The following is a 57,671-nucleotide window of genomic DNA, read 5'->3' on the forward strand; positions in this document are numbered from 1 at the left end:
GTTCCGGCAGCCTTCAGTGGTCTTTGCAGAGTTAAGACAGGCGGCTTAGCGTTGCACTTCGAACTTGAATCCGCCGAAGTTGATCAGCTTTTGGATCATAACCTCACCAAAACCATAGGAAGGGAGCTTTGGTGATTCTACTTCCATCACCTTTCGCCATTGTGGCAGCAAATGAGTGATTGAACCTACGATCTGACTATCCGTTGAGGTTCCTAAATCGATTTGCAGGTAGATCAGTCCCTTGGCCTTCTTTATCCGGCGTTCCCACATGTTTTTAAGCACAGGATCAATCTCACGACCTGTGTTGGCTGATTTTTTAGCCACTTTTGTTAAACTTTCCAGATTAAATCGAGTAAACGACATTTCAAGCATGTCTGTTTGTTCTGGTGCCAGGGTATTGTGCTTGTCGGATTGCACACCCGCCACTTTTTTGATATTGCGTATCAACAAATTTACCCGCTTAACTGTAAGCGGCTTTACATGAAAATCATCAAGTAAATCCTCTGACTCAATGAAATTGACATTTTTGATAAGTATCGGGTTACCACCAAAAATCAGCTTTTCCTGACTCTTGTTCACATCTGGCAGCAACCACTCAGCATCCGGGGACTCAGCCGCTTCCTGATAGCGTTCATGCATTTCACGCCTAAGAACAAACTCATAGTACAGTTCCCAGAGGGTCAGGTCTTTCAGCGCCAGATAGTTGCCCGGTTTAAACCACCTGGTCAACTCTACCTTTTGTTTTTGGGTTATCTTTGGCATCAACGATCTCATGATCAACAGACAGGCAGCCACTATATGCAACAACCGGATTTCAGCCAAGGGTCAAAGGCTAACGCTTTCAGGAGGGGAGGTTATGATAAGGAGCTATACCGTGCTAAATAAGTACGCCAGTAAGTACGCGAGAGGGTAAACGGGAAGATTTTATGACAGAGGATTTCGTAACTCATTGATTTTATGGTGCCGATAATAGGAGTCGAACCTACGACCTTCGCATTACGAATGCGCTGCTCTACCAACTGAGCTATATCGGCGTTGAGACGGGATACTACGGGGCAATACGTTAAGAAAAACCCTCTGGTGAGTCAAGGCCTTGCCGCGCCGGATGCTGGATTTATCACCATCCCACCTTCCCGTGAGCACAATTACCTAAATCCAGCCCAAACGCTTTCACCAGCCACAACACCAACGCCGCCCGCACACCATAACCGCCTTAAAACGACAACTCCCGAATCAGCACCGCCCTTACCCGCTGCCACAAGCGTATTGCCAGACTCTGCGATTCACCCTGCAATGCCACCGTACCGGTCAGCACCTGTTGTGACGCAACACTGTCTGCGGGCAATTTCAGCACCACGCGATACACAGCCTGCTCCGGCGGCAGCTTCTCTTGTCCGCCATTCAGCGTCGCCACCGGCCCGCCATACAGTGATGCCAGTTCCGCCAGCGGACGCATATCGCGCAGCGCAGTACGCTCAATCTCCACCACCGTCACGTCATACCCGGCACGTGAGGTATCCCGCGGATAGAAGGTTCCGCTATCCCCCACGTGCAGTCGCCGCCAGTCCTGCTCGGAGACCAGCGCTTCGACCAGCCCGCCCTGCGGACCCGTCAGCGTGCCCAGCCATTCGCCCTGCGGCAGCCAGTCACCCGCGGAGAGCGGCATCATCTGATCCGCCATCACACCGCTAAATGGCGCGCGCACGCTTAGTGCCTGTTGCTGCTGATCCAGCACCTGATAGCGCTGGCTGGCGGCCTCGCGTTCCTGACGAATACGCTGATGATCCTGCGCCGCACGGCGATTCAGCAGCTGATACTCCTGCTGCCAGGCCAGGGTTTGCAGTTGCCGTGCCAGTTGCTGACGCTGATGGGTCTCACCATCGGCCTGCAGGGTAAACAGAATTTGCCCCTGGGTAACCTGCTCGCCCGGCCGCACCTGAATATGCTGCACCCGTCCGGCCAGCGGCATATAGAAGCTGTGTTGCTGGTCGGCACGCAGCAGAGCAGGTGCATACACCGTGCGCTGCCACGGCAGCAACAGAATCAGCAGCGCCAGCGTAACGCTGCTGAGGGTTATCACCAGATGGCGATTCATGCGGTAATCCTTACGTCGTTTGGTCCATTCGCGCAGTTCATTCCACACTGGCAGCAGGACAAACCAGCCAATCTCCACCGCAAACAACAGCATACCGAGCAGCTTAAACGCCATGTGATACACCAGCAGCGCGATGCCGGTGAACAGAAACAGGCGATAAACCCAGGTGGCAAAGGAGTAGGCCAGCAGCGTGCGTTGCAGCCAGCGCGGCCAGAACTCTGGCGGCTGATCGCCAAGGCCAAACAGCCATTCACGCAGTTTCCAGCGCGCCAGCGCAAAGGCGCGTGGTTGCAGGTTGGGTACGCCAAGTGCATCGGACAGCAGAAAATAGCCGTCGAAGCGCATCAGCGGACTGAGGTTAATCAGCAGCGTCATAATCCAGGTGGTGGTCGCCAGCATAAACGCCGCGCTGCGCCACATGCCGTCGGGCAGAAAGCTCCACGCCAGCGTCGCCCAGGCGGCCAGCGCCAGTTCGACCATCATGCCCGCTGCGCCAATCGTCAGTCGCTGCTGGCGGCGTGGCAGTTTCCACGATGCCGAGGTGTCGGTATACAGCACCGGCATCAGCACCAGAAACGCGACGCCGAGCGTCGGGACGCGGGCGCCATAGCGGGTACAGGTAAAGGCATGGCCGAGTTCGTGCAGGCATTTGGTGAATACCAGTGTTGCCCCGGCCAGCAGCGCTCCTTCAAGCGTGAAGAAGTGCAGAAAAGTATGCAGAAAAGTTTGCCACTGACGGCTGGCGAACAGAAGTCCGGTGGCCCCAGCCGTCAGTGTCGCCAGCCAAAAGGGGCGGCGGTAAAAAAGCTCCACCCATGGCAGCATACGCTGTAACCAGCGATGCGGATGGAGCAAAGGAACACGTAAAAACAGGTAGTTATGCAGCAGCCAGCGCCACCAGACGCTTTTGCCCTGCTCTTTCTGACGCACAAATTCACGCAGCTGGTCATCGCCCGCGCCATGCGTCAGCGCATGCTGCTGCAGGAAACGGCTGAACGCATTCACGTCCTCTGCGCCAATCTCCAGCGGCATACGGCGATTCACTTCGGCGATCAGCTGCTGCCGGTCGCCAAGCGACCAGCGCGACAGCAGCGCCATCTCCAGCCAGCCGAGGCGAAAGAAGCGCCCGCGCAGCGGATCTTCCAGCGTCCAGCTCGGTGAACCATCCCAGTTCGCAGGGCCGCGATGCAGGATCAGTTCCTCACGCAGCGGCAGCAGGCGCGTTGTCTGCGCGTCAGGCATCGCCGTCATCGGTTACACTCCCAGCCAGACACGCAGCGCCGACCACGGTTTACGCAGCAGCCAGGCAATCAGCACCGTGCGTTCACCATAGATTTTGGCGCTGCCTTTCAGGCCAATTTGCAACAGAGCATCCGGCTGCAGGAAACGCGCGCGCAGCTTATACGCCATAATGTTGTCCGGCGTTAACGCCGCGCGGTAGCCCATCTGCTGCAGCTCCGCCTGCTGTGAGACATCCGGCGCGACGTTGAGGAACAGCCGCACGTCCGCGCCTGTCGTCAGGGCGATGGCATCGGCAGCAGGCAGCTGGATCTCCAGTTCGCTCTCCTGCGGATTCGCCACCTGCATAATGCGCTCGCCCACCGACACCGGACGTCCCAGCAGATCGCTGACATCATCAAAGATCGCCACGCCGTCGCGTGGCGCGGTCAGTTCGGTTCGCGCCAGCTGCGCCTGCAGAAACGCCATATCAGCACGGCCCTGCTCGCGACGGCTGGCCAGCACTGCCAGCTGCGCTTTCGCATCGGCATCACTCAGCGCCATCTGCTGCGCCTGGCGGTATTCCGCATCGCTGGCGGCAAACTGCTGGCGCGCGCTTTCCAGCTGATTGTGTAACTCACGCGAGTCGAGGCGCAGCAGAACGTCGCCACGCTTTACCTGCTGGTTAGGGCGTACCACAATCTCATCAATCACCCCAGCCAGCGGTGCGCGCACCAGTGACGGGCGATGCGCCACCACTTCGGCTGGAGCAATCACCGACTGGCGAACCGGAATCAGCATCACCACCAGCAACAGCACCAGTGCGGCGATCACCCAGCGGCGGTTGGGGCGCGGGCGGCGTGTGCGACGGCTGGCTGTCAGGCTGCGCCAGGCGTGGCCGTAAGCGCCCGCCAGCTCTTTCAGCAGCAGCACCTCACTCTCTTCCCACAGCTGGTCGCGCAGTAACAGCAGCGCCAGATTGTCCGCGCCTTCCAGCGGCAGCCACAGGCCACAGGCGGGCAGATACTCCTGCCATAACGCGCGATCCGTGGCATCAAGCTGGCTGGCATCCAGTCGCTGCGGCTGCGCATATTGCTGCTGCCACTGGCCGCACAACCGCGCCATTTCACGGCAAAACGGGGCATGGTGGTCCAGCGTGGCGATACCGGACGCGGCACCCAGCTGCTTGTTATCATCCTGCCACAACAGCGCCTGGCGATATGGCAACAGGCGATGGCTTTCGTTGACCATAAAGAACGCCAGTTCGTCAGCGCTCTCCAGCGTGCGTACCCGCCCCTGCAGGCGCAGCAGTTCGCTGAGCAGGCGCAGCCGCGCGTCGTTTTCTGGCTGAGGCGAATTACTGTGCATTAGCCGTCGTATCCTGTGACGCAGGGGCGTCGAAATGCGCCACACCGCTCATGCCCGGCAGCAAACCGTTATCATGACCGTCAATCTGACCAAACACTTTTACCGACTGGCTGACCGCATCCACCGCAGAGGAGAGACGCGAGATCTTCGCCGGATAACGTTGCCCGGTTTCATCCAGCGTGACGCTGAACGGCGAGTCGGCACGCAACCAGCGCAGCCAGCGCGACGGCACAATCATCTCCAGTTCGAACGCGCTGTCGTCGTAAATCGTCAGCAGCGGTTTGCCTTCCGGCACCGTTTCCCAGTTACGAACCAGCGTTTCGGTAACACGGCCGGAGAACGGCGCTTTGATGGTGCAGCGCTCCAGCATCGCGCGGTTCACCCCGCTTTCCGCCTGCGCCATGCTGACCGCCGAACGGGTCTGCTCCACTTCGGAGATGCTGATCGAGTTCAGCTTGTCGAGACGGTTGGCAATCGCCAGCTTTTTACGCGCCGCCTGTTCACTGGCACTGGCGTAGTTCAGCTTCTCTTTCAGCACCGCGCAGTCAAAGCTCAGCAGCACCTGTCCCTGTTTAAAGCGATCACCCTCTTTCACGGCAAGGCTGGTGATACGGGCGGCAATACCGCTGGAGAGCGTGGTCTGATGCACCGCGCTCAGCTGAACGCGGATCGGCTCCTGCTCTGCCTCCTGCGCCAGCGCGCGATCGGCAAAGGTCATCATCAGTGCCAGCAGCAGCGGGCGGGCAAGCATTGCGCGTTTCACTGCGCGCCTCCGGAGAGGGAATTCAGGCTGCCCCAGTTATCGGACGCCACGGCATACGGCTGTGGTTTGGTCGTTGCAGGCGGCACCGGTTTTAACGGCGTGGCGCTGGCAAAAGCATTGTTGCTGAGCGCAGAAGGCTGCCCGGCCGTGACTCTGCCTGTCGGCACATTCAGCGCCGGTATCGCCACCGCACCGTTTTCAATCTGCTGGCTGGCGCGGGCGATGGTGTTGCTCAGCGCCGCCAGGCTGGTGTCACTGACGCGGTCCGGCAGCATATCCAGACCGGACGCCTGATACACGCTGCCCAGCGCATTCTGCATCGCCGCATAGCTGCGGTCGCGCGCGCGGGTGGTGAGAATGGTTTCCGTGCTGACGCGCACCTGTTCCATCTGCGTTGCGGCCTGGTTGTGGTAGCTGAGATCGGTCTGGCGATAAATGCCCTGCTGAATCCGCGCCAGCTCCTGGTAGCGGCTAAACATCTGCACGCTGCTCTGGTACTCCTGCCAGGCGACGTTGACCTGCGCCAGCACCGCCATGCGCATCGCCTGACGGCGGGTTTCCGCCAGTGTTTCCGCTGATTCACCGGCACGTTTGACCGATGACCAGGCGAAGACATTCAGCAGGTTACCGCTGACCTGCATCCCGGCGCTGGCCCAGCCATGGTTCACCAGATAGCTGTTGCTGTCGCCGTTGACACCGGCAAACAGACTGACGCCAGGCAGCAGGCGCAGCAGTGAACGACGGGTTTCCAGCACCGCGTTACGCGCCTGATAGCTCTCTTCGCGGATCTCCGGACGGCGCACCATCGAGACATTCTCCAGGTCGCCCAGCGTATAACGCATTTTTGGTGTTTTCAGGCTGCTTTCGTCCGGCACCACCAGGCTGAAGTCGCTGGCTGGCGGCAGGTTCATCAGTGCCGCCAGGCGCGATTTCGCCAGTGCCAGATCGCTGTCGACCACTTCCAGCTGACGCACCATTTCCAGCATATTTTTCTGGAAACGCAGCGCATCGACAGGCGCCAGCAGACGCTCGCGTTCGGTCTGACGCGCATACTCCAGCGACTGACGCGCTTCGCCCAGCGCACGCGTCACTTCCGGCTTCAGACGCTGAGCCGTTGCGGCTTCCCAGTATGCCGTACGCACCTGACGGGTGATATCAGCCACCACTTTGCGGCGACGCTCTTCCGCTGCCAGCGTCTTGTTCGCCTGCATCCGCGCATTGACATAGCTGATACCAAAGTCGAGCACGTTCCAGCTCATGGTCAGATCGCCGCTGCGCGAGGTTTGATCCTGACTGGTGGAGGCTTCCAGTGACTGCTGACCGGTGGTTACCGACTGGCTGCTGGAACCGGCGACGTTATCGCGTGTCTGCAGTCCGGCGCGCGCCGCCAGCTTCGGCAGCATATCCAGCCGCGCCACGTCGCGCAGATCGTCCTCCATCGCCTGTTCCATCAGCGCCACGCGCTGCGCCAGGTTATATTTCAGGGCACGGGCAATCGCTTCATCAAGCGTGATATTGCCGCGCACCGGCTCCTGATCCGCAAACATGGTGGTGCGATCGCTCATCGCCTGCGCCACCTGTTCCTGCGCCGTCATCGGTTCAGGCGCGACAGCGCATCCCGCCAGTAATGTGCAGGCCAGCGCCACCGACAGGCTCAGGCGACGTGGTGCGCTGATGGCGGCAAGCGGAGAGAAGTGTGCTGAGGTCAGTCCCATCGTATTGAATGTTGTCATTTTTTAAATTGTTATCCCTGTTAATCCTGTGCCAGCGCACTCAGCGCCTGCAGCAAATCGTCACTGTCGCCGCGCAGGGCGGCCAGCGAGTGTGAAATACCCTGGTTAAAGGCCAGCGCATCGGCTGGCCGTGCGCTGGCAGTCACGGTTGCTGCCGTGATATCAGGCGCATGTGGCGTAACAACGCTGGTACTGTCGGTGGTGTAATGCAGGCTGGCGTCACTGGCGCTGGCCGTGGTCACCGCACGGCCATCGCGCAGTGTCAGCACCAGCGCAGGCGCACCATCGGCGCGTTGCAGGCGCAGCTGAATCTGCCCGCTGCGGGCGGCATCGGCACTGCTGATGCGCAGTTCGCCGCGTCGGGCGTCAAACTGAATCCATGCCGGTAACGGACGTCCGTTCGCCAGCTGTACCGCCACAAAGCCAGAGCCGGACTGTAATCCCTGCGGCAGACGGAACACCTGCTGATCGTTGCCGCTGTCCTGCCAGACGCCAGACCAGGCGGTGGTACGTGCCAGCCGGTCGCTGTCAGCACTGCGCGTGGTGAAATTCACCCTCTCCAGCGCCGGCATCAGGCTGCTCATCACTAGCGTCAGCGCCCATGGTGTTTCCTGATAATTCAGCGCGCCGCTCGCCAGCACCGTACCGCCTGTCGCGGCAACGGTGTTGAAGGCCGCCCCTTCTGCGACGCCAGCAGGCGCAATCGGTGCGCCTGGCATCGCCGCAGGACGCGGCGGTGGCGGTGCATCGGCTCGCCAGAAGCGTTCGTCGTCGCGATTGTCTTCAGCGGTAAACTGTGGCGGTCGTGGCAGAATCACTGGCCCTACGCCACCGTTAGTGCTCTGCGGCTGGACAATATTCAGCACCAGCGTGCGGCTGAAGCTGGCGCCCCAGGCATCGGTGACGGTCAGCACCAGGCTGTAGCGCCCGGCTGCCAGATCGCCGCTCAGGGTATGGGTCTCCGCATCAAAGCTCAGGCCGTCCGGCAGGCTGGCAAACTGCCAGCTCAGCGCGTCGCCATCGGCATCCACAAACAGGCTATCCGCCAGCACGATATTGACCGGCTCACCGACAGGCTGACTGAAGGTGGTGCTACCCTCTCCGGCCTGCGGTGCCGTATTAACATGGATGGTCAGCTCGCGGCTGGCCGTTGCACCATCGCCGTCAGTGACGCTGATGGTCAGGGTATATTCCCCTGCGGTAGTTGCCGCGCCGCTGATGGTGCGGGTCGTGGCATCGAAGGTATAACCCGCTGGCAGGCCGCTGACAGCCCATTGCAGATCGTCGCCATCGAGATCGCTGAACAGATCTTCCGGCAGTGTCAGGCTGACCGGCACACCTTTGGTTACCGTGGCAGGCTGATAGTCACTGTCCGTGGTCTGTGGCGCATGGTTGATGGTCAGCGTGCGCTGCCAGCTGCTGCTGGTCAGCTGTCCGTCACTGGCCGTAACCGACAGGGTCACCTGACTACCGGTGCTGAGGTTGGTGTTGCTGTAGGTCAGGCTGGCGAGCACGTTATTGGCGGTTGCCGTGGTGACGCCATCGGCAAAGGTCACGGTGAGTACGCCATCCTGCTGCGTGACCGTGCCGATGACCGTGCCGTTATCCAGCAGCTGACCGTTGTCATCCAGCGTCAGCTGGCTGTCGGCGCTAAAACTAAAACTGCCCAGTCCGCTATCATCTTTCACGGTAATGCTGGCGCCGCCATAGTTGCCTGCGCCATTGTTCAGACCGTCGAGCACTTTATCGGACAGTACAACCCCGTCGGTAAAGCTGCTGCTCGTGCCACCGCCGACGGTGTAACGCAGTTCGTCAGAAGCCGGGATCAGGCTGGCAACCTGACTGCCGCTGATAATCAGTGCACCATCGCTGCTGGTCTGAATCGACGTCGCACCGCTCAGTGCAGCGTAATCTGCGCTGCTGTAGGTTTTGCTCAGCGACAGCACACCCGCACTGCTGATGCTGTACACCTGCAGACTGCCCTCAGCCAGCAGCACATATAGTTCGGTGTTATCTGCCGACAGCGCCAGCGCATTCACCGTGCCGATATTTTCCAGCGTATCGACCTGCAGCAGTTTGCCGCTGCTCTGGTTAAAGGCGTAGATATTCAGGTTACCGTTGTTGATCACATAGATCTGGCTGCCATCGTCACTGACGGTGATTGTCGTCGGTGCACTGAGATCCATGGTGGCGCCACTGGCATCGGTACGGCTGTCATACAGTGAAGCGACCAGTTGCAGAGTGCCATCTTCCTGCCGCTGATAGACAAGCAGCGAATTGGGCGATCCGGCATACACCGGATCGGTAATCACATACAGGTAGCTGCCTGCCGTTTCCAGCGCCAGAGGCGAGAACAGATAAGGCTCACTACTGTCGTAACTTATCTGCTGTACTTCAGTCAGTTTCCCCGTCGTGGCATCACGGCTAAACACCGTCAAACCACTCCATTCATCAATCACGTACAGACTGCTGCCATCACTGGATAACGTAATCGCCTTTATGTTCCAGATGGTATGTGATTCCAGCAGTGTCAGAGCGCCATCAGTTGCCCGACTAAAGACAGACAGACTGTTATCACTGGTGCTGGTGATAATCGCCGTCAGGCCATCACTGGTCAGGGTGATGCTGCTGATGCTGCCCAGCCCGGTACTCATATTGCCGGACCAGGTGAGTTCGCCGGTGGTGGTGTCGCGGCTGAACAGTGCCACGGTGCCGCTGCCATCCGTGACATACAGGCTGGCACCATCGGCGGAGAGAACCGTCTGGGTAAGGGTACCCAGGCCACTCACCGCACTCAGACTGTCCGCCAGCTCCAGCAGATTGTTTTCTGTCGCCACCAGTTTCGGCGGCATATCCTGCGCCTGCAGGGTGATGGTGGAGGTGATACTGAACGTGCTGCTGTCGCTGCTGCCGTTTTCGGTACCGCCGCTGTCACGCACCTGCGTCAGCGCCACTGTGTGTGTACCGCTATAGGCATCGCTGTTGCCGTAGGCAATACCGTCCACCAGCGTTTGCGCGGCGGCAGTCGTCATACCGTCCAGGCTGGTGATCTCCACGGTCGCCACTCCATCGCTGACGGAGACGCTGATCACCAGACTGTTGTTAGTGATCACCCGCACACCGTCGGTGAGCGATACGGTTTTCCCGTCAATCACCAGATAGTCGCTTTCACCACTGACCAGCCCGGACACGGTCAGCGTCAGGCCGAGAATGGTTTGCCCGGATTCGATGGTGTCGATCACCGTGTCTTTAAAGACCGTGACAGTGGCGGAAGTATCGCTGTAGGTTGGGTTCGTCGCCTGGCTGCTCAGCTCGGGCGCGTCGTTAACCTGGGTGACTTTTACTGTCACGGCTTGACTGGTAGTAACGTACTGGTCGCTGATACTGACCGTCATGGCCAGCGTTTCCGCCGGTGTCTTCGTGCTGCTCTGCCAGCTGATCTGATGCAGTACCTGATTTGCCACCGCCGTGGTGACATCAGCGGTAAAGGTGACGGTCAGCTTGCCGTCGGTTTCACTGAAGGTGGCAATCTCAACGTCATTGAGATAAATCTTCCCATCTTTCAGCGTCAGACCGTTGCCTTCCACCAGGCTATAGCTGTCAGCGCTGGTATCATCACCGTCACGTGCGATGGTGATGGTTGCGCCGTTGTAGTTACCCGCCCCGCTGTTCGCGGCATCGTAGTCGACATCGGACAGCACCAGCTGGCTGGCGATCAGTGTGCTGCTGCCTTCGGTCCAGCTGACTTCAATCGCTTCGGCGGAACCACTGAACTGGCGCAGGCCATTGATATAGCGTGAGCCGCCATACACGGATTTGCCATCTGGCGACACGGTCAGCGTGACCAGCGCGCCACTGGCTTTCAGTGTGGTACGCAGCGTCACATTGCCATCACTGCCGATGTCATAAATCGCCATCACAGCACCATTGGAGCCGATGTACAGCGCGCTGCCGTCGTCAGAGATAGCAATCGACCAGCTGAAATTATTGTTCAGATCGCTGTAGGTGCTGCGCGAAGAGACCAGGCTGATGCTATTACTGTCAGCGTCATAGTGCAGCACCGTCAGATAAGCGTTAGTGCCGGTCATCACATACAGATAGCCATCCTGAGAAACCACCATCGAAGAGTAAGGGCCATTGAGGCCACTGCTGCTGGACAATGTCCCGGCGCTGCTGGTATTACCGTCTTTATCAGTCCAGGTCAGCGCGGTGCCAGAACGGGTCAGTTTACCGGCCAGCGTGAGGGCACCGTTGCTGTCAGGGGTATAGACATTAATCGCGCCGCTGCTGCTAAATACATACACCGTGCCATTGCCATCCACGCCCAGACTGAGCGCGCTGGTGATATCGCTGAAGCTTTCCTGCACAGTCAGTTTGCCGTCACTGTCGACGCTGTAGCGGTACAGTCCGGTGCTGCTCATGGCATACACGCTGCTGCCATCCGCTGACACCTTCAGTTGTGTCACGGTTGCAACCACTTCGGCACTGGAGATCAGTGTCAGTTTGCCGCTGTCGGCATCCAGGCTGAAGGACTGCACCACCGCTTTGCCACTGCTGTTGGTGCCGGAAAGATACAGCGTCGAACCATCTGCGGAGAAAACGGCATTAGTGGTGCCCGTCAGGCCATCAACCTCAATGCCGTTACTGTCATTGCCATCGTCTGCCGTGCCCTGGGTATAGGTGGTTTGCAGGGTCAGTTCACCGCTGCTGGTATCACGACTGTAGATGCTGACATAGATAGTACCGCTGTAGTTACCACCGGTACTGCCCACCACCACCAGCGTTTCTCCGTCCGCCGAAATGGTCATATTGCCGATATAGTAGCTGTAGCCACTCAGCGAGCCATCGCTGCTGTACACCAGTGTACTGGCTTCCGGATTCAGGGCTGGCGCGGTGTTATCCATTTCAGCCTGAGTGATCACCCGCAGCGCGACCTCTGCCTCCGCGGTTTTGCCGGATTCATCGGTCACCGTAATGGTAATCACACTGTCACCCAGCGTCGTCGCTGTGCCGCTGATGGTCAGCGTCGCGGCATCAAAGGTCAGCCCGTCCGGCAAACCACTCACCTGCCAGCTCAGGCTGTCGCCATACACCGCATCAGGATCGCTGAACATCGAAGCGTCCAGTTTCAGGCTGTAGGTTTCGCTGATAACCGCAGAGGTCAGCGCGGTCGGTGCCGTGTCACTCTTCACCGGATCACGGTTATCAATCTGCTCGACCGTCATCTCCAGCGAGGTGCTGGACGTTGCGCCAGAGGTATCTTTGACGGTGATTGTCAGGGTAAAACTGCCCGTTTCAGTAGTCGAACCGGAAATGGTGCGCGTTTCCGCATCAAAGGTCAGGCCATCAGGCAGCCCGGTGACCGTCCAGGTGAGGTTATCGCCGTCGCTGTCTTTAAAGAGTTCCGGCAGCACTTCGCTGTAGCCCGTCTCCGAAGTGGCAACCGGCAGGGTGTAGCCGTCCACCACACTCTCATCCAGCGCAGGTACCTGGTTAACGCGAACCGAGACCGTCTGCGTCTGGCTGTCCAGCTGACCGTCATTCGCGACCACAGTCAGCGTCACCAGCGCGGTACTGACGCCGCTGCTGGCCCACAGTACCTGATGCAGCACCTGGTTAGCAGTCTCGGTGCTGACGTCGGCGGTAAAGGCAATCGTCACGCTGTTGCCGCTGGTGACAAAGCTGCCAATCTCCACACCATCCAGCAGTAACTGCGTGCCACTGACGCTCAGTCCATTGGCATCCTGCAGGGTAAACTGGCTGTTGCTGTCGTCACTGGCGGTAATGGTAATACTGGCACCAGCATAGTTGCCCGCGCCACTGTTCAGTACATCGGAATTGCTGTCCGCCAGCGTCAGCGTTTCCGCCACCGCAATCGCATCAGAACCGACGGTATAGCTCAGCTCAGAGCTGTAGCGTTCGATGCTGTTGCCGCCCACCACCAGCAATGAGGTGCCCGATACCACCAGTGCCAGGCTGCCGCCAGTCGTCTGGCTGGCAATCTCGGTCAGTGCGCCGTCGCTGCCGATTTTATAGCGATACAGCGTGCCGTCGCTGGTGCTGACATACAGCTGACCGTTGTCGCTGCTGATAGCAATATCGCTGGCCGAATCAACAGTACGGCTGTCGATCTGCGTCAACTGCGAACCATCGAAACGCCAGGTGACCAGCTCACCCGTCACCGTATTCAGGGTGTAAACCTTGCTGCCGTCACTGCTGACCGCCAGCTGGTACAGCGACTCATAGTCAGACTGCGAGCCGTAAGGCAGATTATCCACCACCACCAGTTTGGTGACGCCATCCACCACCGTGCGCTGCAACACGGTTAATGAGGTGCTGCCACGCGCCATCACAAACAGATAATCGCCCGCAACCGCGATCCCTGCCGAGCGGTCGGTGTTTTCGGTAAAGCGGGACTCTTCGACCTGCGTCAGCGTGCCGTCGCTGGCAATGTCGTAAACATAGATGCCGTTCCATTCAGAGCTGATATACAGGTTTTTGCCATCGCTGCTGAGGGCAATATTGACCGAGGTGTCACCAATGCCATCGGTACTGGTCAGGCTGACTTTGCCATCACTGTCACGGCTCAGGGTCATCACCGAACTGCCATACAGCAGATACACCGCGTTATCGCCGACGGCGATACCGTTAATCACCGCGGGATCATAATCATCTTCACTGGCCGCAGGGATAAGTCCGCTGAGGGTCTGAATTTTCGTCAGTCCGCCAGTATCAGAAACCGCATACACCAGCACCGTGCCGTCACTGCTGGCGACATAGGCAAAGTTACCGTCAGAGGAGTAACCGACCTGCGTCGCGCTGTCTGCCAGGTCGGCGACAGTCAAATCATCGCGCAGCGCTAAGTCAGCGGTGTAGTCGACGCTGGGGGCGAGATTTTTATTGTTGTCGATGGTAACGGTAGCGCTGATATCCAGCGCCGTTGTGTCACTGTCATCGGCAATACTTTTCAGCGTCACCGTCACCTCACCACTGCTGACATCACTGTCCAACGCGCGATAGCTGATGCCATCAATCAGCGTTTCGACCATTTGCGGCGTGGCCTCAGCATTGTTGCTGAGAAACAGTGTGATGGTGGTTTTGCCATCTGCCACATCGACATTGTAAGAGTAGTGGCTGTTGTCTGTTTCCTGGGTGGCCGAGGTGGTGGTCAGCGCAATACTGGTGCCATCAATGACCAGCGCCTGGTTGGTGCCGGTGGTGCTGACAGTCACCACCAGTTTGGTGATTTCATTACCTTCACTGTCAGCAGACACATCGGCATTGCTAAACAGATGGGCATCCGCACCGACCACACCGTTTTTATCGATGGTATATACCGCATCGCTGGCCGGGGTGGCGGTGGCATCAGGCGCGGTGGTGGCCGTCGCCTGGGCATCAGCGACCTCAGTAGCCGTGGCGACAGCGGCGGCATCAAACATCATGCGCGGTTCCAGCGCCAGCGTCTGGCTCCAGGCCGGACGGGTGGATGATTTTTTCATAACTTCACCTAAGAGTGGCAACAGGCCGTCCTGACTGATTACTCAATCAGCCGGACAGAACTGCTGTGCTTGTCGATATCGTCCAGAATGCCGTCCAGCAAATTGCTGATCTGACCTTCTGCCCCGGCAAAACTTGAGCTGTCGGCGAACTTGATATAACCGCCGTCATTTGTCGCGCACACCTGCAGCCCTGGCACCGCGACCTGGCCAAACAGCGTGCGGCCGAAATCCTCCGGATCACCCGGTCGCACACCAATGAAATAGAACAGCACATCGTGATTGCGGAAGCTTTCGCACAGCGATTCGAAACGTCTGGTGGCCGCTTCAATGGCACCGTCTGTGCCCTGTTGCCCGTCACCATCAATGGCTTCGCCAACGTAAGCGTTATAGGCATCGGTATCGAACCAGTCGCCGATGGTATTCGCCATCATCACAATCGCTTTGATATTGCCACTGCCGTTGTCGTTAAAATCGAGCGGGTATTCGCTGTCGCCCCAGCCATCATCACCGCGAAATGCAGGCGACAGTGACATCGCCGCCCAGCCCATCGCAATGGCGTAGTTGACGTTAAACTGCGACTCCATCTGGTCAAGACGGGTGGAAATCTTGTTGAGGTCATCCGTCAGCGGCAATAACGCGGCTGTCGGACAACCTTTATCACCAACGATATAGCGCGTGTCATTGACGCCGGTGGCCTGACCGAAATCAGGGTTAGGGCCGACCCACTCGATAAACGGCATCCAGGTGGCGTTGATCGGCAGGTCATGGCGGTAATGGATCCAGAAACTGTTGGCAGGCGCCTCATCCCAAAAGTAGTTTTCACCCTGATCCAGCCCGCGATACAGACACATGCGTCTGGAGCGCAAATCGGGCATCTGACGGCTGGCAAGATTGGCAATGCCATAGTCGTTATTGCGGAACAGTGAGGTCAGTTCTACGGGGGTTAACGCCTGATTCATCGCCCAGCTGCGGATACGGTCACTCCATCGGTCGGCGTCATACACGCTCACTGACTGGCTGTAAGGCACCAGAGCCAGACGACGATCGGGATAATCCGCCAGGAAATCGGTGGCAAAGTTGTTCCCCAGACGCCGCAGTACCGCCAGTTCAGCATTGGTTTCCGAACTGGTATTCGGTAACACCAGCGCCACTTCGCTCGGCCGGTAGATCACCTCTGCCGTGGAGTAGATTTCATGCTGTTGCCCTTCAACCGCCAGCAGCATCGGTTTGCTGGCGAAGCTGACGGTGACGGTATAAGTGCGACGCGCATTGCTGCTGCGACCTTCGGTAACCGTCACATCCGCGGCATCCAGTTGCTGCACCAGCTCACTGTTCATGCCGAGGTTACTGCGGACATATTGCCATGCCAGCTGCTGGCGCTCCGCAGCGGTGTAGTCACTATTATTTTTGCTTAAGGCTTCACGCCCGACTGCCAGCGCGGCCGCATCGGTGGCGCGTTTGACCTGTGCGGCATCGCCGGTGGTTTGCACGGTATCGATAATGTATGCGCCGGTCAGCAGCAGCCCCATCATGCCCAGCACATAAAACGCGGTACCGGCACCACGCTCCTGACGCCAGAAACGGCGTAACGCATGACGTAACAGTGTCAGTCGCTTATTCATCGTCCTGCTCCAGTCCGGCTTCCGCGGCCAGTGCATCATCCAGCGTCACTGTGCTGCGCGTAACACGGTTTACCGCCGTTGCCTGCAGCATATTGGTCAGCGACAGGCCGCCCAGCAGGTTAATATCCTCGCCCCGGCGACACAGCTCCACCACGATCATGGAAATATTCTCCTCGCCCTTTTCAGCATCCACTTCCGGCAGTTCACCGGGATACGACTCCCCCGCCACCGTCTGATTGTCGGTGCAGATAGTGGTGTTGTTGCCGCGGTTAAGCTGCCAGTAGACATTGCCCGTCTGGCGCACATTGGTAATGGTGAGCTGGTACTCACCGACGCCGGTGTCAGGAAGAGTGGCGTCCAGCAATCCCTGCAGCCCCTGTTCGGTGAGATCTTTTTGCATCGCCAGCACTGACGTAATGGCACCCGCGCGCTGCTCAAGATGCTCGCGTTCCAGTTCGACGGTGACGATATCCGCCACCAGCGCTCCCGCCGCCAGCAGAATCGGGAAGGCGAGCGCGGTTTCGACCGCCACCACGCCACGCTGCTGTTGCAGCAGTTCCCGCCAGCCGCGGCGCAGCCAGTTACTCATCACGCAGCTCCGTGCCAAACACATGTTTGTACTGATAACGGAAGGTGTTACCCAGCGACAGCACCTCCGGTAGCGGCGAGATAAACTCCTTTTTGATCTGTACCGTCACCGACCATACCGGCAGCGTCTGCACATTCTTTTCGCCCTGCTCTTCGTCAGAAATGGTCAGGCCGCCCAGCTCACTCAGGTTGTCGAAATGCAGCACGCTGACCGAAAGATCGTCCTCACTGATATAGCCATAACCGGCATTGACCATACGGCTGCGCAGTTGCTCAGTCATATCGTTGACGTTTTCATTGTTGAGATCGTCAAGGCGGAATGACTGCACCGCTTTATCCAGCGCAACGCTGCCAATACCAATCACCAGACCGATACGCGCCAGTTCAAACAGCATCATTACGCCGACCAGCATCACTGGCGCGAGAAACGCCAGTTCTGTCGAGATCACGCCGCGCCCGGTGCGCCATGCGATGAACGTTGCGCGCCACTTCTGCCGCATCATTGCGTGCTGTCACTCAGGGAGAGTGGCTGAGTGCTGGCCATCAGCAGGGTTTCACTGGCATTGCTGCTTTTTAAGGTTGCCGCCCGCTCACTCAGGCTGGCGATCAGCGTATCGACACGTGAGTCATCGGCCAGCTGGCTCAGCACTTCACGCGCATTGGCTTCGTTGCCCTGATACAGCCACGCCAGTGCCAGATTGAGACGCACCGACGGGTTATTGCGATCGGCGCTGCGCAGCTGGTTAATGGCACGCTCTGGCTGACCACTTGCCAGCCACGAGAGCGCCAGGTTATTGATGACCGCAACATTGCCCGGTTCGCTGGTCAGCGCCTGCTCAAAGCGGCGACGCGCATCGTCATGACGACCCTGCGCATCCAGCAGCACGCCCATACCGTTCAGCGCCGTGGCGTTGCGCGCATCACGGTTCAGCGCACAATCGAAATCTTTCTGCGCCGCAGCGGTACGACCCAGCGCCAGTTCAGCGCGTCCCATGCCGACGCAGATCGCCGTCGCTTCCGTCGCCGACATCTGGGCGACATTGCCGCCCAGCGCATCGCGGGCACGGCCATACAGCGCCAGCGTGTCTGCAGGCTGACGCACCGCGCCCGCCACCGTGGCGTACTCAAGCATTTCCGCACTGCTCAGCTTGCCGCGCACATCAAGACGCGCATATACTTCTGCCGCCGCTTCCAGCCGTCCCTGATCGCGTAACAGACGCGCCAGTTTCAGACCCTCTTCTTTATTGCCTTTCAGCGTCAGACCACTGCTGCTGCAACCCGCCAGCAGCGCGCCGCAGACCGTCACCAGCAGCAGGTGGCGCAGGAAAGATGACGGTGGGTTTTTCATCGACATGTCGTGTTCTCTCGATTCGCGATTAATGGGTTAACAGACGGATCACCCGCAGCAGCGCAGGCGACGCCATAATGGCGATAATGGGTGGCAGGATCAGCGTCATCAGCGGCACACTCAGCTGTGCCGGTAACTTGCCCGCCTTCTCTTCCAGTGTCAGCAGCAGGGTTTTACGGCTCTCATCGGCAATCGTACGCAGCGCCTGCGACAGCGGTGTACCGTAACGTTCAGCCTGTAACAGCGTCGCGACCATGCTTTCGATCTCACTGACACGGGTGCGCTCCGCGAGATGCAGCAGCGCCGTGTTACGATCAGCGAGGATCTGTAATTCCGCAGCGGTGTAGCGCAGTTCGTCGGCCATCTCCGGTGAAGAGAGGCCCAGTTCTTTCGAGACCACCTGCAGCACACGGCCAATGGCCAGACCGGCTTCGGCGCAGACCACCATCAGATCGAGCGCATCCGGCACCGCACGCGCCAGTTTTTCACCCCGGCTGGCGGCACGCAGTTTCAGCCAGGCTTCCGGCAGCAGGCCACCGGCAAAGAAGCCAATCAGCGCCGCCGCCAGCCCGGTAAGCCCGAAGCGGTCCTGCGGCGGTAACATACCCCACACCAGCAGCAGCGCCATCAGTAAACCACTGGCCAGTTTGCCCGCCAGCAGCCAGCCCAGCGCTTCCGTACGGCGGATACCCGCCAGATCAAGCAGGCGGCGCAGTTGCACCCGATCACGATCCGAACCTGCCAGCTGCAGTCCCCAGCGGGCGATCGGTTGCAGGATCTTTTCCAGCCGCGGCGGCAACGCCTTGCCCTGATTACGCAGAATGCTGTCCGGTGCGCCACTGGCGACCGCAGACTCATCGCTCGCCACATGTGCCGCCAGACGCGCGTGCAGCCGCTGCTGCTGCGCCTGTTCACGACTTTTCAGCGCCATACGTACGCCAAACGCGATCAGTAGCAACGCCAGCCACACCACAGGATCTCTGAACATGGTTTCCTCTCCTTATGCGATGCGTTTAACCATCAGATGGGTGATTAACATGCCCAGCGTGACGCTGCACAACGCGTAGATCAGCACCGTGGAACCGACCGAATCGTTAAACAGAAAGTCGAAATCTTCCGGTGATTTCAGGTACATATAACCGAGGCAGCACGGGAACAGCGCGGCGACGATTTTCGCCGAGGCTCGCGCTTCGGAGGTTTTCGACTGCACTTTCAGCGCCAGTTCGCGCCGCTGACGCAGGGTGGTGGAGAGGCGTTCGAGCGTCTCACCGAGACGCCCCCCCGCTTCCTGGTTGATAATCAGGATCACCACAAAGAAACGGTATTCGGCCATCGGCACGCGGCTGGCAGAAGTCTGAATCACCTGGCGCAGCGGAATACCGAGTTTCAGCCAGTGATCGATGGTGCGAAATTCGCTGGCCAGCGGACCGCTGATATGCGCCGCGACCTGGCCAAACGTGTTCGCCACCGGCACCCCGGCGCGGCAGCTGCGGGTAATGGCGTCAATGGCATCCGGCAGGCTTTCACGCAGCTGACGCAGATGTTTTTGCAGCGTGCTGCGGAACATGATGATCCCGACCAGCAGCGTCAGGGCAAAGGCGCACAGCAGGCCGAACGTCAGCGGCAGTGGTGTGCGACGGCCAATCGCCATCCCCACCACCAGACAGATGACAAACAGCACTAAGGCACGCTTGCGCAGCGTCTTCTGCCAGCCGATAAACTCCAGTTGCTGCCACCAGACCGCGGCCAGCGGCCCCAGCAGTGGCACCCCGGCAAATGGCGTGCGGGCATGACTTTTCAGGATCGAATCCGTTTCCGCCGCCTTAACAGCGGCGTCTTCACCGAAGATCTGCGTCATCCGCTGCGCGCGCTGGCGCTCCAGCTGACGCTGACGCCGCCAGTGGGCAACAGCCAGCACCACCAGCAGCACCACGGCAAACACCAGCGCAGTGATCAGATTCAGTTTAAAAGGCGTCATAACGGTTTCCTGATCACTGTTCGAACAGATGTACCCGATCGGCGTAGAACTGCGGGCGCTGAATAACCTGCACATACTCGCCGGTGATACGCCCCTGGCTGTCATTACCGCGGATCTGGAAGGTGAACAGATCCTGCATCTGGATCACCTCATTCTCCATACCGCACACTTCACTGACAGCCACCACGCGGCGCATGCCATCACGCATACGTTCAATCTGCACAATCAGATGCACCGCGCTGGCGATCTGACGGCGAATCGCCATCAGCGGCAGCTGCATATTGGCCATCATCACCATGTTTTCCAGACGCTGAATGGCGTCACGCGTGGTATTGGCGTGGACGGTACACAGCGAGCCATCGTGGCCGGTGTTCATCGCCTGCAACATATCGAAGCACTCACCGCCACGTACCTCGCCAAGAATGATGCGGTCCGGACGCATACGCAGGGCGTTACGCATCAGGTCGCGCTGATCGACTTTGCCGCTGCCTTCGGCGCTGACAGGACGGGTTTCCAGGCGCACCACATGGGTTTGCTGCAACTGCAACTCGGCGGCATCTTCGATGGTGATGATGCGTTCACGGGTGTCGATGTTTTGCGACAGCGCGTTCAGCAGCGTGGTTTTACCGGCACCCGTGCCGCCGGAAACAATCACATTCAGACGCGCCTGCATCGCGCGCGTCAGCACCTCCGCCATCGCCGGGGAGATACACCCTTGCGAGGCCAGCGTGTCCAGCGACAGGTTGCGGCGCATAAATTTACGAATCGAGATAGTGGTGCCGTCGATGGCCAGTGGGTAGGTGATCACATTCACCCTGCTGCCGTCCGGCAGACGCGCATCCACCATCGGACTGGATTCATCAATACGGCGACCTATCGCAGCGGCGATACGCTGTGCGGTGTTAAACACATGTTCTTCATCAATAAAGGTCACCGATGACAGTTCCAGTTTGCCGAAACGCTCGACAAACACCTGACCGGCGCCATTGACCAGAATGTCGTTGACGGTATCGTCCGCCAGCAGCGGCTGGATCGGCCCGATACCGGTCATTTCATCCAGCATTTCGCTGGCGATACTCTCTTCTTCCTGACGCGATAACTGCAGTCGCTGCTCATCACACAGCTGACGGATTGCCACCTGAATCTGCGCCAGCAGTTTGTCGCGCGACATCGCCGCAGCGCGCCCGGCATCGATCATGTCGTACAGCTGAGTACGGATCAGGCGGCGATGACCATTGCGGCTTTCCGCGGGCTGGCGCGCTGCCGGAGCCGCCTGGCGCGTCTCGGCCGCTGCGGTTTCCACGGCTTTGACCGGACTGGCCTGCGGTGCGGCTTCGGGCTGTCTGGCCACGTCTTCGCGTCGCGGGGCAAGGGGTTTACGCATCAGCACAGGGCACTCTCCTTACGGGTTAATACGGTTTCAGGCACGCTTCAGCAGACCATTCAGCCAGTGCTTCTTCACCGGCTGTGGTCGCACGCCACAGGCAATATCCACCAGCTGGCGCATCGCCTGCTGGAACGGCGCACTGGCCGCCAGACTGAGCGCGCCAAGGCCGAGGCTCTGCGCCAGCGTGGCACCTGCGTGTGGCAGCACCAGATCCAGCGGTCGTCCGACCAGATTTTCGAACTGCGCGCGGCTCAGCGGCGCACTGCCGCTAAAGTGGCTCTGGTTATGCACCAGCAGCAGACGCTGCCCTTCGCTCTCATCACCAATGGCCTGCATAATGCGCCGCACGTTACGCGCGTCCTGCACCGTCAGTTCGGTGACGAGAATGCGCAGATCGGCGCAGCTGATCACATCCAGCGCACCGTCCGGCAGATGGCTCGGTAAATCCCATATCACCTGATTAAACATGCGGCACAGCGTGCCACCCAGATTCAGTACCGCATCAGGATCAACAGCGGCCAGTTCACCCAGCTCAGGTTTCTGCGCCAGCAGATGCAGACGCGTATCGACCTGCACCATCGCACGCTGCAACAGACGGGTGTCCAGCTGCGTGCTTTCCAGCACTGCCGCCAGTCCGGCATCGTCGCTGACGCCCTGCAGCAACAGCTGATCGCCGTGGCGACGGTCAAAATCCACCAGCGCCAGCGGCAAATGGCGTTCCTGCGACATCAGACGCGCCAGCCCTGCCGCCACGGTGCTGGCACCCACGCCACCACTCGCGCCAGCCACCGCTACGGTGCGGCCCATCCGCGCATATTCCGGCCCCGACTGCTGGCCTTCACACTTCGCCAGCGTGGCGGAGAGCAGATCCAGCGTGCAGGGTTTGACCAGGTAATCGGTCACGCCCAGCTGCAGCAGCGCACGGTACAGGCTGACATCCTGGGTTTTGCCGAGGGCAATCACCCGCGTGCCCGGACCACACATCGCCAGCAGCGCTTCCATCCCCGGCAGCGGCCAGGCTTCGCCATCCAGATCCACCAGCAGCACCTGCGGTGGCAGATTCAGCTCGCACCACTGGCTGGCCGCCGTCAGACCACCGGCATGTACCTGCACGCCGGTACGACGCAGGCGCGCCAGGTCTTCACGCAGTTGCGTCTGCTGATCCGCGCCCTGAACAAACGCTGCCAGGCCTGCGCTCCACTCTTCCGCTTCCTGAGCCGGAGATACCGTTGCGTCACTCATCCGCTTAACCTTCTGTTAGTCTTCGTCGAAGTTAATATCGATGAGGTCTTTCACCTCGTTTTGCTGGTAGCGCTCAATACTGTTAACGATCACCACGCCATCTGCCGCATCGAGGCTGCGCGCCTGGATCAGATCACGCGGATCGGCCACCATCTGCGCCAGGTTGCTCTGGTTGGCACAACCGAGATAACCGACAGCATCAAAGGGTTTAACCATCAGCAGACCGGGATCGTTGACCTGGCAGTCAGGCACGCTGACGGCCAGTGCCTGTGACTGCACCTGCAAGTCACCACTGCGACCCGCGCCTGACGCACGTGTCATCACGCGAATACGGCTTTTGTCGGCACCGGCGTTTTGCAACGCGCTGGCGAGACGGCTGGCAATCTGTTCACCGCGTACGGTCCACGGGGTAATCGTCAGCGTCTGCTTCTCCAGACGTCCCTGCTGTTTCAGCAGTTTATTCAGTGCCGCCAGGGAATCGGCATCAAGACCACGGCCGCTACGATCGGCCAGCAGGCTGACCGCCAGCGAGGACGGTTTCACGCTGATACTGGCGATATCCGGCTGGTTAAAACGCTGCATCCGCTCGTCGCTGATCTTGCGATCGCTGCAGCCCGCCAGCACCATCAGTGCCAGTGTCAAAGCCGTCAGGCGAACAGGCATCACATTGAATGGGTGGGTTTTCATCATTATTCCGCCTGTCAGTAGAGGTAGCCTGCCGCGCCAAACTGTGGTGTGTTGGCATCAATCATCTTCGCGCCCTTACCTGGGGTCTGCAGCGTTCCGGCACTGACCGGCTCCACCACATACGCTGTCGCGATAATCACCAGTTCGGTCTCTTCGGAGCTGGTGGCTTCTTTCTCAAAGGCACGGCCGAGGATCGGGATACTGGACAGTCCCGGCACCCCGGCCACTGTCTGGCTGTTGCTGCTGCGCAGCATGCCTGCCAGCGCAAAGCTCTGACCACTCGCCAGTTCCACCGTGGTATCCGCACGACGAACAGTCAGCGCCGGAATGGTGGACCCGCCTTCCAGCTGTACCGCACCCACCGAGGTCAGCTCACTGACTTCCGGCGCGATATGCAGGCTGATGCGATTGGCTGACAGCAGTGTTGGCGTCATACGCAGAATCACACCGTAGGATTTGTAATCGATACTGACGCTGTTACCGGTGATCAACACAATCGGCACTTCACCACCGGCGGCAAATGCGGCGGTTTCACCCGACATCGCCGTCAGGTTAGGTTCTGCCAGCACCGAGGCCATGCCCTGTGAGTTCAGGGCGGAGAGCAGCGTACTCAGCGAGCCATCGCTGCCGGTGTAGTTGTAACCGAGCGAGGCACTGCCCGCTTCGCGACTGAAGGTATTGCTGGTGGCGCTGAAGAAATCACTCAGGGCACCGGAACCAAAACCAATGCTGTTGCCGCCACGGTTCAGCGAGGCATCCCAGTTAAAGCCCAGCTCATGAGTCAGCTTGCGCGACACTTCCACCACCCGCACACGGATATTGATCTGCGAAGGGGTGCGCACTTTCAGCTGGTTCACCACATTTGGCGAGGTGCTGCTGGTTGATGGCAATGAGCTGCCACCACCCTGTCCACCACCGCCCGCACCGCCGCGTAATGATGCAGATGCGCTAATCCACGTCTGCACGCTGTCGATCACTTTTTTCGCATCCTGCGGCGTTTCCACGCTGCCGCGTACAATCACGCCATTCGGCACTGAGGCTTCCAGCTGGATCTGCGCATCCGGGAATTCACGGCGCAGACGCTCTCTCAGCGCCGCCAGATCATGCTCGACCACCAGACGAATCGCGCTGACCACCTGGCCATCGGCATCCATTGCATACAACGTGGTGACACCGACACCTTTAGCAAATACGAATACATTGCCGGGTGATGGCAGCTCAAAACTGGCGATTTCCGGGTCAGCAACCAGCACGCTGTCCGGGATCTGATCCAGCTGCAACATGCGGCCCTGGTGAACATTCAGGCGGATTTCGCTGGTGGCTTCGATCTGCGTGACTGCCGCAACAGGCAGTACCGCCGCTGTCGTCAGCAGACAGGAGGCAACCAGCAGCAGCCGTTTCGCGGCCAGACGACAGCCGAAGTCGGAAGTAAAACTCATCTTCATTTATGGGTATCCATGACTGGGATTTATTCATCCGCCCTGCCAGCGCCTGCTGGCGTGGCAAAGCGCTGTCATCGGGTAGGGAATTGCTTCACGTCAACCTTGTTATCGCCGCGGAATGCTTTCACCTGTTTACTGTTGCTCATCAGTTGGCTGTAAATCCGGGTGGTATCGCGCAACATGGTTGCCGTCACCGGCTGCATTTCAGACGCATCCGTCGTATCAGACGAACTGCGCAGCGCCAGCTGCAATAGTCCCACTTCTTTCGCCACTGTCAGAACTTCTGCCTGCTGAGGCGTGGCCTCCACTGTGATGGTCTGATAAACCAGTGTGCGCTGGCGGTTCTGCTGCGCATTCTTCTGCGCGGACTCGCTATCATCAACATCCTGGCGCGGGCGCACGTTGGTATTCGGATCAGCCTGGTTATTGAGTGCCAGTACGCGCATATTACGCGCCACCGTTTGCGCCCCTACCACGGGTGGAATGATGGGTTGCTGCGGCGTTGGCGCTAACGTTTGCTCATCGTCACGACGTAAGGTGAGAATAATGTCGACATGATCACCAGCACTGACGAGTCCAAAGTTGCTGGCAACGACGCTGGTAGGAATGGAGATGGCACGCATTCCCGGACGTAATACTGCGGCGACAAAGCCGGGTTCGCCAGGACGCACGACACTGTTGCTGCTCAATGGCGTGCCCGCAGGCAGTTTTTCCCGCAAGGTCGCGCCATATAACTGACTTTCCTGATCTTTACCGCGTACAAAATAGAAACTACGCGAAACCGGTTTATCCGTTTCTTCCCAGCGAACAGAAGAGCCATCAATAAATTCGCCCGGTGACAGATCGCGTGCAGTAACCAGCACGGCGATTTTTTCCACTGGTGTTGGCGCTGCCGCCTGCTGCACAACAGGCGTGCCAGAGAGTTGACTGCGAACAATTAACGCCACCAGACCGGCAGCAATAAGCGCCCCAGACAATAAAAATGTCGAGTTTATTTTCATTTTTTATTTCTACCGGGCCAGATTCTTTTTTATTTCAGAACTGAGGCCAAATAAGGATATAAGCCGCACCAAACGCAATGGCGATGCCGTAGGGAATACCCTGTGATAACTCGGCGGGTAATACCGGTGGCGGCGTAATATTAATTCTCAGCAGGTTATTCATCCGGTCAATCAGCAATGCCACACCCGTTGAAAAGGTATTCAGTAACGGCAGTGATAATGCCAGCACACCGCCAGCGATAGCGGTCATCATGACAAAACGGGTCTGGTGGCCGTAACCCACCCACAGACAGAGCACGCTCATCAGTTTGACATCACCGGCGCCCAGACGTCCGGTCAGAAACAGTGCGAACCCCGCCACAAACACCAGCAATGCTCCCGGCAGCGCCTGCAGCAGAGAGCCGGAAACCCGCGGCAATGGCCCGGTGACGCCGGATACTGCCAGCGCACTCAGCGCCAGAAATCCCAGCAACAGCGCCAGCACCGCGCGATTCGGGATGCGTCTCAGCAGCAGATCGCTGCCGATGCACCACAACAAACACACCACCAGCAGCAGGTTATACGCACACTGTACGCCAAACTGCCCGGCCATTATTTGGCAGAGGTGGTGCCGGAACCGGTGATCTGGTTAGCAATATCAGTAAATTTCTCGTTCAATGCCTTCACGAAGATACCGTCATCGCCGAAAATCGCGCCAATCGCTGCAGCCATCGCGGCGGCCAGAATGCCGTATTCGATCGCGGTCACGCCGCTCTCATCCTGGAAAAAAGCACGCATTTTTGCTTTCAGCTGGTTCATTATCCGCTCTCTCTATCGGGTTACAGGAGTGGACTGCGCCGCATCGTACAGCACAATCAGGAAGCATCAATAATGAGACTTATTATCATGAACGACAAGATGTCGAAGATTAAGATACGTTAATTTTCGCCATTATTTTACCGCTAAAACCCTTATTTCTCCGCATGTACTTCATATAACAACACCCGCGGTAAGGGATTAATCTCATCGCCACATTTTTTATAATGGAATAAATCTCATCCGCTGAATAATAATTAATTTTTCTTCATGCAAAAATAAACCGCCATATTCAGCATGGATAATTAACAATGCAGCGGATTAATACAGAAAATGATTAACTGCGATTAAGGCATAAATACGCTACCAGCCCGGGTTCACCCGCACCAAAATAGAGCTTGCCGCCATGCAATTCAGCAATCGCCTTCACCAGCGATAAGCCAAGACCATAGCCGTTCTGATTACGTTCCTGACCCAGGCGTTCGAAGCGCTCTGTTGCCGCGTCGTACAACGCAGGTGGAATACCCGGCCCGTGATCACGCACGCACAGCGCCATCCAGCCACGATATAGTTGCAAACCAAGAGTGATACGCCCGGTGCCCGCGGCATATTTCAGCGCATTTTCAATCAGGTTCGCCATCGCCTGAAACACCAGAGCGCGGTCACCAAACAGCTGAATACTAGCGCTGAGATCCACCACCAGCGAACACTGATGTTCCTCGGCCAGCGGCTGATAATACTCCGCCAGATCGTGCAACAGCTGCTCGGCACAGAAATCGTCAAACTGGTGAACGCAGCGCCCGCTTTCAATCTCACCAATACGCATCACATTACGGAACAGCGTTAACACCGACTGCACTTCGCTGAAAGCACCGTCGATTTCATGACGCACGCTGTCGCTGAGATCGTCGCGTTCCGCCAGCGTGTATAAACGGTTCTGCAAGTGGGTCAGCGGTGTGCGCAGTTCATGCGCCACATGGCCTGCGGTGCTGCGCACCTGCGCCATCAGGCGATCAATACGTTCCAGATTCTGGTTAATGTCGGCGCACAGACCATCGAAATCATTGCCATACGGGGAAACCGGCATACGCACATGCTGTTCGCCGGTGCTGTAGCGGTGCAGCGCTTCACGGATCTGCCGTACACTGTTGAGACTGCGCAGGCTGAAGTGTCGGCTGACCAGCAGGCAGAACATCAGCACGATAAACAACCCCGCGCCCGCCACCAACGGAATGGTACGCACCCGCTCCAGCATCGGTACAATGTTGTAGGCACGGAACAGAATCGCGCCATCATCCAGCCGTACTGCCAGACCAATCACCTTATTGCTGCCGCCGACGCCCAGCAGACCTTTCAGGCAGTCAACATTCATCTGACAATGGCCTGAAACAGGCGGGTTGGGCGTGTTGTGATAAATCAGGCGGCCATCCTCGGCCATCACCATCACCATCGGCAATTCATCGCTCGGCTCATGGTATTCCTGACGCAGATGCGCCACCAGACTGCCGCTGTCCTTCAGGCGCGACTTTGCCGAGTAGTTGTAGATATCGTTCATGATAATGTCGTGCACATGAGTACGCAGCAGCGATTCACTCAGCACGCTGAAGCCGACAATGCAGCCCAGCATCATGATCATAAACAGGTAGACGATAGTGATCGCCTGGCGGAAATTGGTGGTCGAGAGAAAATCCGGATCATAGCTGGCACCGATCGCCTGCCAGTGACTGAGCTTCATCTGCATCTGACGCATCAGCATACGCAGACCACTTGCATTAGCTGACACGCGCTACCTCTTCTCGACGTCGCCGAGGCAGTAGCCTACCGAACGTAATGTTTTGATCAGGGGCAGCGAGAAGCCTTTATCAATCTTGGCGCGCAGCTTGGAGAGATGCACATCAATCAGGTTGGTTTGCGGATCAAACTGGTACCCCCACACACGCTCCAGCAACAGCGTACGGCTGATCACTTTGCCAGGATGTTCCATCAGGATCATCAGCAGTTTGATCTCTTTGTCTGTCAGATCGATACGTTTGCCACCACGCCAGGCGGAGCGCTGCAGGCAGTCCACTTTCAGATCGGCGAAGCTCAGTACCTGACTGTGTTCATTACGCCGTTTGTCACGCCCGACGATAATATCCAGCCGCAGACGCAGCTCGTTTAAATTGAAGGGTTTACCGAGGTAATCTTCCGCACCCAGTTCCAGCCCCATCACGCGATCAACATCGCGATCCAGTGCCGACAGCAGCATGATCGGCGGATGCGGGCGGTCCTGCAGAGCACGCAGGACGCTGAATCCATCCATACCCGGCAGCATACGATCGAGCAGAACCACGTCATACACTTCCTGTTCAATCGCCTGTAATGCCTCAGCACCATCGTGGATCAGACGGCATGAGTGTCCGTGGGCATGTAACTTCGCACCCAGCCAGTGGCACAGAGCGGAATCATCATCAACCACTAAAACACGCATAAATTATTCCCCTGAACTGATCATGCACTCTTATTGGCATTATTTTTTGAATGCAAATTATGATTATTAAAATTACTCAGCGATTGCTTCGGTATAGCGGAAGGGAAGTAAACCTGTAACGCCAGGCCTTAACACCTCAACAGATAATAACAATCATTATCATTTGATTACAAGAGATTTACACAGCATACAGGCAAATGACTCACCCGCCTCTCTGCGCTGCAGGCCTTGTCTGCTGCGGCATACGCTAAATCGCCGGTCAGAAAAAAGCCACCAACTTTAATAAAATTTAATCCAGCGTCGGGTAATGGCGAGTGATTTCCATACACACTTTCCGTTGTAATTTCGTTATTTAGGTAAAGTTTTTCACTGATTCATTTTGCCGCGAACATTAAATTAATTTCAGGTTTCGGGATTTATCTTGTTAGCGCGAATTAAGCCTGGCCATACTGGCGGCCACGACTTCGAAAGGAAAATAATTATGTTGCATGCGCTGTTTGATCGTTATCTTGCGGCTAAAACCAGCCAGCCAAAACTTTATGCGCGCGATCTCGCCGAATATCTGGGTGTCAGTGAAGCGGAACTGACCGCCGCCCGTGTCGGCCATGATGCACGCCGTTTGCAGGATCAACCGCGTGCCCTGCTGACGGCGCTGGAACAGGCTGGTGAACTCAAGGCGATCACCCGTAATCAGCATGCCGTGCATGAGCATGTCGGGGTCTACAGCAATCAGCAACTGGACGGCCATGCCGGACTGATCCTCAATCCTGGCGGCATCGATTTACGCCTGTTCCTGAAACAGTGGCACAGTGCTTTCGCACTGACAGAAGAGACCACTCGCGGTGTGCGTCACAGCCTGCAATTCTTCGATCCGCAGGGTGATGCCGTGCACAAAATCTATGCCACCGAGGCCACCGATATGCAGGTGTGGCAGGCGATTATTACGCGTTTTGCCAGCGAAGAGACGGCGGCACCAGCCATAACACCTGCCGCTCCGGCGGTGTATGCCGACAGCGTGGATGCCGCTCAGCTGGAAAGCGAATGGCGCGCAATGACCGATGTGCATCAGTTCTACCTGCTGCTGCATCGCCATAAACTGTCGCGCCAGCAGGCATTTAACCTGGTCAGTGACGATCTGGCGCGCCGCGTGGATAATCAGACGCTGGCGAATCTGCTCAACCTGGCGCAGGCCGACGGCAACAATATTATGGTGTTTGTCGGCAGTCGCGGTTGTGTGCAGATCTTCACCGGCGCACTGGAACGCGTGGAGCCAATGCGTGGCTGGCTGAATATCTTTAACAGCAACTTCACGCTGCATCTGCGTGACAGTGATATTGCCGAAAGCTGGGTTACCCGTAAACCAACCGCCGATGGCATCGTCACCAGCCTTGAGCTGTATGCTGCCGACGGTACGCAGATCGCCCAGCTGTATGGTCAGCGCAGTGAAGGTGAACCAGAACAGACCCGCTGGCGTGAGCAGATCGCGCTGCTGGAAGCGGAAAGTGAAGGCGTAGCGGCATAAGCGATGAGCCGATGGAGAGTCAGCACTCTCCATCGTTTCCCCTGCGGTTCACTTAACTCCCCGTGCTTTTTATGTTGATCCTGCGTGCCGATCCCCGCACCATCCTCTTTCGCCTTTGTCACATTCAGCTATGATGATTATCACTAATCCTTTGCACTTCAACAGGTAACAGGAGTCTTCATGGCAGCAACTCAGCATGCACTGATTATCGGCGCGTCACGCGGTATCGGTTTAGGCCTGGCAAACACTCTGGCACAACGCGACTGGCAGGTGACGGCCACCACCCGCAACAATATTCCGGTCAGCCATTCGGCGATTCACTGGCAAACGCTGGATATTAACGATGCGCTGCAACGTGAGGCGATTAAACGGACACTGGCAGAACAGCAGTTTGCGGTGATCTTTATTAATGCTGGCGTCTATGGCCCCGATCATCAGGATCTGGCGCAGGCCAGTGATAAAGAACTGTTTGCCCTGTTTGCCACCAATGCCTTTTCCCCGGTACGCTGTGCCGCTGAATTGCAGCCACTGTTAGCCCCCGGCGGCACACTGGCGCTGATGACCTCGCAGCTCGCCAGCCTGAATGAAAATCCCGATGCCACCTACCCGCTGTATTCCGCCAGCAAGGCGGCGCTGAATATGCTGGCGCGTGGATTAAGTCTCACCACCAGTAAGCAGGGACAGACCTTGTTGTGCGTTCATCCCGGCTGGGTGCAGACCGATATGGGCGGTGCAGAAGCGCCACTGACCGTTGCCGACAGCACCGCAGGGATTGCCGACCAGCTGGTGAAATGGCAGGGCAAAGGCGGGCATCACTATATTGATTACAGTGGCAGAGAGCTGGCCTGGTGATTCAGGTCAAAGATTAATCGTTGCGCCATGGATACTGACTGGCATATGCTATGACATATGCCAGCGTCATGCATCAGGAGGCCAGCGTGGAACGCATTGCAAAACTGTTCAAAAATGGCAGAAACCAGGCTGTCAGACTTCCTGTCGAATTCGAGTTCGATACCGATCGCGTTTATATCCGCCAGGATGACGAAGGTAATGTCATTTTATCGAAAAATCCGGCACGCCCCGCAAACTGGGACAATTTTTTCCAGCTGCTGAAGAAAACGCGTGTTCCTGACGAATTTTTGCGTGAGGATGAGCGTAATCAGGAGATTGCTGACCGCGATCCATTCGATGGAATGAAATAGTGATGTATATGATAGACACCAATATCGTCAGCCATATTTTCCGCCAGCACCCGCACGTGCTGAGAAAGCTGGCGGAAACGCCGACGAAAAAAGTCTGTATTTCGTGTATCACAGAAGCCGAACTGCGCTATGGCGTTGCGAAGCGGCAGAACAAAGCCCTCGCTGCCGCCGTGGAGGCATTCCTGGATTCCGTTACGGTTTGTGACTGGGACAGTGAAGCGGCAGAGTGCTATGGCTCACTGCGCGCCAGGATGGAAAAACAGGGAAAAGTGATGGGCGCGCTGGATCAGCTGATTGCCGCGCACGCGCTGAGTCGCCAGCTCACTATCGTCACTAACGATCGCGCCTTTGCCATGGTGAAAGGCCTGAAAGTGGAAGACTGGAGTGAATGAGCGCGAACAGACGCGCCGCTACTTCCGCCCTTCCATCACCATCTTCACCGCCAGCCCGGCCAGCACTGTCGCCATCAGCCAGCGCTGAACCCGTTGCCAGAGCGGGCGTTCCGCCAGGAAAGCGGCAATCGCCCCCGCCGTCATAATAATCGCGCTATTCACCAGCATACTGATGACAATCTGGCTAAAACCGAGCGTCAGGGATTGCGCCAGCACGTTACCGTGCGACGGATCGATAAACTGAGGTAGCAGCGACAGATACAGCACTGCCGCCTTGGGATTCAGCAGATTGGTGATCAGCCCCATGGTAAACAGCTTACGCGGGCTGTCCGGCGTTAAATTGCGCACCTGAAACGGCGAAGCACCACTGCGCAGTGACTGCCACGCCAGCCATAGCAGGTACAGCGCACCCGCCATACGCAACGCGTCATAAGCCAGCGGCACCGCCATCACCAGCGCAGTAATCCCCAGCGTAGCGCAGAGCATATAGAAGATAAACCCGACCGCCACGCCCGCCAGCGAGATCAGCCCGGCTTTCTGCCCCTGGCAAATGGAACGTGACACCAGATAAATCATATTCGGCCCGGGCGTCAGCACCAGGCCCAGCGCGATGGCAGCAAAAGGTAACCACTGTGTCAGCGTCATTTCACTTCTCCTGCCAGGTTGCCAGCGTTAACTGCGTACCGTATCGTCGCCGTAGGCGATCCATTTGTAAGTAGTCAGTGCTTCCAGTCCCATCGGACCACGCGCATGCAGTTTCTGCGTACTGACTGCCACTTCGGCACCCAGGCCAAACTGGCCGCCGTCAGTAAAGCGGGTGCTGGCGTTCACGTATACCGCCGACGAATCCACCTGCAGCACAAAACGATCCGCGTTCTGGATACTGCGGGTCAGAATCGCATCCGAATGCTGAGTGCCGTGCTCACGAATATGGTCAATAGCCTGATCCATATCCGCCACCACTTTGACGTTCAGATCCAGCGACAGCCACTCATCGTTATAATCGGCGTCTTTCACAGCCACCACCTCTGCCGCGCCCGCCTGCAATACCGGCAGTGAGGTCGCGTCAGCGTGCAGTTTGATGCCCTCTTCCGCCATACGGGTGCTGAGTGCAGGCAGGAATTGTGACGCAATCGCTTCGTGCACCAGCAGTGTTTCCACCGAGTTACAGGCACTTGGCCGCTGTTTTTTAGCGTTAACAATCACGTTCAGTGCGCTGTCGAAAGCCGCAGATTGGTCAACAAAGATATGGCATACGCCAATACCGCCAGTGATCACCGGAATGGTCGACTGCTCACGGCACAGTTTATGCAGGCCCGCACCACCGCGAGGGATCAGCATATCGACATAACGATCCAGCTTCAGCAGCTGATTCACCAGTTCACGATCCGGGCTTTCAATCGCCTGCACCGCACCGGCTGGCAGGCCATGCTGTTGCAGCGCACGCTGGATCACGCGCACCGTGGCGCCATTAGTGCGATACGTCTCTTTCCCGCCGCGCAGGATCACCGCGTTACCGGTTTTCAGGCACAGCGAGGCCACATCCACCGTCACATTAGGACGCGCTTCATAGATAACCCCCACCACGCCCAGTGGCACACGGCGGCGCTCAATGCGCAGACCGCTGTCCAGCACGCCACCATCGATCAGCAGACCGACCGGATCGGCCAGACGACACACCTGGCGCACATCGTCAGCAATACCTTTCAGACGTTCAGGATTGAGCGTCAGACGATCCAGCAGCGCGGCACTCATGCCATTCTGGCGTGCATCGGCCAGATCCTGTTCGTTAGCGGCGAGGATCTCGGCGCTGTTGGCTTCCAGGCTGTCGGCAATCGTCAGCAGCACCTGGTTTTTCTGCGCGGTGGATAATCCCGCAAGCTGGTAAGAGGCAGCCTTCGCCGCTTTCCCCATTTGCTCAAGCATCGAAGACTCCTTAACTGACAATCATATCGTCGCGATGGACTGCCACCGGACCATATTCATAACCCAAAATTTCGCTAATCTGCTGGCTGTGATGGCCGGCAATCATACGCATCGCATCACTGTTATAACGCGATACGCCGTGCGCCACATCGCGCCCCTGCAGACTGCGGATACGGATCACTTCACCGCGCGAGAAGTTACCTTCTACCTGGCGAATGCCCTTCGGCAGCAGCGAGCTGCCGCGCTCCAGCACGGCGGACAACGCGCCGTCATCAATGACAATTTCACCGGCAGGCGGTGCGCCAAAGATCCAGCGTTTGCGGTTCTCCAGCGGCGTCTGCTGAGCATGGAAACGGGTGCCGACCGGCTCACCGGTAATCACATCACCAATCACGCCCGGGCGGCTGCCCGCAGCAATAATCACTTCAATACCGGCACGGCAGGCAACATCAGCGGCCTGCAATTTGGTGCTCATACCGCCCGTACCCAAACCGGAGACGCTGTCACCGGCAATCGCCCGCAGCGCATCGTCGATCCCATGCACATCGCTAATCAGTTGCGCGGCCGGGTTATTGCGTGGATCGGCCGTAAACAGGCCCTGCTGATCGGTCAGCAGCAGCAGTTTATCTGCGCCCGCGAGGATCGCCGCCAGCGCAGAGAGATTATCGTTATCGCCGACTTTGATTTCCGCCGTCGCAACCGCATCGTTTTCGTTAATCACCGGCACAATATGGTTGTCGAGCAGCGCACGCAGCGTATCGCGCGCATTGAGGAAGCGTTCGCGATCTTCCATATCCGCACGCGTCAGCAACATCTGACCGATATGAATACCGTAAATGGAGAACAGCTGTTCCCACAGCTGGATTAAACGGCTCTGCCCGACTGCGGCCAGCAACTGTTTGGAGGCAATGGTTGGCGGCAGCTCGGGGTAACCCAGATGCTCGCGCCCGGCCGCCATCGCGCCGGAAGTAACGATAACAATACGATGGCCCGCCGCGTGCAGTTGCGCACACTGGCGAACCAGTTCCACGATATGTGCCCGATTTAATCGGCGTGAACCGCCGGTAAGGACGCTGGTACCCAGTTTTACCACCAGGGTCTGGCTGCCGCTCATTATTTCCTGCCGTTGCTATAAAAAAGGAGTGCAAAAGAACGTTTTAACAGGTGTCAGGCACGATGCCAACAATCTGCGACGGAAAAGCACAAAATAGCCGCGACAGTGGCGTAGACCAAAAGTTCATGATTAACAAGAAACCAGTCAAAATGTAATAAAACCGTCATCCCGTACAGGTAAAACGTTCCTGCGTTTACAAGAGCTAACAAGGCTCGAACCAATTTTACTCATTCGGGAATTTTGATAATGAAAAAGAGCGCTCTGGCAATTATTACAGCCGCACTGGCAATGAGCACCGCAGCACAGGCAGCAGAAGTTTATAACAAAGATGGTAATAAACTGGACTTCTACGGCCGCGTTAAGGCAATGAACTACTTCTCTGACAATACCGATAAAAAAGGCAAAGAAGGCGACCAGTCTTACGTACGTATCGGTTTTAAAGGCCAGACCCAGATTAACGATATGCTGACCGGTTACGGCCAGTGGGAATACCAGTTCGGCGCCAACAAATCAGAAGCTGAAGGTTCCAGCGGGGATAAAACCCGTCTGGGCTTTGCGGGTCTGAAAGCGGGCGATTTCGGTTCATTTGATTACGGCCGTAACTTTGGTCTGATCTATGACGTTGAGTCCATCACCGACATGATGCCTGAGTTCGGTGCTACCGGTTATACAGGTGCTGATGTCTTTATGTTACAACGTGCTGGTGGCCTGGCGACTTATCGTAACAACAACTTCTTCGGTCTGGTTGATAACCTGAAGTTCGCCCTGCAGTATCAGGGTAAAAATGAGTCCACCGACACCAGCCGTGCTGATAAAGCATCCAATGGCGATGGTATGTCTGGATCACTGTCTTATAAGTTCTTTGACACTGTAACAGCGACTGCGGCTTATTCTACTTCAAACCGCACCCTGAAACAGAAGAACGCTACCTATGGTAAAGGCGATAAAGCTGATGCCTGGGCAACTGGCCTGAAATATGACGCCAACGGCGTTTACCTGGGCGCAACTTATGCTGAAACTCGCAACATGAACTATTTCAGCACGACTATGGGTCCAATTAATGTTAATGGTACAGACCAAAGTATCAGTGGTTTCGCAAACAAACTGACCAACCTGGAACTGTACGCACACTATCAGTTTGATTTCGGCCTGCGTCCGTCGATTGCATATGTTGAAACCAAAGCGAAAGACCTCGAAAACGGCGTGGGTGACGGCGATCTGTATAAATTCGTTGATATCGGCGCGCTGTACGCCTTCAACAAAAACATGTCAGTCTTTGTTGACTATAAAATCAACCTGCTGGACGACGACAACAAACTGCGTCAGTACGCTGACGATACCGTTGCTGTTGGTATGACCTACCAGTTCTAAGTTCTGCCACCGCATCCCGCCACAGATGCGGTGTTGTTTTACCCTCGTTATGTGTCGCTAAAAAAGGCCGCTCTCTGAGCGGCCTTTTCTTTGTTCATTCTCTGCAATTTGCTGTCACGCCGTCAGCTTCACCGGCTGGTCAGCAAAATCCGCCGCAGGCTCCAGCCCCAGGTTCATCTCTTTCAGCTGCGCTTTCAGCCGCTCATGGAAATTACGCAGCGTCTCTTCCAGCTTCTGGTTGTTCTCTTTACCTTTGATCGCCGTCGGCTGCCAGTGGCCTTCTTTATCAAACAGGCCAAAATGGTACTCATAGGTAAAGCGATCGCTATGGGCTTCCAGCTCCATCCACCAGCCCCAGAATTCGCGTTCCTCAGGTTCGGGCTTCACGTTGACACAAACGGCCAGGCAGTCGAAGAAAAAGCGGTTATCTTCGCATTTGTTCTCGCGGATATAAGGCCCCAGCGCCGTAAAACTCTTCAGCACACGGCTCTTCGCATGTCCACTCGGTAAACTCATCGTCTGTGCTCCTTTTAAAATGGCGACCGTTATTGTCATCATACGTCAGGCTGCTGCCAGTCTCGATAGCCGGCAATCTTAATGTTCTGCTACATTGCAACCGATTGAATAATAGCAACGGATCAGCGTAAGCGCTGTGCCAGCCAGTCACAAATTTTCGTCAGTGCATCGTCGAAGTTTTTAAGTACCGGCGAAAAGGTGATGGGCAACAGCTTGCCATTGGCGGACGAGTTGACGATTAAGCGTGAATCCTCCTCCGGGCTAAAGGGATCATCATTCCAGTAGCCGGACAGCATCGGCGTCGGCGTGCGGCGTCCCAGCAGTCCCTGGGTTTTCAGCGAGTAACGGTTCAGTTCGGTACGCAATGTGCTGTCATCGGCATACGGCATGCCCAGACGGCTGGCCAGCATATCAATGTACATATCCGGCACCGCATCCTGGCGCTGCGCATCGGTCAGCAGGCTGTGTACCACCGGGCCAAGACAGGCGACTGCACGCAGGCGTGGCGCTTCCAGATACGCCAGCCGCACCGCTACATTGGCGCCAAAACGATAACCTAAAGCCGCGACCCGGGTGTGATCAACCCACGGAATAGTCGCCAGTTCGCGCAGCACCTGCTGATGAAGAAAACTGGTGTCCTGACTGAGCTTACATTTTGCCGAGAAGCCAACGGAGGGCATATCCACCGTCAGCATGGCGATGCCGCGTGGAGCCAGGTAGTCATGGAAGAAGCGATAATAGTCGGTCTGCAGCGTGTCGAGGCCACCGCACAGCATCACGGTAGGGTAAGGCGCGGTGGCCTGTGGCGGGATATGCAGAAAGCCGGTCACCGTACCCGCGCCAGAAATGGCGAATTCGAGCACTTTGATTTCCCCGGCCAGCCGCGGCGCGGCTTCGCCATAGGCGCGGTTAGCCAGCGTCTGCGCCTGTTCCGCCAGTTCATCGCCTTTAATATGCGGATAACCCGCGATGCTGAACAGGTTGGCAGCATGCAGCCAGTATTCACCCGCCAGCTTGTCGTCATCGGTTTCCTGCGCCTTTTGCTGCCACAGCGCCGCCTGTTTCGACCATTCATAGATCCAGTTACCGCCGCGATAGCCAATCACCGTATCGAGCAGTTTCTCGTCGCTATGCTCCGCGGTACTGACCGCAATACGCGCCAGCACCTCGCTAATCTCCTGCAGCGGTATGCCGCGCCATCCCCACATCAGCCGGTTAATCAGACGATACCAGCCTGCGTGGTGTTCACCATCGAGCGTAGACTGTACCGCCGGCGAAATATGGCGGCGGCGTTTCACCAGCGATGAGGTTTCCGGGTGTTTAAAGCGGGGCTTGAACAGCTCTTCACTGAGGTTCTTTGGCGTCATGATGAAACTTTCTCTCCGGCGCAGCATAACGGAGGGATAGTGTAGCGCAGGAACCACCAGAAAGGACAACGCCCGCAGAGACGGGCGTTGTAAAAACAGGTAAAAGGTGTGAACGACGATCGTCGTTTGTTAGCCTTTGACAATTGGCGGGACAAACACCACGCCCATATCCCATGGCTGTTCGATCCAGGTGTCCTGTGGAATATCGACAATATAGTCATCCACCAGCGGACGACCCGCAGGTTTGGCGAAAATGGTGACAAAGTGCGCTTTTGGATACATATTGCGAATTGCCTGCGCAGTGCCGCCGGTATCCACCAGGTCATCAATCACGATAAAGCCTTCACCGTCGCCTTCCGCACGTTTCAGCACTTTCATTTCACGCTGATGATCGTGGTCATAGCTGGAGATGCAGACGGTATCCACGTGACGAATACCCAGTTCACGCGCCAGCAGGGCTGCTGGCACCAGGCCACCACGGCTTACCGCGATGATGCCTTTCCACTGTTCAACAGGAAGCAGGCGCTGAGCCAGTTTACGGGCATGAATCTGCAGCATGTCCCAGGTGACGACGTATTTTTCGCTCATAAAAGGAATCCCGGCCAACTGAATTGGCTTAAAAAGTATGCAATGGGAAAAAGGTTGCGCGAGATTATAAGGATCTGACGCGCTAAAAACCAGCACCTGTGCCACCAGTTGCAGCTTTTTGCCGCGTCTGGTTACACCCGCAGCCATAAAGGGTGGTATTCTCTGCTCTGGCTCGTCAGCCTTGCTGACGGCGAATTTTACTGGAAACTTTGCGGTACGCCGGACACGCCGGTGGCCGAAACGGGAGACTTATCGTGTCTGAACTGTCTCAATTATCCCCGCAACCGCTGTGGGATATTTTTGCCAAAATCTGTTCTATTCCGCACCCCTCTTATCATGAAGAAGCACTGGCAGAACATGTGCTGGCCTGGGCGAAAGAAAAAGGCTTCTGGGCAGAGCGCGACCAGGTGGGCAATATCCTGATCCGTAAACCGGCCACGCCGGGTCTGGAAAATCGCAAGCCAGTAGCGCTGCAGGCGCATCTGGATATGGTGCCGCAGAAAAATAACGACACGGTGCACGATTTCACCAAAGATCCGATTCAGCCGTATATTGACGGCGAGTGGGTCAAGGCGCGCGGCACGACGCTGGGTGCCGACAACGGTATTGGTATGGCGTCCGCGCTGGCAGTGCTGGCCGATGACAGTCTGCAACACGGTCCGCTGGAAGTACTGCTGACCATGACTGAAGAATCCGGTATGGACGGCGCCTTCGGCCTGCAACCGGGCTGGCTGCAGGCCGACATTCTGATCAACACCGACTCCGAAGAGGAAGGTGAGATCTATATGGGTTGTGCCGGTGGTATCGACTTTATTACTACCCTGCCAGTCGAACGTGAAGCGCTGCCTGCGGGTTACACCACGCTGAAGCTGACAGTGAAAGGTCTGAAAGGCGGCCACTCCGGTTGTGATATCCATGTCGGCCTGGGCAATGCCAACAAGCTGCTGGCGCGTTTCCTCGCGGCACAGGCGAAGGCGCTGGATATTCGTCTGGTGGATTTTACTGGCGGTACGCTGCGTAACGCTATCCCGCGTGAAGCTTTCGCCACTCTGGCGCTGGCAGCCGATAAAGTGGATGCGCTGAAAGCGGCCGCAGCCGGTTATCTGGCAACGCTGCAGAACGAGCTGAGCGTCAAAGAGAAGAACGTGAATGTGCTGGTGGAGCCGCTGGCGAGTGAAAGCCAGGCGCTGACCGCGAACAGCCGTGACCGTTTCCTCGCACTGCTGAACAGCACACCAAACGGTGTTATCCGCAATTCCGATGTAATGAAAGGCGTGGTGGAAACCTCGCTAAACGTCGGTGTGGTGTCCATCAATGCGCAGGAAGCAGAAATCATCTGCCTGATCCGTTCACTGATCGACAGCGGCAAAGATTACGTGGTGGAAATGCTGACCTCACTCGGCGAACTGGCCGGTGCGAAAACCGCACCAAAAGGCGGTTATCCGGGCTGGCAGCCAGACGCCAGCTCGCCAGTGATGGCGCTGGTGCGCGAAACCTACGAAAAGTTGTTTAACCGTACGCCAAATATCCAGGTGATCCACGCTGGTCTGGAGTGTGGCCTGTTTAAGAAACCGTATCCGGATATGGATATGGTCTCTATCGGCCCAACCATTACCGGTCCACACTCTCCGGATGAGCAGGTGCATATTGAGAGCGTTGGCCTGTACTGGAAACTGCTGACCGAACTGCTGCGTGTGATTCCGGCGAAGTAACCGGTTTTCGTCCGGTGCACTGCTCAGAGGGGCCGCTTTTGGTACGGTGACCTGCTCAGGGGCATCGCTTTCAGCCCGGAGCAGTGCGCAGGGAACCCGGTCAGCTCCGGAAAGTCGCAAGATCTGTCATCCATGACAGCTCGGCCCGCGCCGTCCCTGGCGCGGGACGCTTTCCTTCTCTGACCGGGCACCCTGCGCATTAAAATTTATGTGTTGCTTCCAGATTCCGCACACATCCAGCGTTGAGTAAACAGGTTGCCACCCGAACTGCCGTAGTTTGAGTAAGCCAGCAGTCAACAATGGATTCAGTCACTACCAGCCCAGTACCAGTTGCCGCTCCAGTTGCGGATGCAGCAGGCTGACATGCAATCCCACCAGCCGCACCCCGCGTTCGCCGCGCCGCTCATCCCAGGTTTTCTTTGCCAGTTCGATTAAATCGTCTTTATTCAGCACCGGCCAGACATGCTCCTGCGTCGTCAGCTGGAAATCATTGAACTTCAGTTTTACACCCTGACGGGCAATCTGCCGGTCCGGCTTAATCGCCGTTAAGCGCCGTTCCAGCTCGTCGTACAGCCAGTCGAGGATTTTCAGGCACTCCTCCCAGCTATGGATATCTTCCGACAACGTGCGTTCCACACCGAGGGACTTGCGTTCGCGTTCCGTAATCACGTCACGGTTATCAATACCGTGGCTGCGTTCCCACAGCACACGACCAAATTTGCCAAAGCGTTTTAGCAACATCGCCAGGTCGCTGTTTTGCACATCCGCGCAGGTCAGCAATCCCATCTCCTCCAGCTTTTTGCCGGTCACCTTACCCACACCGGGAATTTTCACCAGCGGCAGCGTCAGCAAAAAATCAGGCATCTGTTCAGGGGTAATCACAAACTGGCCGTTGGGTTTATTCAGATCGGAAGCAATCTTGGCGAGAAACTTAATCGGTGCGATACCGGCGGAGGCTGTCAGTTGCAGTTCATCGGCAATGCACTGACGGATTTCACGCGCCATTAAGGTCGCAGATCCCTGGCAATGCGGGCTGTCGGTGACATCCAGATAGGCTTCATCCAGCGACAACGGCTCCACCAGCGTGGTATAACGCGAGAAAATTTCACGAATATGCGCCGACGCGGCCTTGTAGGCATCGAAACGTCCCGGGATGACTTTCAGCTGCGGGCAGAGTTTCAGCGCCATCGCGGTCGACATCGCGCTGCGCACGCCATATTTGCGCGCCGGATAATTAGCCGTGCTAATCACACCACGCTGTTTCTGGCTGCCACCAATGGCAATGGGAATATCGCGTAAACGGGGATCATCGCGCATTTCGACGGCGGCAAAGAAGCAGTCCATATCGACATGAATGATTTTACGCATAGACCCTCCGATTTACTGGATAAGCACACAGTTAAATTACAAAATGATCAGCAATAATCGTTACGCGCATCTTGATAAAAAAATCAACAATGCTAATGTTCAGCTGCGATAGCGGAATTTTCCGATAATGCAAGCAGACGACGTGAACGCCATCGCAAGGTTGATACGTCAGAAAAATAACACCCTCTATATCAAGGGAAGCAGAATGGGCAAAATCGCACTGTTGTTTGCGATGATTTTTATGCCTGCCGTTTGTCTGGCTAGTGTCACTGAACCTGTTCAGCCACTGGCGCCGGTAAGCAAAGAATTAAAGAAACAATTACTGGGTACACCGCTCTATATCCAGATCTTCAAAGAAGAACGTACACTTGAGCTGTATGGCAAAATCGGCAACGAATATCGTCTGCTGGACAGCTATCGCATCTGTAATTTCTCCGGCGGCCTGGGGCCGAAAAAACGTCAGGGTGATTTCAAAAGCCCGGAAGGTTTTTACACCATCAGCCAGCGCCAGTTAAAACCCGACAGCCGTTTCTACCGCGCGATCAATATCGGTTTCCCGAATGAATATGATCGTCAGCAGGGCTACGACGGTAAGTATCTGATGATTCATGGTGACTGCGTATCGATTGGCTGCTATGCCATGACCAACGCGTATATGGATGAGATTTTTACTTACGTGAATGCGGCGCTGCGCAATGGTCAGTCAGAAATTAATCTGAACATCTATCCGTTCCGTATGACGGAGAGCAATATGCAGCGCCACCGTAACTCTTACTACCTGAGTTTCTGGAAGCAGCTGCAGCCGGGCTATCAGTGGTTTGTCGATCATCGCCAGCCACCGGCTGTCAGCGTCAATAATGGCCAGTATGTGATGAACAGCAATCCGCTGCCCGGCACCCCACCTGCGGCGCAGAGCGGATCATTTCTCGCGCTCACCCAGACAAAATAGTGCCCACTCGCCTGGAGCAATCTTGTTCCAGGTTTCATTGCCGGTGAGCGGCTGAGTGGCAATCACCGTGACCACGTCGTTTGGCGTGGTCTGCTGCTGAAAATCAATCTCCACATCCTGATCAAGCAGTTTGGCTGTGCCAAACGGTGCACGACGCGTGATCCAGAACAGATTGGTGGAGCAGAACGCCATCAGATAACGCCCGTCCGACAGCAGCATATTAAACACACCTTTCTCGCGCAGCTGCGCCGCCAGTTCAGCGATATAGCGGAACACCGCAGGCCAGTTGCCGGGCGTGCGCGGATAACGGGTGCTCAGCTGATGCAGCAGCCAGCAGAAGGCCTGTTCACTGTCGGTCTCCCCCACCGGACGAAACTGCCCGGTTTCCAGCTGGCGGTAACCTTTCAGCTGTCCGTTATGCGCATAGGTCCAGTTGCGTCCCCACAGTTCGCGGGTAAACGGATGGGTATTTTCCAGTGATACTTCACCGCGGTTCGCCTGGCGGATATGCGCCACCACCGAGTGGGATTTGATCGGGTAGTCCTGCACCAGACGCGCAATCGGCGAGTTAAAACTCGGCTGCGGATCTTTAAACGTGCGGCAACCTTTCCCTTCGTAGAAGGTAATCCCCCAGCCATCCTTATGCGGACCGGTGCCGCCGCCACGCTGTACCAGGCCGGTAAAGCTAAAGCAGATGTCCGTTGGGACGTTCGCGCTCATCCCGAGCAGTTCGCACATAGTGGTGACCTCAGAAATCAACTTATCACCTTCCCTGCCACAGCAGGAAAGGTGCGGCTTATTTTGCCATCTCTTTTTCAATTAACAGGATCAGGATATGGATCACTTTAATGTGGATTTCCTGAATGCGGTCAGCAAAACCGAAATGCGGTACACGGATTTCCACATCCGCTGCGCCATCCATTTTGCCGCCGTCTTTCCCGGTCAGGGTGATCACTTTCATCCCCTGGGCTCGGGCGGCCTCAATCGCTTTAATCACGTTGCCGGAATTGCCGGAGGTGGAAATACCCAGCAGCACATCGCCTGCACGCCCTACCGCTTCAATATAGCGAGAGAAGACATAGTCGTAGCCAAAGTCATTGCTGACGCAGGAGAGATGGCTGACATCAGAAATCGCAATCGCCGGATAACCCGGGCGATTCTCACGATAACGTCCAGTCAGTTCTTCGGCGAAATGCATCGCGTCGCAGTGAGAACCACCATTACCACAGGAAAGCACCTTGCCACCGGCCTTAAACGAGTCCGCCAGCAGCACCGCAGCACGCTGAATAGCGTGAAGATTGGCGTCATCACTGAGGAATTTGTTAAGAGTGTCGGCAGCTTCATTCAGCTCGGAGCGAATAATATCCTGGTACATACACATGTCCTTGGAGGAAAGAGATTGGCTCAAGTTTACCGGAATGAAGGTAAGGCGAAAAGCGCTCTGCCGCACAAGCCGCGGCTTTGACGTTTGATGCGACCGGAGTGTGAGCCAGGTTGTAATTATAATGTAAACGTATTGCTAACAAACTTTATCTGCTCTAAACCTGTAGTACACGCAAACAGGTCAGACCTCTTACAACTTACGGAGCGGTTCATTATGATGGTACTCAGTATTCTCGCGACGATTGTGCTGCTGGGCGCGCTGTTTTATCACCGCGTCAGCCTGCTCACCGGTAGCGCGCTGCTGCTGGTATGGACAGCCGCCATGGCGGCATTATCGCTGTGGACGCCCTGGTTGCTGCTGCCGCTGGCGATTATCCTGCTGCCATTTAATCTGCCGTCGCTGCGGCGCGCGATCTTCTCCCGGCCAGTGTTGCAAATTTTCCAGAAAGTGATGCCGCCAATGTCGCGCACGGAAAAAGAAGCGATTGATGCCGGCACCACCTGGTGGGAAGGCGATTTATTTCGCGGCAACCCCGACTGGCAAAAACTGCATAACTATCCGCAGCCACGCCTGACCGAAGCCGAACAGGCATTTATTGATGGCCCGGTGGAAGAAGCCTGCCGGATGGCTAACGATTTCCATATCACCCATGAGAGCGCCGATCTGCCGCCGGAACTGTGGGCGCACCTGAAAGAACACCGCTTCTTCGCCATGATTATCAAAAAAGAGTACGGCGGCCTCGACTTCTCTGCTTATGCTCAGGCCAAAGTGCTGCAGAAACTGGCGGGCGTTTCCGGCATTCTGGCGATTACCGTCGGCGTGCCAAACTCACTTGGCCCCGGCGAGCTGCTGCAACACTACGGCACCGATGAACAGAAAGATCACTATCTGCCACGCCTGGCGCGCGGTCAGGAGATCCCCTGCTTTGCGCTGACCAGCCCGGAAGCGGGTTCTGATGCTGGTGCCATCCCGGATACTGGCGTGGTCTGTATGGGTAACTGGCAGGGACAACAGGTGCTGGGTATGCGCCTGACGTGGAACAAGCGCTATATCACCCTCGCGCCGATAGCCACCGTACTGGGGCTGGCATTTAAACTGTCGGACCCGGACCATCTGCTGGGCGACACGGAAGATCTCGGCATCACCTGTGCACTGATCCCCACCAGCACACCGGGCGTGGAAATTGGCCGTCGCCACTTCCCGCTGAACGTACCGTTCCAGAACGGCCCGACGCGTGGTCAGGACATCTTTGTGCCGCTGGATTACATTATCGGCGGGCCGAAAATGGCCGGTCAGGGCTGGCGCATGCTGGTTGAATGCCTGTCTGTCGGACGTGGCATCACGCTGCCGTCAAACTCTACCGGCAGCCTGAAAAGTATTGCACTGGCGATTGGTGCTTACGCGCATATTCGTCGCCAGTTCAAACTGCCGATTGGTAAAATGGAAGGTATCGAAGAGCCGCTGGCGCGTATTGCCGGTAACGCTTATGTGATGGATGCCGCTGCTGCATTAATTACCTACGGCATTGTGCTGGGCGAAAAACCGGCGGTGCTGTCAGCAATTGTTAAATATCACTGCACCCACCGCGGCCAGCGCGCCATTGTCGACGCGATGGATATTGCCGGCGGCAAAGGTATTATGCTCGGCAGCAGCAACTTCCTGGCGCGCGCTTACCAGGGCGCGCCGATAGCCATTACCGTGGAAGGGGCGAACATTCTGACGCGCAGTATGATTATCTTTGGTCAGGGAGCGATTCGCTGCCACCCTTATGTGCTGCAGGAGATGGCCGCCGCGCAGGATCACGATGTTAACGCGTTCGATAAGGCACTGTTCAGCCATATCGGCCACGTCGGCAGCAATAAAATGCGCAGCCTGTGGCTGGGTCTGACTGCCGGTCGCACCAGTAAAGCACCGACACGCGACGCCACCCGTCGTTACTATCAGCATCTCAATCGTCTTAGCGCCAACCTCGCGCTGCTCTCCGATGTGTCCATGGCGGTACTCGGCGGCAGCCTGAAACGCCGTGAGCGCATTTCTGCGCGACTGGGTGACGTGCTGAGCCAGCTTTATCTGGCATCAGCGGCGCTGAAGCGTTATCAGGATGAAGGACGTCATGAAGCCGATCTGCCGCTGCTGCACTGGGGTGTACAGGATGCGCTGCATCAGGCGGAAAATGCCATTGACGACCTGCTGCGTAACTTCCCGAATCGTGCGATCGCCGCCCTGCTGCGTGGGGTGATCTTCCCGCTCGGTCGCCACTGCCGTGCACCATCGGATCAGCTGGATCATCAACTGGCGCGCATTCTGCAGGTGCCTTCCGCCACCCGTACCCGCCTGGGACGCGGTCAGTACCTGACGCCAGGCGAGAATAATCCGGCAGGTCTGCTGGAAGAAGCGCTGCAGGATGTGATGGCAGCGGAAGTGATCCACGACCGCCTGTGCAAACAGCTGAACAAGCACCTGTCGTTTACCCGCCTGGACAAGCTGGCGCAGCGTGGCCTGCAACAGGGCTGGATTAATCAGCAGGAAGCGGATGTGCTGACACGCGCAGAAGCCAGCCGCCTGCGCAGTATTAATGTCGATGATTTTGCAGCGGATGAGCTGGCGACGCGGCCGGTAAAAGAGGAAAAGCCGGCAAGAAAGATTGAGGCGGCTTAAGGAATCTTTGACGGAACCAGTATTCAGTACGTAAATACGGCAAGACAGCAACTCCCTGACTCAAGACGCAGGGAACACGGTTAGCGGAGGAAAGCGTCCCGCGCCATGGACGGCGCGGGCCGAGCGGCCATGGATGGCAGCATTTGCGTCTTTCCGGAGCTGACCGTGTTCCCTGCGCAGGCTCGATCGGTCAGCAACACAACTCAGGCTCGGAGCCATTGTGCTAAAGCTCCAAAGCTCTGCCTTAACCGTTCTGCCGCACCCGCGCAATCAGCGCATCAATATCCTGCACATGCGGTGCCGCCAGAATCAGCGCCCGGCCGAGACTGATAGCATGACGCAGACACTCATCGCGCATCGGCTCGCTGGCGATTTTTTTGATATCCGCCACCTGTGAAATCCCTACCGTACGACGAATCAGTTCAGTGCCGCAGAAACCAATGGTGTCACGCAGTACCTGCTGCAGAAACGCCTCGGCATAGCCCGGCCACGCCAGCGCCTGATCGCGGGTTTTCTCTGCCGCCAGTTCGCGGAAACGTCCGGTAAAGGCCTGCCACACTTCACGTACATCATTCAGACGCTGTTCGCGCCCTTCTGCCGCTTCACGCGCAGAGAGCAGTCCCGGCAGCGCACAGTAGTTAATCAGCAGGTTGCCAATCGCCGTGCCGACATCGAAGCCCATCGGACCATAGAAACCAAACTCAGCATCAATCGCTTTCAGGCTGTCCTGAGTGACAAAAATCGAACCGCTGTGGATGTCGCCGTGCAGCAGTGCCTGGGCATGGGACAGGAAACGGTGCTTCAGATCCGCGACGGCAATCTTCAGTTCATTATCGTCACGCAGCTCCGCGACAAAACTTTCCAGCGTCGCCGGGTAGGCATTACGCTCGTGCACCTGATACGGATCGTTAAAGAACAGATCTTCCGTCATCTCACACAATTCCGGGTTGGTGAACCGGATTACGTCCGCTTTTTTCGCATGCGGATGCTGGAAGAAATCAGAGGTATAGAACAGCGTCTGCGCCAGATATTCACCCACCTGCGAGGCCGCTTTCGGGAAATAACCGCCTTTCACCAGCTCGCCGCGCCAGATAGTGTGATCAGAGAGATCCTCCAGCACCATCACCGCTAAATCGGTATCGTAATGCAGCACATTCACCGTATGCTGCGGGCAAAACGTGCCATGTACTTTCAGCGTTTCCGCTTCCAGACGGGCGCGATCCAGCGTCAGTGGCCAGGATTCTCCGACCACGCGCACATACGGCAGCGCCTGTTTAACAATGATACGGCTGTTGCCTGAGGTGTCGAAAATCTTAAACACCAGGTTCAGGTTACCATCGCCAACTTCCTGTGCGTCCACCAGTGAAGCGGGATCGTCCAGTCCACCAAATTTTTGGGCATAATCCACAGCATCTGCGACAGTGAACGTACGGTATTGCGACATTGCCTTCATCCTCATCAAATCTTTTTATTCTTTCTCAGAACAAGCCGTTCAGACGTCTATACATCCGCATTGCATGTTGGCACAATATGCAGCATTAACGCAACATGGATTTAAACCACATGCAGACATTCAGCACCACCAGTTTACGCGTCCGTGACAATCAGCTCTCGATCCTCGACCAGCAGGCACTGCCGCAGGAAAAAATCTGGCACGCCACACCCAGCGTCGCCAGCCTGGTAGAACATATCCAGACGCTGCGTGTACGCGGCGCACCGCTGATTGGCCTCTCTGCCAGCCTGCTGCTGGCGCTGCTGGCGGAAAACGGCATGCCGAAAGCAGAACTGGCCAGCGCGCTGGAGGTGCTGCGGGCGGCGCGTCCTACCGCGGTTAATCTGATGAACAACCTCGACCGCATGAAGCAGGCATTGGCACAGGAAAATTTCGTCGCGGCACTGAGCGAGGAAGCGCTGCGGCTGGTGGCAGAAGATAAAGCGCTGTGCGACAGCATCGCCACGGCGGGCAGCGAGCTGGTGTCGCCGGGCAGCCGCCTGCTGACGCACTGCAACACCGGCGGTCTGGCGACGGCGGGTGTCGGCACCGCGCTGGGCGTGATCGCCCGCGCTCACCAGCAAGGTAAAGTGGCGAATGTCTGGGTGGATGAGACCCGCCCACTGCTGCAGGGGGGCCGTCTGACCGCCTGGGAACTGGGCGAACTGGGTGTACCGTATCAGCTGATTTGCGACTCGATGGCCGCCAGCCTGATGGGCCAGGGCAAAGTGGATGCCATCTGGGTTGGCGCAGACCGTATTGCCGCGAATGGCGATGTGGCGAATAAAATCGGCACTTACAGCCTGGCGGTGCTGGCACACCATCACGGCATTCCGTTCTATGTTGCCGCGCCACACACTACCATCGACAGACTGTGCCCGAACGGCGCTGCGATTCCTATTGAACAGCGCGATGCGCGTGAGGTCACGGGAGTGGCAGGCAGTTTTGGTCAGGTACAGTGGGCGCCGGAAAATGCCAGCGTGTACAACCCGGCGTTTGATGTCACGCCAGCAGCGCTGATCAGTGGCTGGGTGCTGGATACCGGTGTAGTGACACCGGATCAGGTGGCGGCAGGATTTTTCCAGCCGGATTAATCGGCGGACGCACAACATGCTCTGACGACGCCTTCCCCCGCAAGCGGGGGAAGGCTGGGATGGGGGAGCAGACAACTCAGCACTGTGCCACCGGTACCCCCTCCCTAACCCTCCCCCACACCTTGGGGGAGGGAACAGACTGCGGAACGTTACGGCAGACGCGGATAGGCGTCAGCAATCTTGTCGCCGGTAAAGTTCGCGATCCAGCCTTCCTGATTATCGAAAATACGGATAGCCGTAAAGTGCGGCGCAGAACCCATATCAAACCAGTGCGGCGTACCTGCAGGCACAGAGATCAGGTCATTCTTCTCACACAGGATCTGATAGATCTTGCCATCCAGGTGCAGGCAGAACAGCCCGGCACCTTCGACAAAGAAACGCACTTCATCTTCACCATGGGTATGCTCGGACAAAAACTTGGTGCGCAGCACCTCTTTCTGCGGGTTATCCGCACGCATGCTGATCACATCCCAGCTCTGATAACCCTTCTCTGCCACCAGACGATCAATCGCATGCTGATAGGCGTTGATCACGGTTTCAGCATCCGGATTTTCCCCCAGATCGCGATCGGCTTCCCAGCGTTCAAAGCGCACGTCTTTGGCATTCAGCTGCTGACGGATCGCGTCAGCATCGGTGCTGTGCCAGATCGGTTCACTGGCTTCGGTATCGGTAAAAATAGTCAATGCACTCATGAGGAAAACAGCTCCAGGTTGATCTGATCAAAACGGTTGACCTGACGATGGACGCTGAGCGCATCCGCCTCGCCGCGAATTAACTGCACGGTGTGCCAGCCTGCCTGCTGCGCCGCATCCAGTTCCTGATGGATATCGGACAGGAACAGCAGTTCACTGACGGGCAGATCGATCTGGCTGGCGATATTGCGGTAGGAGGACTCCTCACGCTTGGCGCCAACATGGGTATCGAAATAGCCACTAAATAGCGGAGTGATATCACCTTCGTCGCTGTAGTCAAATAACAATTTCTGCGCAGCTACTGAACCAGATGAATAAACATATAATGCAATGCCCTGTGCCTGCCACTGTTGCAGCGCGGGCAGCACATCCGGGTAAAGATGCCCTTTAAAATCGCCGTTCAGGTAACCTTCACGCCAGATCATGCCCTGCAGGGCTTTCAGCGGCGTGGATTTGCGATCTTCATCGATATACGTCAGCAGAGTCTGCGTCAGCTGTTCAAGGGTCGCATCCGGCTGTGCGATCTCAGCGCGCAGATCGTCCAGCGCGGCGCGGACGGCGTCTTCCTGCTGATGCGCCAGCAGCCAGGCTACCAGCCGCTCACGAGCGTAAGGGAACAAAATCGTATGCACAAAGCGAATATCGCTGGTGGTGCCTTCAATATCAGTGACAATCGCGCGGATCATTTGGCCTCCAGCAGGCGTCGTTGCATTTCACACAAAAACAGGAATTCCAGCCCTTCCAGATGCCGCTGCGCCTCAGCCACATCTTTGCCCCAGCAGGTCAGACCGTGTCCGCGCAGCAAAAAGCCGTAGCGCAGTGGGGTGTGCTGATGGAACGCTTCAAGGCGTTGTGCCAGCGCGTTGATATCCTGGTCATTATCAAACAGGGGAATCGCCACGCTGTCGAGATGAGAGTGCTGCCCGGCAAGGGTTTTCTGCATTTCATAGCCCTGCAGAATCAGCGCATTACCTTTTTCCACGCGGGACAGCACCGTGGAGTTGACGGTATGGGTATGCAACACCGCGCCGGTTTGCGGGAACAGACGATAAATTAAAGTATGCAGCCCGGTTTCCGCCGATGGTTTACGCCCGGAAGGCACATGGTTGCTGGCGATCTCCACCTGGATAAAGTCGTCCGATGTCAGGCTGCCTTTATCTTTACCGGATTCGCTGAGCAGGCAATGGCGGTCATCCTGACGCACCGACATATTGCCGCCCGTAGCCGGTGCCCAGCCTTTTGCGCCAATCCAGTGACAGGTCGCCACCAGCTGGTCTAATTGCGATAAAACCGTCATACCTTTCCTTATTTAACAGGTGATTGCGGCAGCACAGCTACCCGCATGCATCCCCCTCACCAGTTAACCTGAACACTGACGGGTATGGACGTCTATGCGTCTTGATTGCCAAATAGTAACATCGTGTTATAGTGGCTTCAACATGAAGAAACCAGCGCTAAAGGTCAGATACGCATGAGCCATACTCCCCTGATTCCCGAGAGCAAACTTCCGGCGCTCGGCACCACGATTTTCACGCAAATGAGCGCACTGGCGGCGCAGCATCAGGCCATTAACCTGTCGCAGGGTTTCCCTGATTTCGATGGTCCGGCGTACCTGCAGGAGCGTCTGGCATACCATGTCAGCCAGGGCGCGAACCAGTATGCCCCAATGACCGGCGTACAGCCGTTGCGCGAAGCGATTGCGGAGAAAACTGCCGCGCTGTATGGCCATAAACCCGATGCTAATAGCGATATTACCGTTACCGCCGGCGCCACCGAAGCACTGTATGCAGCGATTACCGCGCTGGTGCGTCCGGGCGATGAAGTGATTTGCTTCGACCCAAGCTACGACAGCTATGCCCCTGCCGTCACACTGGCGGGCGGCGTAATGAAGCGCATCGCACTGCAGCCACCAGCTTTTAAAGTCGACTGGCAGCAGTTCACGTCCCTGCTGTCGTCACGCACGCGACTGGTGATCCTCAATACGCCACACAACCCGTCGGCGACGGTATGGCAGCAGAGTGACTTTGCTGCGCTGTGGCAGGCGATTGCCAGCCAGGAGATCTACGTCCTGAGCGATGAAGTGTACGAGCATATCTGCTTTGCCGCTGAAGGCCATGCCAGCGTGCTGGCACATGCGCAGCTGCGTGAACGCGCTATCGCCGTCTCCTCGTTCGGTAAAACCTTCCATATGACTGGCTGGAAAGTGGGTTACTGCGTGGCACCCGCGGCACTGAGTGCGGAAATTCGTAAAGTGCACCAGTATCTGACTTTCTCAGTGAATACCCCGGCACAGCTGGCGCTGGCGGATATGCTGCGCGAGCAGCCAGAGCACTACCGCGAGCTGCCGGACTTTTATCGTGCGCGCCGCGACCGTTTTGTCCAGGCGCTGGCGAGCAGTCGTCTGGAGCTGCTGCCGTGCGAAGGCACCTACTTCTTACTGGCGGATTACAGCGCCATTTCCGATCTGGATGATGTCAGCTTCTGCCAGTGGCTGACCAAAGAGGCTGGCGTGGCGGCGATCCCGCTGTCCGTATTCTGCGCCGATCCTTTCCCTCATAAACTGATCCGCCTGTGCTTCGCGAAACAGGAAGCCACGCTGGATGCTGCTGCGGAGCGCCTGTGTCAACTTTGAATCTGACGGTATTGCAACAACCGCTGGTCTGGATGGATGGCGAAGCGAACCTGCGCCATTTTGATACCCTGCTGGCGGATATTCGCGGACGCGACCTGATTCTGCTGCCGGAAATGTTCACCACCGGTTTTGCCATGGAAGCGGCGCAATCCTCACTGCCGCAGGCGCGGGTGGTGGAGTGGTTGCACGGCCACGCACAAGCCACGAATGCGCTGGTGGGCGGCAGTGCAGCAATTCAGACGGAGAAAGGCGCGGTCAACCGTTTCCTGCTGGTGGAGCCGAACGGCACACTGCACAGTTATGATAAGCGTCATCTGTTCCGTATGGCAGATGAACACCACCATTATCAGGCAGGTGAAACGCGCGAAATTATTGAGTGGCGCGGCTGGCGTATTCTGCCGCAGATTTGCTACGACCTGCGTTTCCCGGTGTTTTCACGCAATCAGAACGACTACGATCTGGCGCTGTACGTGGCGAACTGGCCGGCGCCGCGCGCTCTGCACTGGCAGTCGTTGCTGCTGGCGCGTGCTATCGAAAACCAGGCGTATGTCGCAGGCTGTAACCGCGTCGGCAGTGACGGCAACCAGCATCAGTACAGTGGCGACAGCCGGATTATCAGTCCACTCGGTGAGATGCTGGCGACAGCTGAACCTTATCAGGCCGCGCGTCTGGACGCAGAGCTGTCACTCGAAGCCCTGCGCGAGTATCGTGAACGCTTTCCTGCGTGGCGCGATGCCGACAGCTTTAGCCTCTGACACGGTGTCAGAGGCTTAAAAACAATCCGCCCGCAGAAAGTGTACTTTCTGCGGGCGGATTGTTTTCCATCATACTGTTGCGTTTCGTTAACAATGCTTACCAGTTACTCCACACAACCTTCCATTCCACTGATTCTCGATTACTGCATCCGGTATCATCGCCGTGACAACAAAATCAACTCCGGCGTTAATTATTATAACAACCTGATACCTCGGTCATTTCCCTAGTGTTAGCCTTGCTTATGGAAGAAGTTAAGGCAAATTATGCCAATAAATTCGTCTGAATCAATGCCTGCGCCATGCGATGTTAAACGAAACAATAACATTTGCTGAGAAAAAATATTGTCTTGTTTTTCAAACGAAAAAGGGAAATATCGCCGTCATAAGCCAGTAATATCACGTGATAACGACGGAAAATAAAGAACAAAACACCAAAGTTCATCATAAATTAATTAGAATTACTTAGGTGTTTTTTTACCTGAACGAAGATATTTTCTGGAAATTACTGGAAAACTTCAGAGCCAGAATCAGAACGACTGGCGAGATCATGCACCGCCTGCAAATACGCCTGCAACGCCGTCGCGACATCCTGCGCCATGACGGATTCTGCCGGATGATGGCTGATACCACGATCGCAGCGAACAAACAGCATGCCCACCGGCCAGCGCTCGGCAATCGCTATCGCATCATGTCCCGCGCCGCTCGGCAGTGACAGTGCCGCACCCTGCGCCTGCATCACCGCTCGGGTCAGCGCCGCCTGTAAGCCGCTGTCACAACGCGTGGCATCAATACGATAATATTCTTCCGCACTGAAGCGCAGTCCGCGACGCTGAGCGATCGCCTGCGCCGTCTCCAGCAATTCAGCCAGTAACGCCGCCAGCGGCTGATCTTCCGGCCCGCGCACATCCAGCGTCAGATGCACCTCACCCGGGATCACGTTCACCGCCCCCGGTGAGCACTGTAATGTGCCAAAGGTCGCGACTAAGTGCGGGTTACATTCTGTCGTGCGTTTTTCGGCATACAGCATCCACTCAGCCGCCGCCGCCAGCGCATCTTTACGCTGCTGCATCGGCACCGTTCCTGCATGCCCGGCTTCACCAATAAAACGGCAGTTCAGCCGGCGTGCGCCGTTAATCGCCGTCACCACGCCCAGTGGCAGTTGTGCCTGTTCCAGACACGGCCCCTGCTCAATATGCAGCTCCAGATAGGCGACGATATCGCTCACCTGACGTGCCGCCTGAGCAATATTGCCCGCATCCAGCCCGGCGGTGCGCAGTGCTTCGGCGACGCTGATGCCCTCCGCATCCTGCTGTTCCAGCCAGCCTGACGGCCAGGTGCCGGTAATACCCCGGCTGCCCAGTAACGTGATGCCGAAACGCGTGCCCTCTTCATCACCAAAACCGACAATCTCAATCGCCAGCGGCAGGCGCAGCTGGTGCTGATGCAGCCACTGTACGGTTTCAATCGCCGTCAGCACGCCCAGCATACCGTCATAACGACCGGCATCGCGCACCGTATCGAGATGCGATCCCAGTAACAGCGCTGGCGCGCCGGGCTGGACGCCTTCATAACGACCACAAATATTGCCAACACTGTCCTGCCATACCTGCATCCCCGCCGCCTGCATCCACTCACCCACGTGCGCGTTGGCACGCAGATGTTCCGGCGACAAATAGACGCGAGTCAGTTGCCCGGCAGTTTCGCTGATTTCCGCCAGCGCATCGCAGCGAGCCATCACCCGGGCAGCAGCCTGCGCCGCCGCATCGGCACTCATCAGGCAGTCACCCATTAACGGCTCCCGTTGCTGTAGTGATCCCATGCCGCCTGCAGCGCAGCGCCCTGGGTAGTGTTAAAGCCGAGGTGGTTCAGCACCGCTTCCAGCGCCGCCAGCGTCTGCAGCACGCAATCTTTGCGCGCGTTATAGCCCATGGTGCCGATACGCCACACTTTGCCCACCAGCGGACCAAACGAGGTGCCAATTTCGATGCCAAAATCTTCCAGCATCAGCTTACGCACCTGATCGCCATTGACGCCCTGCGGGATCACCACCCCCAGTACGTTGTTCATTTTGTGGTTTAAATCGCCGAAGGTTTCCAGCCCCATCCCCTGAATCCCGGCCAGCAGCGCATCGCCGTGCAGTTTATGGCGCGCAATGCTGTTATCCAGCCCTTCCTGCAGGATCAGACGCGCGCATTCACGTGCGCCAAACAGCGCCGTGGTGGCTTCCGTGTGATGGTTCAGCCGCTCCGGTCCCCAGTAATCCATAATCATGCCGAGGTCGAAGTAGTTGGAGTAGATCATCTCATCTTCGCCATCCTGATGGTCGGCGGTGCGGATGCCCTCTTCTACACATTTGCGCTTGCGGATCACCGCTTCCATCTGCGGACTCAGGGTGATCGGAGACGTACCGGAAGGACCGCCGAGGCACTTCTGCATCCCGGCGGAGATTGCATCCAGTCCCCAGGCATCGGTTTCCAGCGGATTACCACCAAAGGAGGCGGTGGCATCGGTGTAGAACAGCACGCCATACTGACGGCAGATTTCACCCAGTTTCTCCAGCGGCTGCAGCATAGTGGTGGACGTATCGCCCTGCACCGTCAGCAGCAGACGCGGGCGCACTTTCTTAATCGCGTCTTCAATCTGGTCCGGGCTGAACACTTCGCCCCACGGCACCTCGATGGTATGCACTTCGGCGCGGCAGCGGCGGGCGATTTCACACAGCAGATGACCGAAACGGCCAAATACCGGCACCAGCACTTTGTCGCCCGGACGAATCGCCGACAGCAGAATGGCTTCAATACCGGCGCGGGAGGTGCCATTAATCAGCATCGTCCAGCGATTTTCAGTGCGGAACAGCGCACGATACAGCGCCATCACCTCATTCATATACTGCGTCATCGCCGGATCGTACTGACCCAGCAACTGGCTCGACATGGCGCGCAGCACGCGCGGATCGGCGTTAATCGGTCCTGGCCCCATCAGCAGACGTTGCGGCGGATTGATTTGTGGGTACTGCGTGATATCCATTTTGAGTTCCTTATGCATGCATCCTGATGCGGGCCTGGATTAATTGAGGCCGCGCACCGAGGAGATAAACTGTTTCAGCTCTGCCGTTTGCGGACTGGCAAACAGCTCACGGCTGTCACCCTGCTCCCACACTTTCCCCTGATGCATAAACACCACGCGGTCACCGACTTCACGGGCGAAGTTCATCTCATGGGTCACCAGAATCAGCGTCATGCCTTCCTGTGCCAGTTGTTCCAGCACTTTCAGCACCTCGCCGACCAGCTCAGGGTCAAGCGCCGAGGTGATTTCATCGCACAGCAACACTTTTGGCGACATCGCCAGCGCACGGGCAATCGCCACACGCTGCTGCTGACCGCCGGAGAGGTTCGCCGGGTAGTAGTCGAGACGATCGCCCAGCCCCACTTTTTCCAGCATCTGTGCGGCCAGCTGACGGCACTCGCTCTCTTTCTTTTTCAGCACCCGACGCGGCGCCAGCATGACGTTTTCCAGCGCAGTCATATGCGGGAACAGGTTAAAGTTCTGGAACACCATACCCACTGAACGACTGATGTCGCGCGCCTGCGAGTCACGGTCGGTAATGGTCATACCGCCCAGTTTAATGCTGCCTTCCTGATATCCTTCGAGGCCGTTAATGCAGCGTAACAGGGTACTTTTACCCGAGCCGCTGCGACCGA

At 57.2% G+C, this 57,671-nt stretch carries 48 protein-coding genes and 1 tRNA gene (1 of these 49 running past the window's edge); 11 read left to right on the plus strand and 38 right to left on the minus strand.

Annotated elements, in window-relative coordinates; translation table 11 throughout:
* Positions 1-45: 45 nt before the first annotated feature.
* The 22 genes from ACSZO1_RS03025 to ACSZO1_RS03130 form a co-directional block, all read right to left on the minus strand.
* Complete coding sequence (locus ACSZO1_RS03025; RefSeq protein ID WP_437609391.1) at positions 46-762, minus strand: DUF6387 family protein; 717 nt, start codon at positions 760-762, stop codon at positions 46-48.
* A 196-nt stretch (positions 763-958) separates the two neighbouring features.
* Positions 959-1,034, minus strand: a tRNA-Thr gene (locus ACSZO1_RS03030).
* A gap of 179 nt (positions 1,035-1,213) precedes the next feature.
* On the minus strand, positions 1,214-3,346 hold the full coding sequence (locus ACSZO1_RS03035; RefSeq protein ID WP_437609393.1) for an HlyD family efflux transporter periplasmic adaptor subunit: 2,133 nt from the start codon (positions 3,344-3,346) through the stop codon (positions 1,214-1,216).
* A 3-nt stretch (positions 3,347-3,349) separates the two neighbouring features.
* Positions 3,350-4,681 carry an efflux RND transporter periplasmic adaptor subunit gene (locus ACSZO1_RS03040; RefSeq protein WP_437609395.1) on the minus strand — a complete coding sequence of 444 codons (1,332 nt, stop codon included), beginning with the start codon at positions 4,679-4,681 and terminating at the stop codon, positions 3,350-3,352.
* A complete protein-coding gene (locus ACSZO1_RS03045; protein ID WP_437609519.1) occupies positions 4,671-5,432 on the minus strand; it encodes an efflux RND transporter periplasmic adaptor subunit in 762 nt (253 codons plus the stop codon). Before ACSZO1_RS03045 ends, ACSZO1_RS03040 begins: the two co-directional genes overlap by 11 nt.
* An 8-nt stretch (positions 5,433-5,440) precedes the next feature.
* On the minus strand, positions 5,441-7,159 hold the full coding sequence (locus tag ACSZO1_RS03050; protein ID WP_437609521.1) for a TolC family protein: 1,719 nt from the start codon (positions 7,157-7,159) through the stop codon (positions 5,441-5,443).
* Positions 7,160-7,197: 38 nt separating this feature from the next.
* A complete protein-coding gene (locus ACSZO1_RS03055; RefSeq protein ID WP_437609396.1) occupies positions 7,198-14,676 on the minus strand; it encodes a putative Ig domain-containing protein in 7,479 nt (2,492 codons plus the stop codon).
* Between the two features lie 38 nt (positions 14,677-14,714).
* On the minus strand, positions 14,715-16,298 hold the full coding sequence (locus ACSZO1_RS03060) for a TadE/TadG family type IV pilus assembly protein (protein ID WP_437609398.1): 1,584 nt from the start codon (positions 16,296-16,298) through the stop codon (positions 14,715-14,717).
* Complete coding sequence (locus ACSZO1_RS03065) at positions 16,291-16,887, minus strand: TadE/TadG family type IV pilus assembly protein (protein WP_437609401.1); 597 nt, start codon at positions 16,885-16,887, stop codon at positions 16,291-16,293. Before ACSZO1_RS03065 ends, ACSZO1_RS03060 begins: the two co-directional genes overlap by 8 nt.
* Entirely contained in the window at positions 16,880-17,389 is a 510-nt protein-coding gene (locus ACSZO1_RS03070; RefSeq protein ID WP_437609403.1) for a TadE/TadG family type IV pilus assembly protein, read from the minus strand. The genes ACSZO1_RS03065 and ACSZO1_RS03070 overlap by 8 nt, the downstream gene beginning before the upstream one ends.
* Positions 17,386-18,234: a tetratricopeptide repeat protein gene (locus ACSZO1_RS03075; RefSeq protein WP_437609405.1), complete on the minus strand. Its 849-nt coding sequence runs from the start codon at positions 18,232-18,234 to the stop codon at positions 17,386-17,388. Before ACSZO1_RS03075 ends, ACSZO1_RS03070 begins: the two co-directional genes overlap by 4 nt.
* A 28-nt stretch (positions 18,235-18,262) precedes the next feature.
* The gene (locus ACSZO1_RS03080) at positions 18,263-19,222 is read right to left on the minus strand and encodes a type II secretion system F family protein (RefSeq protein WP_437609407.1); all 960 of its coding nucleotides are present in this window, start codon (positions 19,220-19,222) and stop codon (positions 18,263-18,265) included.
* Between the two features lie 12 nt (positions 19,223-19,234).
* The gene (locus ACSZO1_RS03085; RefSeq protein ID WP_437609409.1) at positions 19,235-20,212 is read right to left on the minus strand and encodes a type II secretion system F family protein; all 978 of its coding nucleotides are present in this window, start codon (positions 20,210-20,212) and stop codon (positions 19,235-19,237) included.
* 13 nt (positions 20,213-20,225) lie between these two features.
* Positions 20,226-21,602, minus strand: a complete 1,377-nt coding sequence (locus ACSZO1_RS03090) for a CpaF family protein (protein WP_437609411.1) — start codon at positions 21,600-21,602, stop codon at positions 20,226-20,228.
* 30 nt (positions 21,603-21,632) lie between these two features.
* A complete protein-coding gene (locus ACSZO1_RS03095; RefSeq protein ID WP_437609413.1) occupies positions 21,633-22,841 on the minus strand; it encodes an AAA family ATPase in 1,209 nt (402 codons plus the stop codon).
* 15 nt (positions 22,842-22,856) lie between these two features.
* A complete protein-coding gene (locus ACSZO1_RS03100) occupies positions 22,857-23,531 on the minus strand; it encodes a CpaD family pilus assembly lipoprotein (protein ID WP_437609416.1) in 675 nt (224 codons plus the stop codon).
* 11 nt (positions 23,532-23,542) lie between these two features.
* Positions 23,543-24,973: a type II and III secretion system protein family protein gene (locus ACSZO1_RS03105; RefSeq protein WP_437609418.1), complete on the minus strand. Its 1,431-nt coding sequence runs from the start codon at positions 24,971-24,973 to the stop codon at positions 23,543-23,545.
* Positions 24,974-25,041: 68 nt separating this feature from the next.
* Positions 25,042-25,947, minus strand: a complete 906-nt coding sequence (gene cpaB / locus ACSZO1_RS03110) for a Flp pilus assembly protein CpaB (RefSeq protein WP_437609420.1) — start codon at positions 25,945-25,947, stop codon at positions 25,042-25,044.
* 58 nt (positions 25,948-26,005) lie between these two features.
* Positions 26,006-26,563 (minus strand): A24 family peptidase, encoded by a 558-nt coding sequence (locus ACSZO1_RS03115; RefSeq protein ID WP_437609422.1) that lies wholly within the window; start codon positions 26,561-26,563, stop codon positions 26,006-26,008.
* On the minus strand, positions 26,563-26,769 hold the full coding sequence (locus ACSZO1_RS03120) for a Flp family type IVb pilin (protein WP_437609424.1): 207 nt from the start codon (positions 26,767-26,769) through the stop codon (positions 26,563-26,565). The genes ACSZO1_RS03115 and ACSZO1_RS03120 overlap by 1 nt, the downstream gene beginning before the upstream one ends.
* 334 nt (positions 26,770-27,103) lie before the next feature.
* A complete protein-coding gene (locus ACSZO1_RS03125) occupies positions 27,104-28,522 on the minus strand; it encodes an ATP-binding protein (protein ID WP_437609523.1) in 1,419 nt (472 codons plus the stop codon).
* Between the two features lie 30 nt (positions 28,523-28,552).
* Positions 28,553-29,236, minus strand: coding sequence for a response regulator transcription factor (locus ACSZO1_RS03130; RefSeq protein ID WP_437609426.1), 684 nt, complete (start codon positions 29,234-29,236; stop codon positions 28,553-28,555).
* 481 nt (positions 29,237-29,717) lie between these two features.
* Between ACSZO1_RS03130 and ACSZO1_RS03135 the strand changes: the two genes are divergently transcribed.
* The 4 genes from ACSZO1_RS03135 (at position 29,718) to ACSZO1_RS03150 (ending at position 32,352) form a co-directional block, all read left to right on the plus strand.
* Entirely contained in the window at positions 29,718-30,758 is a 1,041-nt protein-coding gene (locus tag ACSZO1_RS03135) for a hemin-degrading factor (protein ID WP_437609428.1), read from the plus strand.
* 180 nt (positions 30,759-30,938) lie between these two features.
* On the plus strand, positions 30,939-31,610 hold the full coding sequence (locus ACSZO1_RS03140) for an SDR family oxidoreductase (protein WP_437609430.1): 672 nt from the start codon (positions 30,939-30,941) through the stop codon (positions 31,608-31,610).
* Positions 31,611-31,696: 86 nt separating this feature from the next.
* Entirely contained in the window at positions 31,697-31,960 is a 264-nt protein-coding gene (locus ACSZO1_RS03145; protein WP_437609432.1) for an antitoxin, read from the plus strand.
* A 2-nt stretch (positions 31,961-31,962) separates the two neighbouring features.
* Positions 31,963-32,352 carry a type II toxin-antitoxin system VapC family toxin gene (locus ACSZO1_RS03150; RefSeq protein ID WP_437609434.1) on the plus strand — a complete coding sequence of 130 codons (390 nt, stop codon included), beginning with the start codon at positions 31,963-31,965 and terminating at the stop codon, positions 32,350-32,352.
* Between the two features lie 18 nt (positions 32,353-32,370).
* Here the strand turns inward: ACSZO1_RS03150 and ACSZO1_RS03155 are convergent, their stop codons facing one another.
* Genes ACSZO1_RS03155 through proB form a run of 3 tightly spaced genes read right to left on the minus strand, consistent with a single transcriptional unit; the run spans position 32,371 to position 35,392 of the window.
* Positions 32,371-32,997, minus strand: coding sequence for a LysE family translocator (locus ACSZO1_RS03155; protein ID WP_437609436.1), 627 nt, complete (start codon positions 32,995-32,997; stop codon positions 32,371-32,373).
* Positions 32,998-33,024: 27 nt separating this feature from the next.
* Positions 33,025-34,278 carry a glutamate-5-semialdehyde dehydrogenase gene (proA, locus tag ACSZO1_RS03160; RefSeq protein ID WP_437609438.1) on the minus strand — a complete coding sequence of 418 codons (1,254 nt, stop codon included), beginning with the start codon at positions 34,276-34,278 and terminating at the stop codon, positions 33,025-33,027.
* Positions 34,279-34,288: 10 nt separating this feature from the next.
* The gene (gene proB, locus ACSZO1_RS03165; RefSeq protein WP_437609440.1) at positions 34,289-35,392 is read right to left on the minus strand and encodes a glutamate 5-kinase; all 1,104 of its coding nucleotides are present in this window, start codon (positions 35,390-35,392) and stop codon (positions 34,289-34,291) included.
* A gap of 246 nt (positions 35,393-35,638) precedes the next feature.
* Here proB and ACSZO1_RS03170 point away from each other — a divergent pair, with 246 nt between their 5' ends.
* Positions 35,639-36,763: a porin gene (locus tag ACSZO1_RS03170; protein ID WP_437609442.1), complete on the plus strand. Its 1,125-nt coding sequence runs from the start codon at positions 35,639-35,641 to the stop codon at positions 36,761-36,763.
* Positions 36,764-36,877: 114 nt separating this feature from the next.
* Here ACSZO1_RS03170 and crl read toward each other — a convergent pair whose 3' ends face one another.
* The 3 genes from crl to gpt all read right to left on the minus strand — a co-directional run bounded on the left by crl (position 36,878) and on the right by gpt (position 39,234).
* On the minus strand, positions 36,878-37,279 hold the full coding sequence (crl, locus tag ACSZO1_RS03175) for a sigma factor-binding protein Crl (RefSeq protein ID WP_437609443.1): 402 nt from the start codon (positions 37,277-37,279) through the stop codon (positions 36,878-36,880).
* Positions 37,280-37,401: 122 nt separating this feature from the next.
* Positions 37,402-38,646 carry an esterase FrsA gene (gene frsA / locus ACSZO1_RS03180; protein ID WP_437609445.1) on the minus strand — a complete coding sequence of 415 codons (1,245 nt, stop codon included), beginning with the start codon at positions 38,644-38,646 and terminating at the stop codon, positions 37,402-37,404.
* A 129-nt stretch (positions 38,647-38,775) separates the two neighbouring features.
* Positions 38,776-39,234, minus strand: a complete 459-nt coding sequence (gene gpt / locus ACSZO1_RS03185; RefSeq protein ID WP_437609446.1) for a xanthine phosphoribosyltransferase — start codon at positions 39,232-39,234, stop codon at positions 38,776-38,778.
* 254 nt (positions 39,235-39,488) lie between these two features.
* Between gpt and pepD the strand changes: the two genes are divergently transcribed.
* On the plus strand, positions 39,489-40,946 hold the full coding sequence (pepD, locus tag ACSZO1_RS03190; protein WP_437609448.1) for a beta-Ala-His dipeptidase: 1,458 nt from the start codon (positions 39,489-39,491) through the stop codon (positions 40,944-40,946).
* Between the two features lie 312 nt (positions 40,947-41,258).
* Here the strand turns inward: pepD and dinB are convergent, their stop codons facing one another.
* The gene (dinB, locus tag ACSZO1_RS03195) at positions 41,259-42,314 is read right to left on the minus strand and encodes a DNA polymerase IV (protein ID WP_437609451.1); all 1,056 of its coding nucleotides are present in this window, start codon (positions 42,312-42,314) and stop codon (positions 41,259-41,261) included.
* Between the two features lie 205 nt (positions 42,315-42,519).
* Between dinB and dpaA the strand changes: the two genes are divergently transcribed.
* On the plus strand, positions 42,520-43,263 hold the full coding sequence (gene dpaA, locus ACSZO1_RS03200; protein WP_437609453.1) for a peptidoglycan meso-diaminopimelic acid protein amidase: 744 nt from the start codon (positions 42,520-42,522) through the stop codon (positions 43,261-43,263).
* On the opposite strand, the gene ACSZO1_RS03205 is transcribed toward dpaA, so the two are convergent.
* Both ACSZO1_RS03205 and lpcA read right to left on the minus strand, forming a co-directional pair.
* A complete protein-coding gene (locus ACSZO1_RS03205; protein WP_437609525.1) occupies positions 43,234-44,001 on the minus strand; it encodes a class II glutamine amidotransferase in 768 nt (255 codons plus the stop codon). The two genes, dpaA and ACSZO1_RS03205, sit on opposite strands and share 30 nt — an antisense overlap.
* A gap of 58 nt (positions 44,002-44,059) precedes the next feature.
* Positions 44,060-44,638 carry a D-sedoheptulose 7-phosphate isomerase gene (gene lpcA / locus ACSZO1_RS03210; protein ID WP_437609455.1) on the minus strand — a complete coding sequence of 193 codons (579 nt, stop codon included), beginning with the start codon at positions 44,636-44,638 and terminating at the stop codon, positions 44,060-44,062.
* 222 nt (positions 44,639-44,860) lie between these two features.
* Here lpcA and fadE point away from each other — a divergent pair, with 222 nt between their 5' ends.
* The gene (gene fadE, locus ACSZO1_RS03215; protein ID WP_437609457.1) at positions 44,861-47,305 is read left to right on the plus strand and encodes an acyl-CoA dehydrogenase FadE; all 2,445 of its coding nucleotides are present in this window, start codon (positions 44,861-44,863) and stop codon (positions 47,303-47,305) included.
* A gap of 244 nt (positions 47,306-47,549) precedes the next feature.
* Here the strand turns inward: fadE and mtnK are convergent, their stop codons facing one another.
* The gene (gene mtnK / locus ACSZO1_RS03220; protein ID WP_437609459.1) at positions 47,550-48,749 is read right to left on the minus strand and encodes an S-methyl-5-thioribose kinase; all 1,200 of its coding nucleotides are present in this window, start codon (positions 48,747-48,749) and stop codon (positions 47,550-47,552) included.
* A 119-nt stretch (positions 48,750-48,868) separates the two neighbouring features.
* On the opposite strand from mtnK, the gene mtnA reads away from it, so the two are divergent.
* Positions 48,869-49,891 (plus strand): S-methyl-5-thioribose-1-phosphate isomerase, encoded by a 1,023-nt coding sequence (mtnA, locus tag ACSZO1_RS03225; protein ID WP_437609461.1) that lies wholly within the window; start codon positions 48,869-48,871, stop codon positions 49,889-49,891.
* Between the two features lie 149 nt (positions 49,892-50,040).
* On the opposite strand, the gene ACSZO1_RS03230 is transcribed toward mtnA, so the two are convergent.
* From ACSZO1_RS03230 to ACSZO1_RS03240, 3 genes are read right to left on the minus strand one after another with little or no spacing between them, the layout of a single operon-like run.
* The gene (locus tag ACSZO1_RS03230; RefSeq protein WP_437609463.1) at positions 50,041-50,583 is read right to left on the minus strand and encodes a 1,2-dihydroxy-3-keto-5-methylthiopentene dioxygenase; all 543 of its coding nucleotides are present in this window, start codon (positions 50,581-50,583) and stop codon (positions 50,041-50,043) included.
* Entirely contained in the window at positions 50,580-51,269 is a 690-nt protein-coding gene (mtnC, locus tag ACSZO1_RS03235; RefSeq protein ID WP_437609465.1) for an acireductone synthase, read from the minus strand. The genes ACSZO1_RS03230 and mtnC overlap by 4 nt, the downstream gene beginning before the upstream one ends.
* Positions 51,266-51,880: a methylthioribulose 1-phosphate dehydratase gene (locus ACSZO1_RS03240; RefSeq protein WP_437609468.1), complete on the minus strand. Its 615-nt coding sequence runs from the start codon at positions 51,878-51,880 to the stop codon at positions 51,266-51,268. Before ACSZO1_RS03240 ends, mtnC begins: the two co-directional genes overlap by 4 nt.
* Positions 51,881-52,054: 174 nt before the next feature.
* On the opposite strand from ACSZO1_RS03240, the gene ACSZO1_RS03245 reads away from it, so the two are divergent.
* Together ACSZO1_RS03245 and ACSZO1_RS03250 are read left to right on the plus strand one after the other, a co-directional pair.
* Complete coding sequence (locus tag ACSZO1_RS03245; protein ID WP_437609470.1) at positions 52,055-53,215, plus strand: pyridoxal phosphate-dependent aminotransferase; 1,161 nt, start codon at positions 52,055-52,057, stop codon at positions 53,213-53,215.
* Complete coding sequence (locus ACSZO1_RS03250; RefSeq protein WP_437609472.1) at positions 53,203-53,970, plus strand: amidohydrolase; 768 nt, start codon at positions 53,203-53,205, stop codon at positions 53,968-53,970. The genes ACSZO1_RS03245 and ACSZO1_RS03250 overlap by 13 nt, the downstream gene beginning before the upstream one ends.
* Positions 53,971-54,472: 502 nt before the next feature.
* Here the strand turns inward: ACSZO1_RS03250 and hpxK are convergent.
* The 3 genes in view from hpxK to ACSZO1_RS03265 are tightly spaced (at most 39 nt apart) and all read right to left on the minus strand, a layout consistent with a single transcriptional unit that may run on beyond the window.
* A complete protein-coding gene (hpxK, locus tag ACSZO1_RS03255) occupies positions 54,473-55,759 on the minus strand; it encodes an allantoate amidohydrolase (protein ID WP_437609474.1) in 1,287 nt (428 codons plus the stop codon).
* Entirely contained in the window at positions 55,759-56,997 is a 1,239-nt protein-coding gene (locus ACSZO1_RS03260) for a pyridoxal-phosphate-dependent aminotransferase family protein (protein WP_437609476.1), read from the minus strand. The genes hpxK and ACSZO1_RS03260 overlap by 1 nt, the downstream gene beginning before the upstream one ends.
* 39 nt (positions 56,998-57,036) lie before the next feature.
* A protein-coding gene (locus tag ACSZO1_RS03265; RefSeq protein WP_437609478.1) for an amino acid ABC transporter ATP-binding protein crosses the window boundary here: on the minus strand, positions 57,037-57,671 show its 3' portion. Its footprint extends 103 nt past the window's final position; 635 of the gene's 738 nt are visible here — the last part of the coding sequence; its start codon lies beyond the right edge, outside the window; it ends in the stop codon at positions 57,037-57,039.

The sequence above is a fragment of the Erwinia sp. V71 genome (assembly GCF_965644245.1).
Taxonomy (GTDB): Bacteria; Pseudomonadota; Gammaproteobacteria; order Enterobacterales; family Enterobacteriaceae; genus Erwinia.

What these genes read in the sequence shown, in the direction of transcription:
- ACSZO1_RS03025 (WP_437609391.1), bottom strand. Translation starts at nt 762, where the DNA reads ATGCCAAAGATAACCCAAAAACAAAAGGTAGAGTTGACCAGGTGGTTT.
- ACSZO1_RS03035 (WP_437609393.1), bottom strand. Translation starts at nt 3,346, where the DNA reads ATGACGGCGATGCCTGACGCGCAGACAACGCGCCTGCTGCCGCTGCGT.
- ACSZO1_RS03040 (WP_437609395.1), bottom strand. Translation starts at nt 4,681, where the DNA reads ATGCACAGTAATTCGCCTCAGCCAGAAAACGACGCGCGGCTGCGCCTG.
- ACSZO1_RS03045 (WP_437609519.1), bottom strand. Translation starts at nt 5,432, where the DNA reads ATGCTTGCCCGCCCGCTGCTGCTGGCACTGATGATGACCTTTGCCGAT.
- ACSZO1_RS03050 (WP_437609521.1), bottom strand. Translation starts at nt 7,159, where the DNA reads ATGGGACTGACCTCAGCACACTTCTCTCCGCTTGCCGCCATCAGCGCA.
- ACSZO1_RS03055 (WP_437609396.1), bottom strand. Translation starts at nt 14,676, where the DNA reads ATGAAAAAATCATCCACCCGTCCGGCCTGGAGCCAGACGCTGGCGCTG.
- ACSZO1_RS03060 (WP_437609398.1), bottom strand. Translation starts at nt 16,298, where the DNA reads ATGAATAAGCGACTGACACTGTTACGTCATGCGTTACGCCGTTTCTGG.
- ACSZO1_RS03065 (WP_437609401.1), bottom strand. Translation starts at nt 16,887, where the DNA reads ATGAGTAACTGGCTGCGCCGCGGCTGGCGGGAACTGCTGCAACAGCAG.
- ACSZO1_RS03070 (WP_437609403.1), bottom strand. Translation starts at nt 17,389, where the DNA reads ATGATGCGGCAGAAGTGGCGCGCAACGTTCATCGCATGGCGCACCGGG.
- ACSZO1_RS03075 (WP_437609405.1), bottom strand. Translation starts at nt 18,234, where the DNA reads ATGAAAAACCCACCGTCATCTTTCCTGCGCCACCTGCTGCTGGTGACG.
- ACSZO1_RS03080 (WP_437609407.1), bottom strand. Translation starts at nt 19,222, where the DNA reads ATGTTCAGAGATCCTGTGGTGTGGCTGGCGTTGCTACTGATCGCGTTT.
- ACSZO1_RS03085 (WP_437609409.1), bottom strand. Translation starts at nt 20,212, where the DNA reads ATGACGCCTTTTAAACTGAATCTGATCACTGCGCTGGTGTTTGCCGTG.
- ACSZO1_RS03095 (WP_437609413.1), bottom strand. Translation starts at nt 22,841, where the DNA reads ATGAGTGACGCAACGGTATCTCCGGCTCAGGAAGCGGAAGAGTGGAGC.
- ACSZO1_RS03100 (WP_437609416.1), bottom strand. Translation starts at nt 23,531, where the DNA reads ATGATGAAAACCCACCCATTCAATGTGATGCCTGTTCGCCTGACGGCT.
- ACSZO1_RS03105 (WP_437609418.1), bottom strand. Translation starts at nt 24,973, where the DNA reads ATGAAGATGAGTTTTACTTCCGACTTCGGCTGTCGTCTGGCCGCGAAA.
- ACSZO1_RS03115 (WP_437609422.1), bottom strand. Translation starts at nt 26,563, where the DNA reads ATGGCCGGGCAGTTTGGCGTACAGTGTGCGTATAACCTGCTGCTGGTG.
- ACSZO1_RS03120 (WP_437609424.1), bottom strand. Translation starts at nt 26,769, where the DNA reads ATGAACCAGCTGAAAGCAAAAATGCGTGCTTTTTTCCAGGATGAGAGC.
- ACSZO1_RS03125 (WP_437609523.1), bottom strand. Translation starts at nt 28,522, where the DNA reads ATGCTGATGCGTCAGATGCAGATGAAGCTCAGTCACTGGCAGGCGATC.
- ACSZO1_RS03130 (WP_437609426.1), bottom strand. Translation starts at nt 29,236, where the DNA reads ATGCGTGTTTTAGTGGTTGATGATGATTCCGCTCTGTGCCACTGGCTG.
- ACSZO1_RS03135 (WP_437609428.1), top strand. Translation starts at nt 29,718, where the DNA reads ATGTTGCATGCGCTGTTTGATCGTTATCTTGCGGCTAAAACCAGCCAG.
- ACSZO1_RS03140 (WP_437609430.1), top strand. Translation starts at nt 30,939, where the DNA reads ATGGCAGCAACTCAGCATGCACTGATTATCGGCGCGTCACGCGGTATC.
- ACSZO1_RS03150 (WP_437609434.1), top strand. Translation starts at nt 31,963, where the DNA reads ATGTATATGATAGACACCAATATCGTCAGCCATATTTTCCGCCAGCAC.
- ACSZO1_RS03155 (WP_437609436.1), bottom strand. Translation starts at nt 32,997, where the DNA reads ATGACGCTGACACAGTGGTTACCTTTTGCTGCCATCGCGCTGGGCCTG.
- proA (WP_437609438.1), bottom strand. Translation starts at nt 34,278, where the DNA reads ATGCTTGAGCAAATGGGGAAAGCGGCGAAGGCTGCCTCTTACCAGCTT.
- proB (WP_437609440.1), bottom strand. Translation starts at nt 35,392, where the DNA reads ATGAGCGGCAGCCAGACCCTGGTGGTAAAACTGGGTACCAGCGTCCTT.
- ACSZO1_RS03170 (WP_437609442.1), top strand. Translation starts at nt 35,639, where the DNA reads ATGAAAAAGAGCGCTCTGGCAATTATTACAGCCGCACTGGCAATGAGC.
- crl (WP_437609443.1), bottom strand. Translation starts at nt 37,279, where the DNA reads ATGAGTTTACCGAGTGGACATGCGAAGAGCCGTGTGCTGAAGAGTTTT.
- frsA (WP_437609445.1), bottom strand. Translation starts at nt 38,646, where the DNA reads ATGACGCCAAAGAACCTCAGTGAAGAGCTGTTCAAGCCCCGCTTTAAA.
- gpt (WP_437609446.1), bottom strand. Translation starts at nt 39,234, where the DNA reads ATGAGCGAAAAATACGTCGTCACCTGGGACATGCTGCAGATTCATGCC.
- dinB (WP_437609451.1), bottom strand. Translation starts at nt 42,314, where the DNA reads ATGCGTAAAATCATTCATGTCGATATGGACTGCTTCTTTGCCGCCGTC.
- dpaA (WP_437609453.1), top strand. Translation starts at nt 42,520, where the DNA reads ATGGGCAAAATCGCACTGTTGTTTGCGATGATTTTTATGCCTGCCGTT.
- ACSZO1_RS03205 (WP_437609525.1), bottom strand. Translation starts at nt 44,001, where the DNA reads ATGTGCGAACTGCTCGGGATGAGCGCGAACGTCCCAACGGACATCTGC.
- lpcA (WP_437609455.1), bottom strand. Translation starts at nt 44,638, where the DNA reads ATGTACCAGGATATTATTCGCTCCGAGCTGAATGAAGCTGCCGACACT.
- fadE (WP_437609457.1), top strand. Translation starts at nt 44,861, where the DNA reads ATGATGGTACTCAGTATTCTCGCGACGATTGTGCTGCTGGGCGCGCTG.
- mtnK (WP_437609459.1), bottom strand. Translation starts at nt 48,749, where the DNA reads ATGTCGCAATACCGTACGTTCACTGTCGCAGATGCTGTGGATTATGCC.
- mtnA (WP_437609461.1), top strand. Translation starts at nt 48,869, where the DNA reads ATGCAGACATTCAGCACCACCAGTTTACGCGTCCGTGACAATCAGCTC.
- ACSZO1_RS03230 (WP_437609463.1), bottom strand. Translation starts at nt 50,583, where the DNA reads ATGAGTGCATTGACTATTTTTACCGATACCGAAGCCAGTGAACCGATC.
- mtnC (WP_437609465.1), bottom strand. Translation starts at nt 51,269, where the DNA reads ATGATCCGCGCGATTGTCACTGATATTGAAGGCACCACCAGCGATATT.
- ACSZO1_RS03240 (WP_437609468.1), bottom strand. Translation starts at nt 51,880, where the DNA reads ATGACGGTTTTATCGCAATTAGACCAGCTGGTGGCGACCTGTCACTGG.
- ACSZO1_RS03245 (WP_437609470.1), top strand. Translation starts at nt 52,055, where the DNA reads ATGAGCCATACTCCCCTGATTCCCGAGAGCAAACTTCCGGCGCTCGGC.
- hpxK (WP_437609474.1), bottom strand. Translation starts at nt 55,759, where the DNA reads ATGGGTGACTGCCTGATGAGTGCCGATGCGGCGGCGCAGGCTGCTGCC.
- ACSZO1_RS03260 (WP_437609476.1), bottom strand. Translation starts at nt 56,997, where the DNA reads ATGGATATCACGCAGTACCCACAAATCAATCCGCCGCAACGTCTGCTG.